Genomic DNA, 57,671 nt, shown 5'->3' with positions numbered 1-57,671 from the left:
CCTGTTTCGTTCTTACCGGGTTCAGAATGCGTCAGGCTTATGGCAGCGCGTAAGCAATCACATCATCACCACGGTTGTCGTTAGTGCCGGTGCGCGTAGCGCCGCCTGCGACTACGACCACGTACTGTTTACCGTCTTCCGCGATATAAGTCATCGGTGCGCCCTGTCCGCCAACCGGCAGACGGCCACGCCACAACTCTTTACCGGTGTTGTTATCCAGCGCACGAACGAAGTAGTCCAGCGAGCCGTGGAAGAAGGTCAGGCCACCTTTTGTCACCAGCGGGCCACCCATGGTTGGCATACCCAGTGGGATATCCAGACCCGGTGCCACGCCGTTGATTGGCGCATCTTTAATGCTGCCCATCGGCATCTGCCAGCGGGTTTTACCGGTTGCCAGGTCGATGGCTGTCATCGAACCAAACGGCGGTTTGAAGCAAGGAATGCCCAGTGGCGACATAAACATCGAACGCTCCACGCCCCACGGTGTACCCAGCTGTTTGGAGTACTCGCCCTCGGTGCTGGCTTTCATCCCTTTCTTCTCGGCATCTTCACGTTTAATAAATTTGCCCCACTGCGCCATACGAATATCATTGACGATCAGCGTACCGGTAGACGGGTCAATCGCCCCGCCGCCCCAGTTGAAGCCACCGTAGTAGCCCGGGTAAATCAGGGTGCGTTTTTTGTCAGAGAGCGGAGTGAACTCGCCTTCCCAACGCATCTCTTTAAACTGCACGCGGCAGTAGAGCTGGTCAAAGATGGAAGCGCCCCACATGTCAGATTCTTTCAACGCGGCGGTGCCCACGGAGATCGCCGAGTACGGTTGAGTTGCCGCCACTTTCATGCCCGGCATCGCGTCGGTAGAGACTTTACGTTCCTCAACCTGCACCACTGGCTTACCGGTACGACGGTCAAGCACGAAGATCTGGCCACGTTTGGTCAACTGGATCAGCACTGGCGTGGTGGTGCCATCTTTGCCCGGCATATCGTAGAGGATTGGCTGGGAAGAGACGTCATAGTCAAACTGGTCGTGATTGGCGGTACGGAAATGCCAGACCTCTTTACCGGTTTTCAGTTCAACGGCAACGATAGCGTCATTGTATTCATCAGAATAGTCATGACGGTTACCGGTCCAGAAGTCAGGCGTCTGGTTACCCGTAGGGAAGTAGGCAATGCCCAGCTTCGCATCATAGGCCGCGGTACCCCAGAAGTTCGGGGTTTCAATGGCGTAGGTCTGGCCTTCCGGCAGCGGAGAGCTGTCTTTCGCGCCACGGGATGCATCCCATGCCCAGAGGATTTTGCCGCTGCGGGCGTCGAAGCCACGCACCACGCCGGAGGCTTCACCGGTGGTCAGGTTATCGTTCAGCTTACCGCCGACCATCACCACGCCATCAGCCACCAGCGGCGCAGACGTCAGATAGTAAGAGCCATGCGCCGTTGGGCCAAGGCCGTTCAGCAGGTTCACAAAGCCGTTGTCACCGAAGCGAGTGTCCAGCTTGCCGGTTTCGGCATCCAGCGAGAAGATGCGGCCATCAACGGTGGTGCTGATAATGCGTTTGTTACCGGCAATCGCAGGCGGGGTGCCATCCTGTTGTGCCGGGCTTAGCTCGGTATATGCCACGCCACGGCAGCGTTTCCACTGCTTGTTACCCTCGGTTTCTTCGATTTTTGGATCGAAGCGCCACTTCTCTTTCCCGGTAACCGGGTCAAGTGCAATGACTTTGTTCAGCGGGGTACACAGGTACATGGTGTTACCGACTTTCAGTGGCGTAACCTGATATTCGGAGCCGTTAATCGCCAGATCGCCCGTGTGATACGTCCAGGCAACCTTCAGATCTTTCACGTTAGTGGTGTTGATCTGGTTGAACTGCGCGAAACGCTGACCGCCGGTATTACGGCCATAAGCCGCCCAGTCGTTGCCGCTGTCGTCGGCAGCTTTTTCATCCAGAACGGCGGCAGGCTCGCCGGTGGCTTCCACTTCCGGATGGATACGGAACATGTTGGCAAAAATCGCCACGATAGCGATAGCCAGTACCACGGAGAAACCGCCTGCTACTTTGCAGCCGATGACGCGGGTCTGGTCTTTTTTGCGCAATAGCGGGGCACACAGCGTGGCCAGTAATGCGACAACCAGGAAGGTGACGGTACGCGGCACTAACTGCCAGAAGTCAGTACCGACTTCACTGAATGCCCAGATCAGGCTGACAATCAGTAATGCCCAGGCGAGATACAGCGCCCAGCCATTTCTCCTGACCAGTCCCAGACCGGTGGCGGCCATCGCCAGGCCGGCAGGGAGGTAGAACCATGATCCCTTCAGGGTGATCAGGTAGATACCGCCACCGGCAAGCGACAGACCCAGAAGTATCAGGGCTATCCCGATAAGAGTAACCAGAATATTGCGACTGTTTTTCATGATGAGATATTTTCCATACTGAACAATTCCTTTTCAGGACGATAGGTGAATCGACTCTTGCCCGACATCAATGAAGAAATATTTAAAGTTGTTATGCGCTTGCACCACTTTCCTTTTGCACCGCGTGCACCTTTCTGCCACGTACTGATAACATTTTTTTCAAAAGACGGTTTTTCGTCAAATATTAACCACAGCAAAAGATGGGGTAATGCGGTTTTTAGTCATTTAAAAACAGTTAGTTATGGCAATAGTGTGAGCGGGGTCGGATTTTACCTGACTTTGCTACCGTTGGCAAAGGATGTTGCCAACGGTAGCAATAATAAACATCGATGTAACATGTTGATGATAAAGGGGGGTGTAAAGGCGGGTGAAATCACACATCCGCCACCCCGTACTTTTGGGGGCGGCGAGATTACTCTATTCTGTTGGCAACAGGTTCAGCCACCGGAGTGCGGGCGTTTAACTCATCATGAAAAATACAGTGAAAGAAAAACAGACTCAGAAAGCGACGGCCAGTGATGTGGCAGAACTTGCCGGGGTTTCTAAATGGACCGTGCTGCGGGCGTTCAAACCGGATGCTTCAATCTCCCCGCTGGCACGCGAAGAAGTGCTGGCGGCGGCGAAAAAACTCGGCTTTCGGCCTAACCTGCTGGCACGCAGCCTGAAGCAGCGAAAAACCCATATTATTGGCGTGGTGGCCGATGAGTTTACCAATCCCCACACACTGAAAATGCTCAACGAGGTTACGCGTCAGTTGAATGAGCGCGGCTATATGGCGCTGCTGCTGAATGTGGATTCTGATGCAAACTATCAGTCAGTGCTGCAAATGGCCGGGCAGTTGCAGGTTGATGCATTGCTGTTCCTGGCCACCATCTTCAGCGATGAACTGATTGTTGCCGTGGACGAGTTGCACCAGATCCCCAGTATTCACGTGTGCCGCAGTACCGACAGTGCCGATGTGGAAGTGGTCAGTGTGGACGGTTATGCCGCCGGCGCCGAGATCGGGCGCCTGCTGCTGTCGCAGGGCTATCACCGTTTTGGCTATATGAAAGGCCAGGAGACATCGTCGACCCATCTGCTGCGTATGGAGGGCTACGTCGCCAGTCTGGATGCCGCGCATAAAACGCTGGATAAAGTGCTGGTGGCGGGTCACTACGATCGGGAAATGGCCTATCAGACGATGATGGCCTACCTGAAAAACACCTGGGCCTCTGAGCGCGTGGATGCGCTGTTCTGCGAAAATGACGTGCTGGCCTTCGGTGCGATGCAGGCGATCCGCGATTTCGGCCAGGGTGCGCATATCGGGGTGGTGGGTTTTGATGACGTAGGAGAAGCCCGCTCTTCCATGTGGAACCTGACCACCTGGGCGCAGCGCTGCGACCTGCAGATTGCCGAAGCGCTGAACCGCCTGCTCGACAACCGCGCGGATGAAGAGGGGGCCTGGCGCAAAGGCGAACTGAAGATCCGCCATTCACACCTCAGCCGCGAAGTGCATGGCGAAATGGCTCAGTGCGGATGCGCCTGCCGCAGCTGATTGCCTGGGCTCTGTTCAGCATCCCTTCGGCTAGCGCGCGGAACGTCTCAACCGCCTTGGTGGGGATGAGGCGAAAAAAACCATGACACAACGTCATGGTTTTTTTGTCGTACTTATCCGCTAAACGGATCAGCGCATCGTCACAAACTCTTCCGAACCCGTCGGGTGAATCGCCACGGTGTTGTCGAAGTCTTTCTTGGTCGCGCCCATTTTCAGTGCGACGGCAAAGCCCTGCAGCATCTCGTCCATACCGTAACCGATGCCATGAATACCGACGATTTTCTCATCGGCACCCACGCACACCAGCTTCATGCGGCACGGCTGGCGATGCTGTGTCACGGCGGTGTACATGGCGGTGAATGAAGATTTGTACACTTTCACCTGGTCATCACCAAACTTCTCGCGTGCTTCTGGCTCGCTCAGGCCGACTGTGCCGATTGGCGGGTGGCTGAATACCACGGTTGGCACATTGCTGTAGTCCAGATGCTCGTCCGGCTTGTTGTTAAACAGGCGCTCGGACAGGCGACGACCTGCGGCAACTGCTACTGGCGTCAGCTCGACCGCGCCGGTGTTATCACCGACAGCGAAGATACCCTTCACGTTGGTGTTCTGGTACTTATCAACGCTGATGTACCCTTTTTCGTTCAGCTTCACGCCGGTCACTTCAAGGTTCAGGTTGTCGGTCATTGGCTCACGACCAATCGCCCACACCAGGCAGTCAACAGTCTGCTCTTTGCCGTTTTCCAGCTGTAAGGTCAGGCTGCCGTCGGCGTTTTTCACCACGGCTTTAGGAACCGACTCGGTGTGCAGCGTCGGGCCTTCGGTGTTCATCACTTCCACCAGCGTGTCGACGATCAGCGGATCGAAGCTACGCAGCGGCGCATGTTTACGTACATACAGATGGGTTTCAGAACCCAGCGCGTTTAACACGCCAGCAATTTCGACGGCGATGTAGCCTGCACCGACAACCGCAGTGCGTTTCGGCAGGGCCTGAAGCTCAAAGAAGCCATCGGAGTTAATGCCGTATTCTGCGCCCGGGATGGTTGGCTGGCTTGGGCGGCCGCCGGTGGCGATCAGAATATGATCAGCAGTGATCTTCTCGCCGTTAACTTCCACGGTGTGTGCGTCAACGAAACGGGCATAACCTTTGATCACGTCAACGTTATTCTTGCCCAGCACGTTGTCGTAAGAGGTGTGAATACGGTCGATATAGGCGCTGCGGTTTTTCAGCAGCACGTCCCAGTTGAACTGGTTAACGGTGGTATCGAAGCCGTAGTCCGGGCCGTAGTTATGGATAGCTTCGGCGATCTGTGCCGCATGCCACATCACTTTCTTTGGTACGCAGCCAACGTTCACGCAGGTGCCGCCGAGATCTTTCGCTTCGATTATCGCGCATTTCTGGCCATACATGGCCGCACGGTTGATGGAGGCGATACCGCCGCTGCCGCCGCCGATGGCAAGGTAGTCATAATGTCTGGTCATCGAGTCTTCCGGTTAAGTGAGAGTCTGTCCCACCAGGCTATTTTATTTGCCATTTTGAACCTGGGCAGTGCTCAGAATCCTCACGTACTCCGTGTACGCTCCGGTTCCTCCGCGCTGTCCGTGTCCAAATTGGCTGCAACAATGACACCTGGTGGGACAGACTCTGAGTGAGTTAAATCAGCTGGCGTAGAGTGTAACGCCACAAGGGGAAAACCCCCAAAGATTGCGTCTATGATTGTGATAGGGAAGGCACAGAGCAAGCCCTGTGCCTGGGATGGCTTGGGGTAGCGCTGACTACATCAGCAGGTGATTTAGCGTGCTGGCATCTCGTCTATTCGTATTTTCTTTTTACCATCTCTCCATTTTCCTTGATGAAATACTCACCATCATGAACGCCAAATGAAATATTATTATTCTTACCATTCCAGACGGTAAAATATTTTTCCTTATCAATGCAGTTGATGTTTGTCTTCATATCATCAAAACAGAGTCGGTCATAGCCATCCGTTTCTTTATAACCCTCGCCAAAATCCCAAAAGATTACGGAGTAAAAACCCTCTTTTTCTGGGTTGGGAATGTCATATTTTTCTTTCAACACGCCTTTATTTTTTAACCACCAGTTGATTTTTTCTTTATCCAGAAATGGGAAGTTTTTTACTAAAATATAACTATGGCTACCGTTTTTGTGAACCGCAACAATATCCACTGGCCGTTGTGACCACCAGAGTAAGCCTGCATGCAATGCAACTGCTAAAAATAACAAGATATATATGATTTTCTTAACTTTTCTTCTCATTGCGTCCTCCGGTAATTTCAACGGTGGCTTCCATATTGGTCATAAAAGGTTTAAATCCGAATTTATCGTAGCGCTGAAGAACGAACCAGATACGGAAAAAAATTAAATTTTTGAATTTGGGATTCATCATATCAGCGTTATCGAGACCAAAGTGATCCTGCACTTTATAATGCACGACTGCACGATAGCGATCGTTATCAATCTGTAGCGATTTTAATGTGATTTGAGTTGCCCATGTATCGTGGACAGTAATCCCCATACCATTGAAGTTATCCTTAAATCTGTCAAATTTAGGGAGCTTTCCCTCAAGAATCGCTTTGCGTAATTCATCTTTTTTATCTGCGGGATAACATTTATTTTCCCAGTCTATAAATAGATTAAATGCCTTCTCTAACAATTTCCGGGTACTGTTTTCCGTATTATCTCTAAGAATGTGATCTTTCAATGCCGCATCCAAATGCATACTGGTAAATGCCGCACCGTTGCCGTTCTGCATATGCGTGATACCCGTTTCCAAAACGGTTTTGGGTCTGTCGTCCTTGATATCTTCATCGATGAAATAGTAAGCGGTGGTGGGTGTTTTGTAAACAGAATGGCCTGCGTCAGCAGGCGATTCAGCACGCTGGTATTTCATCTATTTGTATTTTCTTTTTACCATCTGACCGTTTTCTTTAAAATAATATATTCCACTGTCCATGCGAAAATACAGCCCTGTGTTTTTACTGTATTTTACCATCATCAGAGAATCTTTATCGATACAGTTTGTTTTTGTTTTCATATCCTCAAAGCAAAGCCGGTCATTACCATCTGTTACTTTATATCCCTCGCCAAAGTCCCAAAATATGACAGAGAAGGACCCATCTTTATTCGGAGTGGGAATGTTGTATTTTAATTTTAGTTTTGATTTGTTTTCCATCCACCAGCTTATTCTTCCTTTTTCTGTGAGTGGAAAGGTTTTACCAGAATGTCACTATAACTATTTTCTTTATGAACTGCGAAAATTTCCACTGGACGTAACGATAGCCAGATAGTGTAACCAGCAATAATACAGCCAGAAAAAAGTAGTGCATGGATCGTTTTTTTACTTTTTTCTCTCATTACGACCTCCGGTAATCTCAACAGTGGCTTCCATATTGGTCATAAAAGGTTTAAACGAAAATTTATCGTAGCGTTGAAGTAAGAACCAGATGCGGAAGAACGGGAAATACTTGAATTTGACGTTTAATATATCATCATTGTCCAGGCCAAAGTGATCCTGCACTTTGTAATGCACTACAGCACGGTAGCTATCGTTATCAATCTGCAACGATTTTAGTGTGATTTGCGTTGCCCATGTGTCGTGGACGGTAATACCCATACCGTTAAAGTTATCCTGAAGCCTGTCAAATTTTGGCAACTTTACTCTGGATATTGCGTCTCGCAGTTCGCCCTTCTGTTCTGATGGGTAATATTTCTTTTCCCAATCTATCTTTGAGCTAATGGTTTCTTTTAAAATAAGGTATGTACTGTTTTTAGAGTTATCATTCAATATTTGCTCTTTCAATGCCGCATCCAGATGGCTACTGGTGAATCCCGCACCGTTGCCGTTTTGCATATGCGTGATCATCTGACCGATAAGATGTCTGTAAGGACCGTAAACAGAGAATGTACGGGATAAATCGCGGAACTCATCAAACAAAATGCGGGCACATTCCTGACGGCTTATTTTTTCACTCGCGCCGTGTGAGCTACTGTACATTGATGGCGGTCGGTTAGACGTAGTGAACAGCGTGCAGGGTAAGGGGAGTGCGGCCATAATAAAACGCTCCTTGTGTGATACCCGTTTCCAAATGATTTTGGGTATATCGTCCTTGATATCGTCATCGGTGAAATAGTAAGCGGTGGTGGGGTGTTGTGTAAACACAGCGGGCGTCCATAAAAGGTCGCAGGGTAGGGGGGGCACAGAGCGAACCCTGTGCCTGTTTGCATTACGGTGTCAGCACGGTCTGCATCAGCAAATGGTTTAGCGCGCTGGCATCACGTCGGGTAGCATCGGAGAGCGGCGGGCGTTCCTGCTGCGCCAGCTGTTGTTCAATAAAGGCATGGATGCGTTCACGGCGCGGGCCGTGTTCAGCTTCGCCCGCCTGGCGTTTACGCTCCAGCAATGCCTCGATCTCCGCACGCAGCAGCGGGTCACTGACCGTACCCGCCATCAATCGATCAAAACGCATCGGCGGAACGCCTTTTCCGGCCTCAATCCACTGCACGGCCAGCAGCGGGCGCAGCACGTAAAAGTACTTTTTCAGCCGCACCTGTTTGCCCTGCAGATACCCGCGAAAGTTCTTCTTCGCCATGGCCAGATAGTGATAGCGTGCCCGCAGATCGCTGAAGAAATCCGGCACCAGCCCACGTAACGCCTGTACCGTTTCAGGGTGCTGGCGATAGATGACGGGTGAATCCAGCCACTCCATCAGCGTCGGGTTGGCGGCTTTCAGCAGCCCCAGTGTTTTACGCAGCTCCCAGCCGCAGACATCCAGCTCGCTGTCGATCGGCAGTTCGATAACATCCCGCGGTGGCTCTACGCGCAGATACCACTCGGGCTGATGCACATAGATAAAGCGCACATCGTAATCACTGTCCGGGGAGGAGAATCCCCAGCCCCGGCTGCCAGACTCGCAGGCATACAGCACGCGCACGTGGTGGCGGGCTTCGATCGCTTCTAACGCTGCCAGCACACGTTCACGCATAGCCGGGCTGATCGTTTCTTCCATTTTCATCAGGTTGCTCCTTATCCTTTAACACACACGACCTGACGCAGCGTATGCACAATTTCCACCAGTGATGACTGTGCGGCCATTACGGCATCGATATCTTTATACGCCATCGGGATCTCATCGATGACGTTGCTGTCTTTGCGGCACTCAACGTGGGCAGTGGCGCGCTGCTGGTCGGCCACCGTGAAGCGGTTTTTCGCTTCGGTGCGGCTCATCACCCGCCCGGCGCCGTGGCTGCATGAACAGAAACTCTCTTCATTGCCCAGCCCGCGTACGATAAAACTTTTTGCTCCCATCGATCCGGGAATAATCCCCATCTCGCCTTTACGAGCTGACACCGCGCCTTTACGGGTCACCAGGATGTCTTCACCAAAGTGCTGTTCACGCTGCACATAGTTGTGGTGGCAATTCACTGCCTGCTCTTCGGCGAGAAACGGCGTCGACAGTGCCAGGGCCAGTGCCGTCAGCGTCTGCTGCATCATCACCTGGCGGTTGTGACGCGCAAACTCCTGCGCCCATTCCACCGCCTCAATGTAGTCGGCAAAGTGCTGGCTTCCTTCGCTGAAGTAAGCCAGATCGCGGTCCGGCAGATTCGCGATGTGCTGCTGCATATCTTCCCTGGCGAGGGTGATAAACAGGTTACCGATGGCATTGCCGACGCCGCGTGAACCGCTGTGCAGCATAACCCAAACCCGCTGTGCTTCATCCAGGCACAGCTCAATAAAGTGGTTCCCGGTGCCCAGCGTACCAAGGTGGTGGTAATGGTTGGTTTTCAGCAGCGCCGGGTATTTATCGGTGATGCGTTTAAAGCCCGCGTCCAGTACCCGCCAGTGGATATCCACGGCATGCGGTGGCGTATTCCATGCCCCCCGGTCATTACGTGAACGTCCACTGCTGCGACCATGCGGCACCGCACGTTCAATGGCACTGCGGATGCCGAACAGATTATCCGGCAGATCGCTGGCCATCAGCGATGTACGCACTGCCATCATCCCGCAGCCAATATCCACGCCAACCGCCGCCGGGATAATCGCCCCTTTGGTTGGGATCACGCTGCCAATGGTCGAGCCTTTACCGACATGCACATCCGGCATTACGGCCAGATGGCGGTAGATAAATGGCATCCGTGCCGTATTCAGCAGCTGTTGCTGCGCTTTGGGATCGACGGGGACACCCTCGGTCCACATTTTTATCATTGCCGCGCCTGGCGCGGTCAGCTGTTGCATACTCATTGTCAGTTTCCTTTGATCTGTACCAGTCCGTTCAGCACCTGGTCCAGGCCGCCGAACACGGAGATTTTATCGATGCGCTCTGCCACCCTTTCCAGGGTTTCCAGCTCTTTCAGACGCAGTGCCACCGGGTTGTTCTCCATCACTTTGGCGGTGTTCAGCAGCGAGCGCGTGGCGGCAGTCTCTTCACGCCGACGGATCACGTTAGCCTGCGCGGATTTTTCCGCTTCCACCAGTCGGGAGAGGATGGTCTTCATCTCTCCCGGCAGGATGATGTCTTTGACACCCACGGATATCACTTCCATCCCCCAGGCGGCGACATTCTGGCGGATCTGCGTACTGACCAGTTCGTCAATCACCTGCTTGTTTTCCAGCAGCTCATCCAGGCTGCGTGTTCCCACCGCTTCCCGCAGCGCAAACTGTAACTCACGGTAGAGGTATTCCAGCGGTTTGGTCAGTTGCCCCCAGGCACTCATCACATCGCTGTAACGCCAGTTGGCAGCCAGGTTGATGCGTAAGCTGACTTTATCGCGCGTCAGGATCTCCTGGCCGCTGACTTCCAGCGCCTGCACGCGGGTATCCACCACGTCGACCTCAACCTGATGATTAAAGCGCCAGTAGCCGCGAGTACCCGGTGGCAGCAGCGCCTGCGCCATACCATCCACTTTGAGGATCCCCACATGCCAGGCGGGCACCAGCGCCAGCAGTACCCCGGCGTGACCGGCCACCACGTGCTGGCGCAGTTGGGGTTGCATCAGGCTGGCAACAATGGAGGTCGGGATCGCCACGTCATCGGTGGGCAGCAGATCGACGCGTTGCTCGCTGCCGTTTAGCCACCACAGGCGGCGTGTACCCGGCGGCAGGAGCTCTACCAGCAGGTCATTTTTATAGTGCAGCCCGACGCAGGTTTCAGGCACCGCGACGGTCTGGCAAAACTCGCTCACCCACTGCGGATGGTGCTGCTGCAGGTAGTCCGCCAGCGTGTTATCCAGCGGTTGATTCAGCTCAAAGGTGGCCACCTTGAGCTGACGTCGCCAGTCGCGGAAACGATACTCCCCGGCTGGCAGAATCTGTTGGTATTCGTCGTTCTTTACCAGCAACGCGATATGGCCTTTCCGTATTTTGATGTTGTTAAACATATTATCTCCTTCATTAAGGGTGCACCGCAGAGCACGGGCAGCAGCGTGAAGTCAGGGGGCGCATCTGAGCGGCACCCGAAACTGGCGGTGGCGCGGAGGTGATGCCCCAGACCCGACGCGTTAGCCGGTGCTCCGGGTGGGCTGCCAACTGCACAGCCAGGGTACTGCCGAATAGTCTCCTGGGAGAGAGAGGCGCGAAGTCGGGAGTCGAACCCGTTCTGGCCCTGTGCCCTTCGCTCAATGTCTTCATGCTGGCAGAACGCCTGCGGGAAAACGGATATCCGTTCCCGGTGCGCTGGCGGGGTTCGTAACCCGTGCAATTCCAGCATGTTGACGAGTTAACTATTGCCAGAAGCGTGCCAGGTGATGAAAAATCGCGAATAAATTTTTAAGATATTGATTATTAATATATTTATATTTTCAGGAACAAAAGGTATTGCTGGCAGGGGAACACTGAATTTATCCTGTGGGATAAATATTGCGATAAAGGGATAGGGTATGAAGCGCAGAGTCGTGGTCGGTTTGGTGGGGACCACCCTGGACAAGCGTGGTAAACGGGAAAACCGCTGGAACAAATGGCGGCCCACGCTGGGGCTGTGTATGCAGCCCGATTTGCCCATCGATCGCCTTGAACTGCTGCATCAGCCTGACCGTCAGACGATGGCGCAGCAGATGGCTGAAGATGTGGCGCTGGTCTCAACGGACACCGAAGTGCGGCTGAATCAGATCACCCTCAATGACCCCTGGGACTTCGAAGAGGTGTATACCACGCTGCTCGATTTTTCCCGCCATTATCCTTTTGATACTGAGAACGAAGAGTATCTGGTGCATATCACCACCGGAACACACGTGGTTCAGATCTGCTGGTTCCTGCTGACCGAGGCGCGTTACCTGCCAGCCAGCCTGCTACAGACCGCGCCCGCCCCGCGTGAACAGGAGAGCGGAAAAACCGAGGGTGTTTATACGCTAATCGACCTCGATCTCAGCCGTTATGCCACGCTGACCAGCCGCTTTATGCGTGAGCGTCAGGAGTCGGTGTCGTTGCTGAAAGGGGGGATCTCCACGCGTAATTAGACCTTTAACAACCTGATCGACCAGATTGAGCGTGTGGCGCTGCGCTCGGATGCGCCGCTGTTGCTGACCGGGCCGACCGGAGCAGGAAAATCGTTTCTGGCAGAACGGATTTACCAGCTGCGGCAGTCGCGCCATCGGGTCAGCGGACGGCTGGTCGCGGTGAACTGCGCAACGTTACGCGGCGATAACGCCATGTCTACGCTGTTTGGTCATGTGAAAGGGGCCTTTACCGGGGCATTGCAGGCACGTAACGGGCTGCTGCGTGAAGCGGACGGCGGGATGCTTTTCCTCGATGAAATTGCCGAGCTGGGGCTGGATGAGCAGGCAATGTTACTGAAAGCCATTGAAGAGAAACGCTTCCTGCCGTTCGGCGCGGATAAAGAGGTGAGCAGTGATTTTCAGCTGATTGCCGGGACGCATCGCGATATGCGCCAGTGGGTGGCGGAAGGGCGCTTTCGTGAGGATCTCTACGCCCGCATCAATATGTGGAGCTTTACCCTACCAGGACTGGCGGCGCGGCGGGAAGATATTGAACCTAACCTGGAATTTGAACTGTTGCGTTTTGCCAGCAATGCGCAGTCGCAGGTGCGTTTTGAGCCGCAGGCTCGTCAGCGTTATCTGCAATTTGCCTGCGCGCCTGCTGCCGTGTGGCGCGGGAACTTCCGCGAACTGAGTGCCTCGGTGACGCGCATGGCAACGCTGGCAGACAATGGGCGCATTGAGCTGCCGCAGGTGGAAGAGGAGATTGCCCGCTTACGCGCCAGCTGGCAGCTCGAACCTGCCGTTGTTTTACCGGAAACGCTGGATTTGTTTGACCACAGCCAGCTGGAAACGGTTTTGAAGGTTTGCCGTGAGTCATCTACCCTGTCCGAGGCCGGACGCACGCTGTTTGCCGTTTCGCGCCAGCAGAAGAAGCAGCCTAATGACGCCGACCGGCTACGCAAGTATCTGGCGCGCTTTGCCTTAGACTGGGAGAGCGTGAAGTCCGGCGGAGTGCCGGAGCGATAACGGCAAGCGAGTGAAGGATGGCAGCCCCGGCGCGTTATATTGCGGGGCTGTGCCGATCGTTTTACGATGCGCTTCAGTGAATTCGGCGGGTAAATTCACCACACTTCATAGTGATCAACATATTTCACGACTTCGCCATTTTTTTGCAAACGATAAGTGCCATCATAGGCCTCAAACATGGTTCCCATGTTTTTGCTGTTGTCGACGGAGAAAACGATGTCTTTTTCGATACAATTCACTTTCGTTTTCATATCTTCAAAGCAGAGTCGGTCATATTTACCCTCTTCTTTGTAACCGTCTCCGAATAGCCAGACGGTAAGAGAAAATGAGCCGTCTGGTTCCGGATTAGGCACGTTGTATTTTTCCTTTAGCATGGCCTTATTTTTCAGCCACCAGTGAATTTTACCTTTATCAGTAAAGGGGAAGTTTTTGACAAGAACATCGCTGTAACCACTTCTTCCATGATGAACGGCAACGATTTCTACAGGGCGATGCGAATACCAGAGGAAACAACCGTGCAGAATACCGCCCGCCAGTAGTAGTGTGTAGGCGGTTTTTTTAATATTTATTTTCATTACGGGCTCCCGTAATATGGGTTGACTTCATAAACAATCCTTGTTTTATGTGCTAGCGTGTTTTTGTGAAAAGTACTTTGGCATTAGTTGTAAATATACTTCGCGATTTCACCATTTTCACGTAATCGATATGTTCCATCTTGTACAGTAAACATAACACCCATATTTTTACTTTCACTTACAGAAAAAACAGCTTCTTTTTCAATGCAGTTAAATTTTGTTTTCATATCTTCAAAACAAAATCGGTCATATTTCCCCTCTTCTTTATAACCTTCGCCAAATATCCAGAAGATAACAGTGGATGAACCATAGGATGAAGGTTTTGGGATGTCATACTGCTTTTTTAACATCGTTTTATTTTCCAGCCACCAGTTTAATTTTCCTTTAAAGGTGAAAGGGAAATTCTTTACAAGCACATAACTATGGTTGCCATCCTCATGAACAGCGACAATCTCTACAGGGCGTTGTGACAACCAGTAAAGGTAACCCATTAACAGGCCACTCAAAGAGAGTATTGCATAAATTGCTATCTTAGTTTTTAATTTCATTGCGGCGTCCCACTATATCAACAGTGGCTTCCATGTTCGTCATAAAGGGTTTAAAACCAAATTTATTGTAGCGCTGGAGTACAAACCAGAGGCGGAAAAAATGGAACTGTTTGAATTTAGATTTAGAAATATCCAGAGTATCCAGGCCGAAGTGGTCCTGAACTTTGTAATGCAACACCGCATGGTAGCGGTCGTTATCAATCTGTAGGGCTTTCAGCGTGATCTGCGTTGCCCAGGTATCATGAACGGTGATACTCATACCATTAAAAACATCCTGGAGTCGGTCAAATTTGGGTAATTTACCCCTAGAGATAGCTTCTCTAATTTTGTCTTTTTTTTCTGTTGGGTAACTTTTTTTTCCCAATTTATGTTTTTTTCTATAACATTTTTTATTCTCAAAAGGGTGCTGTTTTTTGTTCTATCCCGATATATATGATCCTTCAGCGCCGCATCCAGACTCATACTGGTAAATGCTGCACCGTTGGCGTTTTGCATATGGGTGATCATGTTGCCAATCAGGTGTCTGTAAGGGCCGTAAATTGAAAACGTATGGGACAATGAGCGGAATTCATCAAACATAATACGGGCGCATTCACTACGGGAAATTGTCTCGCCATCGGTCTCACGACGGGAACCAGCAAACATCGACTGTGGCCGATTGAAGGCGGTAATCTTCTTCAGCGCGTAAGGGTCGACCCGTTCAGATACTGTTGTCAGAAGAAAATTTTTCTTTAACTGCTCCTGGGTTAAATCACCATATTGCATATCCGGGGCGTTATAGTCGTCCATCCGTTTTTGCGTCTTGAACAGAGTGCAGGGCCATTGCAGTGCGGTCATATGAAAACTCTCCTTGTGTTAAACCCGTCATCAATGATTAAGGGTTAAATCTTCCGTTATGATTTTTTTCGCTGAAATAATAAGCGGTGGCGGAGCGGATGTCAGCACCGCTGGCGGAAATGGATATTTTGCGACGACACCAGTCTCGGTACATTTTGCGTTAAACTGGGCGTGTTGAAGTGAGGTGGGTCATTGGATCATAACGGAAGGAGTGGGTTGATTATGCAATTGCAGTTTTTAGGCACCGGCGCCGGAACGCCAAGCCGTGAACGTAACGTCACCAGCATCGCGCTGGATTTGCAGGGCGTGCGTAATGCCACATGGCTGTTTGACTGCGGTGAAGGGACGCAGCATCAGATCCTGTGCACCCCGATCAAACCGGGCAAGATCGAGAAGATCTTTATCACCCACCTGCACGGCGATCATATTTTTGGCCTGCCGGGGCTGCTGACCAGCCGATCGATGAACGGCTCCACCGATCCGATGACGATTTATGGCCCGGCAGGGCTCAAAACCTTTGTCGACACCGCGATCAGCCTTAGCGGATCGTGGCTGACCTTCCCGCTGGAGATTGTCGAGATAACGGCGGGTGAAGTGTGCCGCGATGAACATTTCCTCGTCACGGCATACCTGATGACCCACCCGGTTGAGTGCTACGGTTACCGCATTGATGAACATGATAAACCCGGCGCGCTGGATGCGGCGAAGCTGGCGGCAGACGGCGTGCCTGCCGGGCCGTATTTTTACGACCTGAAGCACGGACGCAGCGTCACGCTGGCTGATGGCAGAGTGATTAATGGCTGGGATTATGTCGGCGAGAAGATAAAAGGGCGCAGCCTGGCCATCTTTGGCGATACCGCTCCGACAGCGGCAGCCACGGTGCTGGCAGCGGGCGTCGACCTGATGGTGCATGAGGCAACGCTTGAAGTGGCGATGGAAGAGAAAGCCAACAGTCGCGGGCATTCCACCACGGCGCAGGCAGCAGCAGTGGCGCAGGAGAGTGGGGCGAAACGGCTGATTGTGACGCATCTCAGCTCTCGCTATCTGCGGGCTGACTGTGAACGGCTGCTGGAGGAGTGTCGGGCGGTATTTCCGCACACCGAGATGGCGCACGATTTCGCGGTGTTTACATTATAAACCCGGGCGAGTTGTGCCTCATAAACCTGGGCGAGGCATGCCCCGCCCCTACGGGGTCGGGTGGATTTTGTAGGGGTCGGGCATGCCCGACCCGCAGGCCACAACGTTATTCCGGCACAATCCAGCTGACTTTGGAGTAACCGGTGCCCGATGGCACCAGCACTTTTTCCAGCCACGGCAGCACGTTTTTCATCTGCTGCTCCAGCTTCCACGGTGGGTTAATCACAATCATCCCGGAGGCGGTCATGCCAAAGCGGTCACTGTCCGGGCGAACGCCCAGCTCAATTTGCAGAATACGGCGAATGCCGGTGGCCTGCAGCTCGTTGAACATACGCTTGATTTGCTGACGCAGCACCACCGGATACCACAGGGCAAACACGCCCGTACCGAAGCGTTTGTACCCTTCCTGAATACCCTGCACCACGGCCTGGTAATCGCTTTTCATTTCGTACGGCGGGTCGATGAGGATCAGACCCCGGCGTGACGGCGGTGGCAGCTTGGACTTCAACTGCTGGTAGCCGTCGGCGCGGGCGAGACGTGCACGATCGTCCTTCTGGAATTCACTGCGCAGCATCGGGAAGTCGCTGGAGTGCAGTTCAGTCAGCTGTAACTGGTCGTACTCACGCAGCAGATGGCGGGCAATCAGCGGAGATCCCGGGTAGTAACGCAGCTTGCCACCGGGATTGTAGTTCTTCACCACGCTGATATAAGGCGCCAGTTCTTCCGGCAGGTCATCCTGCTGCCAGATACGTGCAATGCCTTCCAGATACTCTCCGGTACGTTCCGCATGCTCACCGCTTAACAGGTAGCGCCCGGCACCCGCATGGGTATCGAGATAGAGGTAGGGTTTTTCCTTCTCATTCATCGAGCTGATAATCAGGCTCTGCACGGTGTGTTTGAGAACGTCGGCATGGTTGCCGGCATGGAAGCTGTGGCGATAACTGAGCATGTATTGGGATAATCCGGATGGTAAAAACAAGCGTGCCGCCAGTGGGCGGCACAGGTTGCGGTCATTATAGCGAAAACGGCTTAAAAAAGCGCGTTCAGGTCGGAATGTGCTGCCAGAACGGATAGGTAAACAGCAGCAGGTGCAGCATATTAAAGGAGAAATGCACCAGTGTCGCCACCCATAAACGTCCGCTCCACAGCCAGGCCAGGCCATAGATCAGCCCGGCCATTGTGGCAAACAGCACCAGCAGCAGCCCGCCGGAGAAATGGGCCAGACCAAACAACAGTGCCGCGATCAGCAGTGCCCGTTTGTCGCCGAGCAGCTGACTTAAACGCTGCTGGATATAGCCGCGAAACAGCGCTTCTTCTGCCAGACAGACAAAAAACAGATTGGCCAGCATAAACGATCCCAGCCACGAAGGCAGATGAGGTTCCACCTTCAGGCCGCCAGCCAAGGTGGCCAGCAGCAGCAGCAGGGGCATCGACATCAGCAGAACCAGCCACCAGAGCGCGTTAGCCGGGGGCTTTGCCGGGCGTTTCAACAGGGTGGGCAGGCAGGCCAGTAACAGAAACGGGATCAGCGCTTTATCCATGTTGTAGTAAAAGGTGAAGGGCGCACTCTGTGGCCCAACCTGTTCACCGGAAACAATGATGAGATTATTCACGCCCGGGATCATGTGCAGCATCAGCGCCACTGCGCTGAAAACCAGGATAATTTCACCGGGTAGCGCGAAGGCATGAGGTTGTTTCTGAACCGCGCAGTACACCGCGACAGCGCCCATCACCGTCAGTGCGATAATGCCGGGCGGCAGCAGCGTCTGATCCAGTACAGCCAGGACGAGGGCGATCGTCAGTAATATCAGTGAACTGCGCAGATAAAAGGGTAAAAAAAGTAACGAGGCCGCCAGCGTATACCACATAAATAAATTCCCTGTTTGTAACGAAGTAATACGATGTATGAAAGCGGATGGAGTATGCAACGCCCACCTGAGTGTGGCAATGCGTAAAATGCGGTGAAAAGGGGTTCAGCACGCGGGGAAAGCCGTTGCCGACACGCCGACCCATTGATTTTCACTACACTTACCCTCATGTTAAAGAAATCGTGCGTAAAAACGCGCCCCATACAACGATTAAAGGACTGCGCTATGACCAATCCGTTACTCTCTTCTTTTACGCTTCCCCCTTTCTCCGCCATTAAACCTGAACATGTGGTCCCCGCTGTAACCCAGGCGCTGGATGACTGCCGTGCGGCGGTAGAACGCGTGGTGGCCCAGGGGGCGCCGTACAGTTGGGATAACCTTGAGCAGCCGCTGGCCGAAGTAAGCGATCGCCTGAGCCGCCTGTTCTCGCCGGTCAGCCATTTGAACTCGGTAAAAAACAGCCCTGAGCTGCGCCAGGCCTATGAGCAGGCGCTGCCGCTGTTGTCAGAATACAGCACCTGGGTGGGGCAGCATGAAGGGCTGTATCAGGCCTATCGTGATCTGAAAGAGGGCAGCAACTTCGCGGCTCTGGATATTGCGCAGAAGAAAGCTATCGATAACGCGCTGCGTGATTTTGAGCTGTCTGGGATTGGTCTGTCGAAAGAGAAGCAGCAGCGTTACGGTGAAATCGCCGCGCGTCTGTCAGAGCTGGGCTCGACTTACAGTAACAACGTGCTCGATGCCACAATGGGCTGGAGCAAGCTGATTACCGATGAGAAAGCGCTCTCCGGGATGCCGGAAAGTGCTCTGGCCGCGGCTAAAGCGCAGGCGGAAGCCAAAGAACAGGACGGCTGGTTGCTGACGCTGGATATTCCAAGTTATCTGCCCGTCATGACCTACTGCGACAACCAGGCGCTGCGCGAAGAGATTTATCGTGCTTACTCCACCCGCGCCTCTGACCAGGGGCCAAATGCCGGGAAGTGGGACAACAGCGAGGTGATGGCGGAAGAGCTGGCACTGCGCCATGAACTGGCTCAACTGTTGGGCTTTGCATCTTACGCGGAGAAGTCGCTGGCGACCAAAATGGCCGAGAACCCGGCTCAGGTGATTGATTTCCTGAACGGACTGGCAACACGCGCCCGTCCGCAGGCTGAGCAGGAAGTTGCTCAGTTGCGTGCCTTCGCGAAGAAAGAATTTGGTGTTGAGGATCTGCAACCCTGGGATCTGACGTACTACGGCGAAAAACAGAAACAGCATCTGTACACCATCAGTGATGAGCAGCTGCGTCCGTACTTCCCGGCCCAGCGTGCGCTGGATGGTCTGTTTGAGGTGGTGAAACGCATTTATGGCATCACCGCAAGCGAACGCCACGATGTGGATGTTTACCACCCTGATGTGCGTTTCTTCGATCTGTTCGATGAAAGCGGTGAGCTGCGCGGTAGCTTCTACCTTGACCTGTATGCGCGTGAACACAAACGCGGTGGGGCGTGGATGGACGACTGCGTGGGCCAGATGCGTAAAGCTGACGGTACGCTGCAAAAACCCGTGGCCTATCTTACCTGTAACTTCAACCGTCCGGTCAGCGGCAAACCTGCGCTGTTCACCCACAACGAAGTCACCACGCTGTTCCATGAATTCGGTCACGGCCTGCATCATATGCTGACGCGCATTGAAACCCCAGGCGTGTCCGGCATCAGCGGTGTTCCTTGGGATGCCGTCGAACTGCCAAGCCAGTTTATGGAAAACTGGTGCTGGGAACCGGAAGCGCTGGCGTTTATCTCCGGTCATTTCGAAACCGGTGAACCGTTACCACAGGATCTGCTGGAGAAAATGCTGGCGGCGAAAAACTATCAGGCGGCGCTGTTTATCCTGCGTCAGCTGGAGTTCGGCCTGTTCGATTTCCGCCTGCACGCTGAGTTTGACCCGGCGAAAGGTGCCCGTATTCTTGAGATTTTGAAAGAGATCAAAGCGCAGGTCGCCGTGGTGCCTGGCCCATCGTGGGGCCGCTTCCCGCATGCGTTCAGTCATATCTTTGCCGGTGGTTATGCCGCAGGTTACTACAGCTACCTGTGGGCTGATGTGCTGGCCGCTGATGCTTACTCACGTTTCAAAGAGGAAGGGATTTTCAACCGTGAAACCGGGCAGTCCTTCCTCGACAATATCCTGACGCGTGGGGGTTCTGAGGAACCGATGGAGCTGTTCCGCCGCTTCCGTGGCCGCGAGCCGCAGCTGGATGCGATGCTGGAACACTACGGCATCAAAGGGTAAGTCATCAGTGAACATCTGTTTGTTAGATGAAACGGGCGCCGGAAACGGCGCCTTATCTGTTTTAGCCGCCCGCTGGCAGCTGGTGCATGATGAAAACGCGCTGATGGCGCTGGTGCTGACCCCGGAACATCTGGAGTTACGTAAGCGCGATGAGCCGAAGTTGGGCGGCATCTTTGTTGATTTCGTCTCCGGGGCGATGCTGCACCGGCGTAAGTTCGGTGGTGGCCGCGGTGAAGCTGTGGCGAAAGCCGTCGGTATCAAAAGCGGCTATCTGCCGGATGTGGTGGATGCGACCGCCGGGCTGGGACGGGATGCTTTTGTACTGGCATCGATTGGCTGTCGGGTGCGGATGCTGGAGCGCAACCCGGTCGTCGCCGCGCTGCTCGATGACGGTTTACGTCGCGGCTATGCCGATGCGGAGATTGGTTCCTGGCTGCGTGAGCGTCTGACGCTGCTGCATGCTTCCAGTCTCAATGCACTGACGGATATCAGCCCGCCGCCAGATGTGGTGTACCTCGACCCGATGTACCCGCATAAACAAAAAAGCGCGCTGGTGAAGAAAGAGATGCGTGTTTTCCAGTCGCTGGTGGGCCCGGATGAAGATGCCGACGGGCTGTTGCTGCCCGCGCGACAACTGGCAAAGAAACGCGTTGTGGTGAAACGGCCTGACTATGCGCCGCCCATCGCCGATGTTGCCACACCGAATGCGGTCACTACCAAGAGCCACCGTTTTGATATTTACTCGCCCGTTACGGTGTAGGCGCTGACCTTCTTTTTTGGCGTAGGGGCTGACCTTTTTTCGGTCAGCCTACCCATGACTTTAATCTTCGTCTTCGTCGCGCAGCGGCACGATCAGCATATCGATATGTACGGTATTAATTAGCTGGCGTGCGGAAGACATCAGCTTGCTCCAGAAATCCTGGTGGTGCCCGCAAACCACTAAGTCCACCTGATACTGCTTAATAGCATCGACCAGCACCTGGCCGAGGTCACCGCTACCGCTTAACGTTTCCGCAATCGGATAGCCCGCGCTGTTGGATAAGTCCGTCAGTGCAGTGTGCGTCTCTTCAGAAATACGTTTTTGCATATCCCCGAGGTTAACGTCAATCAGGCCGGTGTAGAGGTCTGAATAGTTCACATCAACGTGGATCAGGGACACCTTCGCGTCGTAAGGGCGTGCCATCGAGACGGCTTTGTCGACCAGCAGTTTACTTTCCGGCGAGAGATCGACGGCAATCAGAATATGTTTATAGGCCATTTGAATACTCCTTTTCACGTAAGTGTTGAGATGGAGTATAGCGAAAAATGTTACCGGGTGTTGTGGCATGCGGCGGCGTTTGCGAGGGCGATCAACATGAATTTTCGTCCCTTTGGGGGCGATGCAGTAAACATCGCTGGAAAAAATTTAAACATATCTCCTACACTGATAATTGACGGCAGCAAAAGCGTTATGTGACGTCAATCGGCATGCAGCAATCATCTTAATAATAAAGGTTGGCGAAACCACTCTGGGGCGTATCCGGCTTTGCCCGCGTTATGCTTTTCCGTGGTGAGTGGCCGGGAGGGGATCATGATCAGCACCATTGCGCTTTTCTGGGCTCTTTGTGTCGTGTGTTTGGTGAATATGGCGCGCTATTTCTCTTCACTGCGGGCGCTGTTGGTGGTGCTTCGTGGATGCGATCCGTTGCTGTATCAGTATGTAGATGGCGCTGGATTCTTTACGTCTCATGGGCAGCCGAGTAAACAGGTGCGGCTGATCGGGTATATCTGGGCACAGCGTTATCTTGATCATCACGATGATGAATTTATCCGGCGCTGCGAGCGCGTTCGTGGGCAGTTTTTATTAACCAGTTCACTGTGTGGGTTGGTGTTTATCAGTCTTATTGGGCTGGCCATCTGGCATTAAAAAAGGCGCCCCTGATAAGGGGGCGCCTTCTGGATGAATCGCACATTCTTCGGGCGGACCTTTTTCGGTCCACCCGCTGCACATCAAATCAGCTTCAGTGCCAGCCAGTAAAGGCTACCGGAAAGGACAATCGAGACGGGCAGGGTGAAGACCCATGCCAGCAGGATGTTCTTAATGGTGCGCCCCTGCACGCCGCCACCGTCAACCAGCATCGTACCGGCAACGGAAGAGGAGAGGACGTGGGTGGTAGAAACCGGCATCCCGGTATAACTTGCCACACCGATAGAGACGGCTGCCGTCATCTGAGCAGACATCCCCTGTGCGTAAGTCATGCCTTTTTTACCGATTTTCTCACCGATAGTGGTGGCAACACGACGCCAGCCAACCATGGTACCCAGTGACAGCGCCAACGCGACGGCCAGGATAATCCACACCGGAGCATACTCAATGGTGTTGAGCAGGTCGCCCTTCAGCTTGTTGAGGAAGCGTTTGTCGTCAGGCTTGGTTTCCGGCAGCTTGGCGGCTTTCTCTGCGGTGTCTGAGATACACATCAACAGGCGACGTAGCTGACCGCGCTGTTCCACGCTTAACGCATCATAGCTGGACAGGTTGTTCAGCAGACCCTGAGCACGCTGGATGGCAGGCAAAGCACGTGCCGCATCACAGTGGAACTCATTTGGACCTGTTGGCACCTCTTCCGGCGTTGGCAATGCAGGCGGTGACATCTCGATGATATGCGTCAGCGAGGTGGCATGCTGCTGGTAATACTGTTCCAGATGGTTGACCGCATCGCGGGTGCGAGTGATGTCATAACCGCTGGAATTCATATTGACCACAAAGCCTGCCGGTGCAACGCCAATCAGTACCAGCATAATCAGGCCGATACCTTTCTGACCGTCGTTTGCGCCGTGCGAATAGCTGACGCCAATCGCCGAGACAATCAACGCGATACGGGTCCAGAACGGTGGCTTTTTCTTGCCATCGATCTTTTCACGCTCGGCCGGTGTCATATGAATCCGCTGACGTTTTTTATTCCCGCTCCAGAAGCGACGCAGGATAAACACCAACCCGCCGGCAATCACTAAGCCGACAATCGGTGAAATAATCAACGACATAAAGATACCGATCATTTTGGGAATGTTCAGCGCATCCACCACCGAGGTGCCAGTCAGCAACGCGTTGGTCAGGCCGATACCAATGATGGCACCAATCAGAGTATGAGAGCTGGAAGCCGGTAACCCGAAGTACCAGGTGCCGAGATTCCATATAATAGCGGCAAGCAACATGGAGAAAACCATGGCCAGCCCGTGAGCCGATCCCACATTCAATAGCAGGTCGGTGGGTAGCAGATGGACGATAGCGTAAGCCACGCTTAACCCGCCCAACAGTACACCAAAGAAGTTGAACACCCCTGCCATGACAACCGCTAACTGCGAGCGCATTGCACGGGTATAGATCACGGTTGCAACCGCGTTGGCCGTATCATGGAAGCCATTGATTGCTTCGTAGATCAAGACAAACAACAGAGCAAGTACCAGTAACAGGCCGGTATGAAAATCAAGACCAGCAAACAGATGTAGCATAAGCGTTACGCCATTTTGGAGGACATGAACGCGGCGCATTATCAGCGACAAACCGCACCCGGGGAAAGGGAAATATAGACTTTTTTTGACATTAACGTGTCAAACACATGACACTTTTCGTTGAAAACATCAAAAAATCATAAAGTTACAAAATGTTACAGCCCCCATATGGGCGTGAAGCTGGTATCCCGCACGCCAACTCACTACAATCAGCGTTTTTGCGAGTCGGCGCGGAGTGTGTGGTGGAAAAGTTTGACGTTATCGTTGTTGGCGCGGGCGCGGCAGGCCTGTTTTGCGCGGCCCAGGCGGGGCAAAAAGGGCTGCGGGTGCTGCTGATTGATAATGGCAAAAAGGCCGGGCGTAAAATCCTGATGTCGGGCGGCGGGCGCTGCAACTTTACCAACCTCTACACCGAACCGGCGGCTTACCTGTCGCATAACCCGCATTTTTGTAAATCTGCGCTGGCGCGTTACACCCAGTGGGACTTCATTGATCTGATTAATCGCCACGGCATTGCCTGGCATGAGAAGACGCTGGGCCAGCTGTTCTGCGATGACTCGGCGCAGCAGGTGGTCGACCTGCTGCTGAAAGAGTGCGAAGACGGGCAGGTCACATTGCGCTTGCGCAGTGAAGTGGTGTCCGTCACGCGTGACGACAGCGGCTATACCCTGCAACTGAATGGGGCGGAAGTACAGGCAGAGAAGCTGGTGATTGCCAGCGGCGGCCTGTCAATGCCGGGGCTGGGCGCGTCGCCGTTTGGCTATAAAATGGCTGAACAGTTTGGCCTGAAGGTGTTCCCGACGCGTGCCGGGCTGGTGCCGTTTACCCTGCATAAACCGCTGCTGGAACAGCTTCAGACCTTATCCGGCGTCTCGGTGCCATCGGTACTCACCGCCGAAGACGGCACGGTATTTAAAGAAGCGCTGCTGTTTACCCATCGCGGCCTGTCCGGCCCGGTGGTCCTGCAACTCTCCAGCTACTGGCTGCCGGGTGAGTTTGTCACCGTTAACCTTTCCCCAGGCCAGGACATTGACGCGTTTATTAATGATGAGCGTAACAGTCATCCTAATCAGAGCCTGAAAAACACCCTGGCAAAACTGCTGCCGAAACGTCTTGTTGAGTGCCTGCAACTGCTGGGGACCGTACCGGAGTGCACGCTGAAGCAGCTGAACAGCCGTCAGCAGGCCGATCTGGCGACTGCGCTGCACCAGTGGCGCGTGCAGCCTAACGGAACCGAGGGCTACCGCACCGCCGAAGTCACGCTGGGCGGCGTGGATACCACCCAGCTGTCATCGAAAACGATGGAGGCGCGTGATGTCCCAGGGCTCTATTTTATCGGTGAAGTGGTGGATGTGACCGGCTGGCTGGGAGGCTATAACTTCCAGTGGGCGTGGAGTTCCGCCTGGGCCTGTGCGCAGGCGCTGTGAGTGAGTATGACGTCATCATCCTGCGTATGGCTTTCTTATTTACTGCGCGGTCAGGGTGAAATTAGGATGGCGGCCTGCCAGCAGCAACAGGAACTCATATTCAACCTGACTGAGTAGCGCCGGCTTACTGGCGGCCTCTTTCGTTTGCCAGACACGCAGGCTGAGGTTAAAGCGCTCGGCGGCACCTTCCTGAGAGAGACCGGCGGCGAGGCGAAGTTCACGTACGTTAGTCATGACTGGCACGGGGCGCTGTGATGTGCGGGTTGGCATAGGCGTTTCTCATTATTGTACGGGGCCACCAGGGTGGCCGGGATTAAACGAAAGCAGCCTTTATCTGAAGTACGACATCACGGTGTCAGTCGGCTACAAGCTGAAATCAGAATGTCTAAATGTGGCTGGCACGGTGCCAAAACCACGTATCTTTAAGAGTTTTCCCTGGTGTTGCAGGTATTAAAAATCCCCGGTGTTGCATCTTTTTTATAATCAATCGTAGAACTTTAAGTAGCGCGCTATTTAATCGCGCATTATGTTTCTGATTTCATTGTGGCACTGTTTAGAAAAAAGAGAAGGGAATTTTGATTAAATGTATGCATCGTCAAGGTAGGGGAAATTTATCAAAAACGAGGGCATAAAATGGCAGGCCGCGCCGTGCATAGCCTGGAAGGGGAAGCGAATCTTTAATCGTTTTTGCCTTTCTGACTGATAGGGCACACGACGTTTCGGTGGCCCTGTTTTTTCAGCTTACTGTGGCGACTGAACGATTGTCGGCTCGCACAGCACCGGGAAGTTCAGCGAGTTGGCAATATAGCAAAGGGAATGGGCCTGATGATGCAGCGTGCGCGCCAGTTCAGGATCGCCTGAGGAAATGCTCACCTGCGGCTTTAACAGAATGCGGGTAAAGCAGCCCGTTTTCCCTTCCACCATCGTTCCCTCCGCGTCATCCCGGTAAGCCTGGACGATAATTCCGGCTTCTGCGCACAGGTGCAGATACCATAATTTATGGCAGGCAGAAGCCGACGCAACCAGCAGATCCTCAGGGTTCCATCGTGTGGCATCACCCAGAAATGCCGGATCGGATGAACCCGCAATCGGCGCTTTCTCGCCCGCACTCATCTGGTAGTCGCGGTCGTATGCCTTGTAGGATGCGGTGCCTTGTCCTTTATTCCCTGTCCATTCCACCGAAACCTGATAGTGATGTTCACGTTGTGCCATGTTGCTTGCTCCTGAGGGAAATGCGGATAACCGCTCACGTTGATTGTGCAAGTAAAGCAGATGGTATACCATTATTCCAACTGTTTTTTGAGAACATACTGATGCTGACGAAACCAGGCTCCACGGCAGATGTTATTGCGGCCTCACTGCGTGACATGATCAATCAGGGCGAACTGCCTGAGGGCGCACGCTTGATCGAACGCGAGCTGGCCAGTCAGTTTGCCGTCAGCCGCATCCCGCTGCGTGAGGCAATCCAGCAGCTGGAACGCGAAGGAATTGTTGAAACCCAGCGTAACCGCGGTGCCGCTGTCAGAACCTTAACCGCCGATGATGTGAATGAGATCTACACGTTGCGCGCGCTGCTGGAGGGGGAGGCGATTTATCACAGCGTGATCAACCGGAACGAAGAGACGCTGGCGCGTGCCGGGCTGGTTCATCAATTACTTGAGAATGCGGGGAGCGTGCAAAAGCAGGGAGAGTTGAACCGCGAGTTTCACACCCTTCTTTATCGTGGTTGTCATAACGGCAGGCTGTTGAAAATGATCGCAGAGTTATGCGCGCAGATTGAGCGCTACGAATATCTGCAACGCCGACTGCTGGCGGATACGCCCGCGTTCCAGCATGAACATGCCGCCATTCTTGATGCGTATGCGCGCGGGGATGCGCAGCAGGCGCGGGAGGAAACCGTCAGGCATATTGAGTCTGCCCGGCAGGTGGTACTGACACGAGTCTCCCTTCCATAACCCCCGACGCTGAGGGTCAGGGGGTATTTATGCCTTCAACGATATTGCGCAGTACCGCCGGTCTAGCCCTGGCGGTCTGTCTGCATCATCGGCTTAGTGCCAAATTTCTGTAAATCGCGATACAGGCTGACCATATAGAGCAGAATTACCGCAGAGAAGGGTAAACCACATATCACAACAGCGGTCTGCATCGCACTGAAGCTGCCCGCATATAACAGGCCTGCACAGACTAACGTCGTGACGGAGGCCCAGAAAATACGCAGCCATGCCGGTGCATCATCGTCATTGGTTCCCCCCTGGCTGGAGAGATTCGCAATCATCAGCGTGCCTGAATCGACAGGTGTCAGGAACAGGACAAAGCTGATGACAATCGTGAAGCCGGCGGTGATTTTAGTGAACGGGAGGTATTCGAAAAGTTTGAAAACGGCCATAGGTGGGTCTTTCAACGCAACCTGACCCAGAATTTTATCCGCATGCTCAAGTACAAGGCTGATCGCGGTATTGCCGAAAATAGACAGCCAGGCGAGGGTGAAGCCTAACGGGATCAGCATGACACCCAGGATAAGCTCACGGATGGTTCTTCCCTTCGAAATCCGGGCAATAAACAAGCCGACAAACGGTGCCCAGGCAACCCACCACGCCCAGTAGAAAAGCGTCCATGCACCCTGCCAGCGACGCGCTTTGCCATAGAGATACACATCAAAGCTCTTCCCGATAATCGATGTCAGGTAATCGCCCGTATTCTGTAGCATCCCGTTGATCAGGTTGAGCGTTGGGCCGGTGACGAAGACGAACAGCAACAGTAAGCACAGGAAGCCAACGTTGATGTTAGAGAGCATCGCGATGCCTTTCTCGACGCCGGTGACGGCGGCTAGCGTTGCCACAATCATCATCATCACAATCAGTATCAACAGCACATGCGGCGTTTGTGGGATATCAAACAGATAGTGCAGGCCGGAGTTCACCAGCAACGCCCCGATACCGAGGTTAGTGACCATCGAAATCACGGTGACCAGAATGCCAACGCTGTCGACTAAATGCCCGGCCCAGCCGTGAACCCTCTCGCCAAAAATAGGATAAAGGGCCGAACGCAGCGCCAGAGGCAATCCGCGGCAGTAAGCAAAATAGGCCAGTGCTGTGGCGATGAGCGCATACAGCGCCCAGCCGTGAAGGCCCCAGTGCAGGAATGTAATCGCCATTGCCTGACGGGCGGCTTCAGGTGTTCCTCCCTGGCCTTCTGGCGGTTGCAGAAAGTGGTCAAGTGGTTCATAGGCACCGTAATACACCAGTGCGATTCCAATACCCGCCGAGAAAAGCATGGCAATCCACGAAGGGTAGCTAAACTGCGGCGCTTCCCCCTCCTCGCCCAGTCTGATGTGTCCAAACCGGGAAAGGGCAAGCCAGAATACAAAAATCATGCACGCGATCATCAGCAGCATGTAGTACCAGCCAAACACATCCGCCATCCAGATTTGGGCGCTGTTTAGCCATTGATGGCTTCCGGCAGGAAACATCACCACCAGCAGTCCTAACAACAGGATAACGACAGAAGAGCTAAAAAATACGGGGGCATTCAGTCTGATCGGTGCATGGCCGATCGGTTTTGGCGCGATCTCAGTCATATGAACAGTTCCATGGTGTAAAGAGTAAAATCCATCTTATGAAGACCCGATTATTAACATTTAATAACCGAGACTTTGACATTTTTGTAGCATAGGATAGATTGATTGAACGTTCAATCAGTGAATTTTAAATGCGTGGTCGCTGCCACCTGGAGTTGAAATGTCCCGTAAAGCCATACCTGAACAACGCAAAGAGCAGTTGATCACAGCGGCCTTCGAAACCATAGGTGACGTCGGTTTAGCGGGTGTGACGTTGTCCCAGGTCGCCAGCCAGGCAGGAATGTCTACGGGGATTGTCAGCCACTACTTTGGCGATAAAGAGGGTTTGTTAAACGCCACGATGCGTCGCATCCTGCGAGATCTGCACGATGCGGTGGCTACCTGCCGGAGTACTGCTCAGGACACACCTGAAGCGCAGCTGTTCGCCATTATTGAAGGCAACTTTCATCCCAGCCAGACCAGCGGAACATCAATGCGTGCCTGGCTTGATTTCTGGGCAGCAAGCCTGCATCAACCCGCGCTTCGCCGCCTGCAACGCGTCAACGATCACCGACTGTATTCCAACATTTGCTGCCAGTTTCGCCGCTGTTTACCGCCGGATGAAGCGCGCAGAGCTGCCCGTGGCCTGGCGGCAATGATCGACGGATTATGGCTACGCGGTAGCCTGGCTGGTATCGATTTTAATGCACGGAAGGCATGTGAAATTGCCTTCGACTATGTTGAAAATAAGCTCAACAACAGAACCTGAATCCCCAAGCCAACTGACAAAAGGAACCGTAATGATGGCGAAACTCCCCCTGCAACAACTTTATATTGATGGTCGTTTGACTGACGCCAGTGGCTCAGAGACGTTTGAAACGATCAACCCGGCAAACGGTGAGGTGCTGGCTGTGGTGCAGCGCGCAACCGAGGACGATGTTGAACGAGCGGTCACGAGTGCAGAACGTGGCCAAAAAATCTGGGCCTCAATGACCGGAACGGAGCGTTCACGTATTTTGTTACGCGCCGTAGACATCCTGCGTGAACGAAATGATGAGCTGGCCCACCTGGAGACGCTGGATACCGGCAAGCCTTTCTCTGAAACCTCGGTTGTCGATATCGTCACGGGCGCGGATGTACTGGAGTATTACGCTGGCCTGGCAACGTCCATCGAAGGTGAGCAGTATCCGCTACGCGATAGCAGCTTCTTCTATACGCGACGTGAACCGCTGGGCGTGACGGCCGGGATCGGTGCCTGGAACTATCCGATCCAGATTGCGTTGTGGAAATCGGCCCCTGCGCTTGCCGCAGGCAACGCGATGATTTTTAAACCCAGTGAAGTGACCCCGCTGACCGCACTTAAACTGGCTGAAATCTATACGCAGGCGGGCCTGCCGGATGGCGTATTTAATGTGGTTCAGGGAGCAGGGCGTGTAGTGGGTGAATGGTTAACTCAGCATCCACGTATTGAAAAAATCTCCTTCACTGGCGGTATTGAAACCGGTAAGAAAGTCATGGCCAGCGCGGCGGCTTCATCGCTGAAAGACGTCACGATGGAGCTGGGCGGCAAGTCACCGCTGCTGATTCTGGCCGATGCTGATATCGAACTGGCCGCAGATATCGCCATGATGGCGAATTTCTACAGCTCCGGGCAGGTGTGTACCAACGGGACGCGTGTGTTTGTTCATCGTTCACAGAAAGCCGCACTGGAAAAGGCGCTGGACATTCGCGTGAAGCGTATTCGCATGGGGGAGCCAATGGATCCCCGCACCAATTTCGGTCCGCTGACCAGTTTTTCCCATATGGAAAATGTCCTGCGCTATATCGACAGCGGCAAAGCGGAAGGGGCACGTTTACTGTGCGGTGGTGCGCGCGAAACATCAGGCAATTTTGCACAAGGTGCTTACGTCCAGCCGACGATTTTTACCGATTGCGAAGATCATCACACCATCGTCAAAGAAGAGATTTTTGGGCCGGTCATGAGCATTCTGACCTGGGACGATGAGCAGGAAGCCATTGACCGTGCGAACAATACCCACTTTGGCCTGGCAGCAGGTGTCGTCACACGCGATCTGTCAAAAGCTCACCGCACCATTCATCAGTTAGAAGCCGGTATCTGCTGGATCAACAGCTGGGGAGAATCGCCTGCGCAAATGCCGGTCGGCGGCTACAAACAATCCGGTGTTGGACGTGAAAATGGGATAAGCACGCTCGCCCATTACACACGTATCAAGTCAATCCAGGTTGAGCTGGCACGCTATCAATCTGTTTTTTAAATAAGGACATTGAGGTTTTTATGACGACTATCAGGGAATATGACTACATCATTATTGGTGCGGGTTCAGCGGGTAACGTACTGGCGACGCGCCTGACAGAAGACGCGGATGTCAGCGTGCTGTTACTGGAAGCCGGAGGCCCGGACTACCGCCAGGATTTCCGTACGCAGATGCCTGCGGCACTGGCCTATCCATTACAGGGACGGCGCTATAACTGGGCCTATCTGACCGATCCAGAACCGTTTATGGATAACCGACGCATGGAGTGCGGTCGTGGTAAAGGGCTGGGGGGATCGTCGCTGATCAACGGGATGTGTTACATCCGTGGTAATGCCATGGATTATGACGGCTGGGCGAAGCAGGAAGGCCTGGAAAACTGGAGCTATCTCGACTGCCTGCCGTACTTCAAAATAGCGGAACGCCGTGATATTGGTGGCAATGACTATCATGGCGATTGTGGTCCGGTCAGCGTGACAACGCCAAAACACGATAACAACGTGCTTTTCCACGCCATGGTTGAAGCGGGTGTGCAGGCGGGTTATCCGCGTACTGATGACTTAAATGGTTACCAGCAGGAAGGTTTTGGCCCGATGGATCGCACCGTCACGCCACAGGGTCGTCGTGCGAGCACCGCCCGGGGCTATCTGGACCAGGCGCGTCAACGTCCCAACCTGACGATTGAAGTCCATGCCGTCACCGATCGTATCTTGTTTGAGAACAAACGGGCGACCGGAGTGGCCTGGCTACAAAAAGAGATCCCACATTCGGCACGTGCGCGACGTGAAGTGTTGCTTTGTGCGGGGGCGATTGCCTCTCCGCAAATTCTGCAACGCTCAGGCGTTGGCCCGGCTGAGCTGTTAAAAAGCCTGGATATTCCGGTGGTTCACGATCTGCCCGGTGTTGGCGCGAACCTGCAGGATCATCTGGAAATGTATTTGCAGTATGAGTGCAAGCAGCCCGTTTCGCTGGCACCTGCGCTGAAGCTGCATAATCAGCCGTTGATTGGTGCAGAGTGGCTGTTTATGGGGCGTGGAATTGGCGCCAGTAACCATTTTGAAGCGGGCGGATTTATTCGCAGCCACGAAGAGTTTGAATGGCCGAATATTCAATATCATTTCCTGCCGGTCGCGGTTAACTATAACGGCTCGAATCCGATTAAAGTCCATAGCTTCCAGGCACACGTGGGTTCGATGCGTTCAACGAGTCGAGGCCGGGTGCAGGTCACCTCGAAGAACCCGCATGACCACCCGAGTATCCTGTTTAACTATATGTCCCAGGAGCAGGACTGGCATGAGTTCCGTGCGGCGATTCGCCTGACGCGTGAAATCATCCAGCAGCGTGCGCTGGACCCCTATCGTGGCAAGGAAATTTCGCCGGGTGCCAGCTGCCAAAGTGATGCCGACCTGGACCGTTTTGTCCGTGAGCACGCTGAAACGGCCTATCACCCCTCCTGTTCAAATGCGATGGGGTATCATGAAATGGCCGTGGTTGGAAATGATGGCAAAGTGCATGGCATGGAGAACCTGCGCATCGTGGATGCGTCCATTATGCCGCGTATCACCACCGGAAACCTTAACGCGCCAACGATTATGATTGCTGAGAAAATAGCCGACATGATCCGCGGGCGTCCGCCACTTGCCCGTAGTGACGTTCCGTACTATGTGGCTAATGGTGCACCTGTGCGGCGTGTGCGGGATTAAATAAGCGTATTCAACGTAACGTGTTCACAGAACGCTTCCGACCTGCAAAGGCGGGAGCGTTCTGCTTTTCGCGTCGTATTCCACGAGTCCGGCCTGTCAGGCCGGGAGTGTACGTCCTTTGCGCTTCACCGACATCACATAACCCGCCGCTGAACAGACCGCGATAAACCATGGGATCAGCTGTACCAGCTTCGAGTCGCTGCCGCTGAGAATTTGCAGATTGTTGATCACCAGAATAATGGTAATGGACATCGCCGTCATCGCCAGCAGCGGAGCCCAGAACACCTGCCAGGCACTATTGTTGTGGTGTTCTAAACGGCGGAAGAACAGGATCACCGCCGCCGAGACGCCCACCTGCAACACCAGAATCGACAGTGTGGCAATCGCCGATCCGAAGGCAAAAATCTGTGCCATCGGGTCAAGGTCGATGCTGCCCATGCCCACCAGCATCATCAGCAGGATCACGCTGTGCACATGGCTGGCTTTATGCGGGGTACCGTTGGTCGGATGGGTGGCGCACAGCTCTTTCCAGATCAGGCCGTCACGGCTGATGCTGAAAATGTAGCGTGAAATATTGTTATGAAATGCCATCGCTGCCGCGAACAGGCTGGTGATCAGCAGCACCGACATGGTATCCACCGCCCACTGACCGACATACTGGCGGGTGATATCAAAGACGAAGTTGCCAGGGTCTTTACGCGCAATGTCCACCAGCTGGTCGATGTCATACGCCTGCACCAGCGCCCAGCTGGTAAAGCAGAAAAAGACGGTGATCAGCAGCAAAGCACAGATCGTGGCGCGCGGTACGGTTTTGTGCGGATCGCGGCACTCTTCGGCGTAGATGGCCGTGGATTCGAAGCCGATAAACGAGGCAATCGAGAACATAAAGGCAATGCCGAGATTACCCTGCATAAACACGGAAGGTTCAAACGAGCTCAGATTGAGATCGCCGGATTTTTTAATCAGTAGCATTACATCGGTCAGCAGGACGATAGCCACTTCCGCCACCATCAGCACGCCCAGCAGCTTGCCGCCCACCTCCACGCGCTTGATGCCGAGCACCCAGGCAATCACCACAAACAGCATACTCAGTGCCCACCAGGGAATATGCACGCCCAGATGCTGCTCAACAAACAGCTGACTAAAGAAGCCGAGCATCGCCACCACCGCCGTCTGCACCGAGAAGTAAGCGATAAGTGCCAGCACTGAGGCCGACACCCCCCAGTTTTCCCCCAGCCCTTTCGAAATATAGGTATAGAACGCGCCCGCGTCGCTGACATGGCGGCTCATGGCGATATAGCCGACCGAGAAGATCATCAAAATGGCGCAGGCCATAATATAGATCACAGGAATACCGCCGCCGTTCCCGGTGAACATGGCCACCGGAAGCCCGCCGACCACGCCAGTCAGGGGAGAGGCTGCCGCCACAACAAAGAAGACCAGGGAAAATAAGCCCAGGGTATTTTTTCTTAAACCGGTAGAGTTGCTCATCGCCAGCGCCTTAGATGACAGTGAAATCGTACTCAGGAAGTGTTCTTCCGAGGCCAGGTACTGACTGGCATCATTTATCAGTGACGGCGGGTGCGGATAGAAAAAATCGGACAGCACCAGGGTGCAACAGTCGCACCGTTTTAGTGCTACTTCGCGCTAACCTGGCGCTAACGTTTCGCCCTTAGTGATAACGAATACGGTCATCCCAGGCACCGAGCAGGGTCTGACGCTGATAGTCGAGTGGGGTAGTACTGATCAGCTTTTTAAACTCGCGCAGGAAGTGCGACTGGTCGCTGAAACCGAGGTCGAGCGCCAGGTCAGAAAACGACACCGGCCCTTGCTGATGAAGGGAGTGCAGTGCCGCCTGGCAGCGCATAATACGGCCAAAGGCCTTGGGTGACATGCCGGTATCCTGACGAAACTGGCGCTGAATGGTACGGCAGGTATAGCCGGTTAATGTCTCCAGATGCTCCACGCGGATATTGCCTTTCTGTTGCAGGATGGTGTGGATGATCGTTGCGGTGACCCATGACGTTTTGCGTACCAGACGCGGAGTGAAGTGGGTATTAAACAGGGCGATCTGTTCTGAAAACAGTGGGGTACGCAGGATTTGTTCACAGGCCTGGCGTGCATCCGGCACCACATCGAAGAAGTTAAACTCGCGATCTGTCAGCTCCTCTGCCATCACATCGAGAAAATCCGGGGTCACTCCCGGCGCAAACCGCACGCCAAAATAACGGTGGTTACGGTTCAGCGCAGCACTGCGTGCCGCAAGCGTGGTACCACATACCCTGGCCACAGGATGCGCAGCATCACAGTCAAACACTATATCCACGCAGCCGTCCGGCACCGCCAGCGTCAGGCTGGCCGACTCGGCAACTTCAAAGCTATAGAAATGGGAAATCGCCGGGTGGTGGCTGACCATCAGAGAGTAGTGTCTGGCAGCACTGAGGACAAACCAGGGTTGCTGCGGTTGAATATCGACCGCCGAAGATGAAGCCAGGATGTGTGACATAAGCGAGTCCTGCAACAGGGATGACAAACCCTCACTGCAATTCGGGTGCCACTTCCCGTTTGCTGATTCGTCGGCATGTCGCAAAAGTTCAATACAGGCCGGAAGATCCCTCGCTATTTTCACGGGGTAGCGCAACGTCATTCACTCATTTAACGGGGTAACCGGCATGTCTGATTCAACTAAAATCGATTTCATCTACCTTTCAGAACCGGACATGATCCGCGCCGGGGTCACCGATATGCCCGCCTGCGTGGATACGATGGAAGAGATGTTTGGCCTGCTGTATCAGGGCGACTATCGCATGGCAGGATCGAACAACGACTCGCACGGTGCGATGGTCACCTTCCCGGAGGACTCACCGTTTCCGAGGATGCCGAAACCCACCGCCGATCGCCGTTTAATGGCGATGCCCGCCTATCTGGGCGGCAGTTTTTGTACCGCTGGCGTCAAATGGTACGGCTCGAATATTGCCAACCGCCAGAAAGGGCTGCCGCGCTCCATCCTGATGTTCACGCTGAACGATGCCGACACCGGCGCCCCGCTGGCACACATGTCCGCCAACCTGCTCTCGGCCTACCGCACCGGAGCTGTCCCTGGCGTGGGCGCCCGCCATTTAGCGCGCAAAGATGCAAAAGTGATTGGTCTGCTGGGGCCGGGCGTGATGGGCAAAACCGCCGTTGCGGCATTTATCGCCGTCTGCCCGCTGATCGACACCATCAAAATCAAAGGACGCGGGCAGAACAGTCTGGACACCTTTATCTCCTGGATCACCGTAACGTTCCCGCAGATCACCACCATTGAGGTGGTCGACAGCCTGGAAGCGGTGGTGCGTGGTTCGGATATCGTTACCTATTGCAGCTCCGGCGAAGTGGGCGACCCGTCTACCTACCCGCTGGTGAAGCGTGAATGGGTAAAACCCGGTGCATTTCTGGCGATGCCTGCGTTGTGCAATATCGATGAAGGCATGGAGCAGGCCGATGTCCGCAAAGTGCTGGATAACACGGGGCTCTATCACGCCTGGTATGAAGAAGTGCCCAAACCCGCGCATCACACCATCCCGGTGATTGGCGTGCGCTTTATGGACATGGTGGCGGAAGGCAAGCTGACCCACGCGCAGCTAGAAGACATCGGCAAGATTGTCGCCGGAGATGCACCCGGCCGTCAGAACGACGATGAGATCATCATTATGTCGGTGGGCGGGATGCCGGTAGAGGACGTGGCGTGGGGCACGGTGGTTTACCGCAATGCGCTGGAGAAAGGTATTGGCGTGAAGCTGAATCTGTGGGAAACCCCAGAATTACATTAATCCTCGTCATCCTTGACGCTGCAACGGCGTTGGCTGCGCACATTCACCCCGGTCACTTACCTGAGTAAGCTCCCGGGGATTCATGTCCTTGCCGCCTTGTCGCAACGCCAATGATTTAGAGGATGGTCTGCATATATCAAAAGGAAGAAAAATGACTCAGATAACCAAAGTAAAAACCGGATCCATCTTTGAAGAGAAGGCCAGCTATTCGCGCATTGTGGCGGTGGATAACTGGATTTTCGTGTCGAACACCGCCGGGCGCAACCCGCAAAGCAAAGAAATTCCTGAGGATATCAGCGAACAAACGCATCAGGTGTTCGCCAATATCGAACAGGCACTGGCAGCCATAGATGCCTCGCTGGCCGATGTGGTGATGTCGCGCGTTTTTATTCAGGACCCGCAGGACGTGCCGACGGTGATGGCGATTATTGGCGACAAGTTTCGCGGGATAAACCCGGCTTCGACGGTAACCTGCCCGCCGCTTGGCTCCACCGTGTATAAAGTGGAGCTGGAAGTGACCGCGTATCGTGGTGCCTCTGCGACAAATGTTGTCGAACTCACCGTGGCGCTGTAACGCCCGCTAAGAAGGTATGTATGGCCCCTGTGATCACCCCGGTTCAGACCGCCACGACATTGCCCCTTGCCACCACCGTCGTGGTGATTGGCGGCGGTATCGTCGGGTTAACCGCCGCGCTGGCGCTGGCAGAACGTAATATTACCGTTGTACTGTTGGAAAAAGGCCGCCTGGCGGGGGAGCAATCTTCACGTAACCTCGGCTGGGTGCGTAAAACCAGCCGCATGGCCGATGATATTCCCCTGGCACTGGCTGCCGATCGCCTGTGGGCCGCGATGCCGGAGCGCACCGGGCAGGATGTGGGTTACCGCCAGGCGGGCATTATGTTTGTCGGCCGTACTGATGCGCAGATGGCGATGCATGAGGGCTGGCTGAAATCGGTTGAGCATCTTGGCCTGGATTCACAGTTACTGACGGCGCAGCAGATTGCGGCGCGGGTGCCGGGCGGCCGGGGCAACTGGGCGGGAGGGATTTATACCCCGTCCGATGGCCGGGCCGAACCAACGCTGGCCTCCAGCGCCATCGCTCGTGCGGCCATTGCCAAAGGGGTGACGATCGTTGAGAACTGCGCGGTACGCACCCTGTCGCTGGCGGGGGGTAACGTCAGTGGCGTGGTGACGGAAAAAGGGGAGATCCGCTGTGAGCAGGTGCTGCTGGCGGGCGGGCTGTGGTCACGGCGTTTTCTCGGTAACCTCGGTGTTTCGCTGCCAACGCTGCCGCTGATCTGCTCAGTGTTGCGCACCGCGCCGATGGAAGGGCCGACAGACATTGCCGTGGGTGCACCGGATTTCTCGTTTCGTAAGCATCATGACGGCGGCTTTATTATTACTCAACGCGGTGCGCTGGATGCCTCGCTGACGCTGGACCATCTGTTAATCGGTTCGCGCTATCTGCAACAGCTGCGCACGCAGCGCAGCTTCCTGCGTATCTCCGTCGGGACAAATTTTGTCAGGGATCTGGCGTTGCCGCGTCGCTGGAAAGCCCATGGCCGTTCGCCGTTTGAACAGGTTCGCACGCTGGACCCGCAGGTGAACCCGGTGCTGAATCAGGAAGCGATGACCAACCTGAGAGCCGCCTGGCCCGCGTTTGAAAAGGCAGTGATTGCGGATGCCTGGGCCGGGGCAATTGATGTCACCCCGGATTCGAACCCGGTGATTGGTCGGGTGGCGAAAATTCCGGGTCTGACGCTGGCAACAGGGTTTTCAGGGCATGGGTTCGGGACGTCACCGGCGGCGGGGCAGTTGGCTGCCGATCTGGTATCGGCTGCAGCGCCGATTATCGATCCGCACCCTTATCGGTTTGAGAGGTTCTGAGACTCCGGCTGCCAGAGCTGGATGCCATCGCGGCCAGTGCGTTTGACGTTGTACAGCGCCTGGTCAGCATGACGCAGCCACTGATGAATGGAGTCTGCTTTGGCTGCCGGGGCAATGCCGATGCTCACCGAACACTGGAAGTTCGGTGACGCCGGGAGCTGTATTTGAGCAATTTTCTCTTTCAGCGCCGCCGCCAGTATCACAATGCTGTTACTGTCGGCATCGCGCACAATCACCCCCAGTTCATCCCCCCCAAAACGGGCAGGAATATCCCGGATGCCCACTTCCGTGCGCAGCAGCATGGAGATTTCTGCCAGCAGATAATCCCCGGCTTCATGGCCGAAACGATCATTCACCTGTTTGAAATTATCCACATCCAGCAACAGAAGCCAGGCATGGCTGTCACCGCGCTGGGTACGCAGATATTCGCTTTCCAGGCGGCGGTCAAACAGGCGGCGGTTAGGGATTTTAAGGCTGGGGTCCATCAGTGAAATGCGTTCCAGCTCGCGGTTTTTACGGCGCAGGCTCAGGGTTAACTGATAGGACACGGCGCTCAGCACCATCATATAGCAGGTGGCCAGCGGCAGCGACAGCCACACCGTGCGGGTGCTGAAGGTCAGCTGGAATGGCATACCGGCCACGCTCCACGTGGGAATAAAGGCCAGCAGAAACGCGGCAAGCGCAGGTCTTAACTGCGCCCAGCCACCTGCGGCATAGCGATCAGACGCCAGCACCGCCATGATAATCAGTGACGGCAGCGGGCTGATGCCCATCAGTGCTACCCAGACACCCCCAAAGGCGGCATCAATGGTGAGGTTTCGCCGTTCGGTGGCGGTGGGATCGCTGGACGAGTGTGCCAGTATCCAGGCAATGACCGGCCAGATAAAAGCGTTGATACTGAGCAAAATGGTCAGCCACATGCCCCGATCCAGCTCCATCAGCACCGACAGAATGGGGAAAAAACACAAAAAGGTGCCCAATTGCCGCATGGCGAACATGCGACGAATAAAGCGCTCAGAGCGCTGTTTTAATTGTCTGTCATCAGGAGAGTAATAGTGCATGAATAAGCGACATTGTGCCGATCGATGGTGCAGTGTAATCGGAAAAAAAGTCACGCGTTGGTATTTTTATCGGAGCGGGAGAACAATGCCAGCCAGCCGTCGCGGCTGGCATTGTGGGAAAGGTATTTTATCTCATTAAAACGAGTAGTTAGCCGATACTGTGAAGTTACGCGGTGCGCCATACACCACGTAAGTTCCCATATAATCGTAATACTCTTTATCGAACAGGTTGTTAATATTTGCCTGCACGGAAACCTGCTTCGTCACCTGGTAGCGGCTGAACAGATTCACGAGGGTAACTGGTGACTGGTCGATATAATCCGCAGGGGCGTCTGCAACATTTGCCCAGGTTTTATTCTGCCAGTTCACGCCACCACCGACGGTGAGGTCCTGCAACATCGGCAGACGATAGCGGGTAAACAGCTTGGCGGTGGTGCGCGGTACTTCCGGCATCACTGCGGTGCCGTCACGCTGTTCTGCGATGTAGCGCGATGCACCGAAGGTCATCTGCCAGTTATCGGTCAACGCACCGTTTATTTCAAACTCAACGCCACGGCTGACGGCATCAACGGATTCATACGCATATTCCGTTGAGGTACCGATAGGGAGATAAGTACTGATGCCCAGGTTGTTTTGCTCGGTACGGAACAGTGACAGCGTGGCGGTCAGACGGCTGTTATTCCAGTCGCCTTTCAGGCCGGTTTCGTAGCTTTTTCCGGTCACTGCGCCAAGGTATTGCGCATCCGCGTTGCGGTAGGTCTGTGGCTGGAAGATGGAGGTATAGCTGGCGTAAGCCGAGTACGTATCATTAATGTCATACGTCAGACCCGCATATGGCGCGACCTTGCTGGTGGTTTTGTTACCGCTGGTGCCATTGCCACGCCACTCGGTATAACGTGCACCGACCAGCAGTGACAGCGGATCGGTCAGCGAGAAGCGCGCTGCGGTGTAAGCCGATTTCTGGCGGATGCTGTCGTCGTTCTCTACGGTCCATGGCTCCCAGTTACCTTCGTCAACATTGCCGTCCCAGTTATTGTAATTACCGAAATTGATGGCCGACATATCAGAGAAGGTATTGAAGAACAGGCTTTCCTGTTTGCTATAGCTACCGCCGACCATCAGCTGGTGGGTACGACCCAGTAATTCAAACGGGCCATTGGCATACAGGTCAACGCCATCAACTTTACGTGAACCTTTGTTCCAGCCATTCACGCCCGCCACACCCTGGCCCGTAATTTTATCCGGGTAGCCGTAGGGATACATCAGTCGCGTATCAAAGGTGGTTTTCGCATGCGAGCCATTCACCTGCGCCTGCCAGCCGTTATCAAATTTCTGCGTCAGCGTGGCGAAGACTTTATTGGACTCTTTATCGCTGTAAGTCCAGTCGGATGCGGTGTTAAAGCTACGATCAAAATCGGTGCGGCTACCATCACTATTGAAGGTTGGCAGACCGCCCCAGCTTGGATCATTGGTATGGCTCTGCTGATAATCCCAGCCGAAGGAGAGCGTGGTGGAATCAGTCAGGTCCGCATCCATCACCAAGGTGAGGAATTTTTTGCGCGCGTTATAGCGATCGATCCATTTGTCGTTATCCTGATAACCGCCGATAGCGCGGCCACGAACGGTGCCCGATTCATTCAGCGGCGTGCTGATATCACCGGTATAGCGCTGTTTGTCCCAGCTGCCGGTTTCTGCAGAGAAGTTACCGGTCAGCACGTTACTGTCGGCGTGTTTGCGCACCATATTCACTGAAGCAGACGGGTTGCCGGAGCCAGTGCTCAGGCTGTTAGCACCACGAATGACTTCGATGCGATCATAGATAGCGGTATCAGCGGCGGTATCACCCAGGTCCCATTGATTGTCGACAACGGTCGGGATGCCGTCAGTCAGGTAGTTATTAATCATGAAGCCGCGTGAATAATAATTTGAACGATCTGAGTCAATATTGGAGGCGGAAACGCCGACGGTATTGTTCAGTACCTCGCCAACGGTTTGTAACCCCTGATCCTGCATACGCTGCTTACTGACGATAGAAACAGACTGCGGGATATCACGCAGTGTCAGCGGCATCTTAGTGCCCGCAGACGTCACCGGAACGCTGTAGTCGGTGACGGCCTGCTGTGTAGTTGCATCAACATTCGCTTCAACGGTCAGCGTATCGGTTTTGGCGCTGTCGGCGGCAAAGGCCGGTTGCAATGCCGACATTACCAACAGTGCGGCAACAGATGGGGTGAAAATACGAGATGCAGATAATGGCGCTGAGTGAGGCTGCTTACGGGATTCAGAGCGAGACATTGGCACGGTCATTCCTGGAATAAGTTGCTGATGTTGAGTCAATACCTGCACCGGGCACGAAAATATCTACCGGTTATCCTTAGGCGGTATGAGTACTCTGACTTATCCATGAAGTAGCGGCGAGGTCCACTGATACGGCAATCAGGCAGATTAGTGCCTGTAATGGTAAAGCAAATGAGAACTATAATTATTTGAGTATGGGATGTAAATATTTATTCATCGTGAAGGGAACTAAATTGGGGACGAGAAGTCAGTGTGGGAATGGGGCATTTTCTCTCTTCAATCAGGGGGCAATCCTTTTTCCGATTGTCCCCTGTTGAGACTGCTGTTTACGGATTCGCCGGGAATTGTTCCGGCTGTTTCAGCAACGCGCGTTTCTCTGCCACGTCCTGCTCCGTTACGGCGGGAGCCGCATTGCCCCAGCTGTTGCGAATATAGGTCATTGTGGCGGCTACCTGTTTGTCTGACAGTTTCCAGGCAAACGGCGGCATCGCCCCACTGGTCGGGTTACCGTGTGTCACCGCGCCCCGTCCTCCCTGCAATACGGTAGTGATCAGCGAAGAAGCATCCGGTGCCATCAGTGCCGGATTATCCGCCAGGCTGGCCGCCAGATGAGGAATACCTTTGCCGTCGCTGTTGTGGCAGGCAGTACAGTTGGCAGAATAGACATTCGCTCCCATACGCATCTGTTCACTGTCAGCGGAGAGCGGCGCGGGTTTCTGGCGATCAGAGCCCGGCTGTGACTTGATGTAAACCGCGATGGCTTTCAGGTCGTCGTCGCTGAGATGCTGGGTGGAGTTGGTGACCGCTTCGGCCATTGGCCCGGATGCCACCGCCACATGGTTGCTACCCAGTTTCAGATACTGCACCACCTGCTCGTCGCTCCAGCCGCCAATACCGGTGTAACGGTTACTGGTGATCTCTGGTGCGTACCATTCGCCAAGATTGCTTCCCTGCAAATACTCGCCGGTATCACCGCCAATAATATTTTTTGGTGTATGGCATGCAGCACAGTGTTCCAGCCCCTGCACCAGATAGGCACCACGATTCCATTGTGCTGACTGAGTACTGTCGGGCGCAAACGGTGCGTTTTTAAAGAACAACAGATTCCATCCCATCATTGCCAGACGGATGTTATACGGGAACGGCAGGCTGGTTTCCGTCACCTTTTTATTCACTGGTTTCACCGAACGCATGTACATCCACAGGTCGTGCATATCCTCGTCACTGACATTAACATAGGCGTTGTAAGGCATGGCTGGATAGAGATTTTGTCCCTCTTTCCCCTTGCCGTGGCGCACGGCACGATAGAAATCACGTTCGGTCCAGTTACCAATGCCGGTATCAGCGTCCGGAGTAATATTACTGGCAAAAATGCCACCAAACGGCGTACTGATCGCGTAGCCTCCGGCGTAGGCCTGTTTGCTTTCTGGTGCGGTATGGCACGCCACACAGTCACCCGCCAGCGCCACGTAATGACCGCGCTCAACGGCTGCTGCATCATCTGCGGTGAGCGGGTGTTTCATCAGAATCTGGTCATTTGCGACATTGTCGGCGCGCGTATTGCCGTTTTGATACAGCAGAACACCCGCCACCACTGCTGCAACGGCGAGGGTACCCACCGCTAATTTGATTTTATTCATATCACACCTTCACCAGCGGGCCGGGGGTTTTCAGGTACTGCTCAATGATGGCTTTCGCTGTCCACAGACTGAGTGCACCAATGGTACCGGTCGGGTTATATCCGGCGTTATTCGGGAAGGAGGAGGCTCCAAGCACAAACAGGTTGTGCGCGTCCCAGCTCTGCTGATAACGGTTCAGCACGCTGGTTTTCGGGTCAGTTCCCATCACCGCTCCCCCGATGGTGTGATCGCTTGCAAAATTGTATGGCGAGTAATTGCCTGCGGCGGAGTTGGTACCAAGGACAATTTCAGCACCCATCGCCTTGCCAATCTCCACACTTTTTTCTTCGATAAATTTCGCTGAGCGACGGTCGTTCTCGTTGTAGTCGAAGGTGACGCGCAGCAATGGATTGCCGTTGTCATCGTTATATTCCGGATCCAGATCGAGGTAGTAGTCCTCGTGCGAGAAGCTGGTACCCTGGCCAAAAATAAAGGTGCCGTTCTGGAACGCATGGGTGTAAGCCTTTTTCCACGCCTTGCCCCAGCGTGGTGTGCCAGGAGGCAGTGCATCGGCATTGCCGATAGGGCGCGCGCCACGTGCCACTACCAGAATCCCGGCGCCACCAATAAAATCGAGATCGCTGTGATCGAAGTTATCGCCGTTGAAATCATCCACCTGCTGCGATAGCGCCCCGGCACCAATGTACTGGTTGAGGTTCTCATCTTTGAAGAACAAGCTGGCCCCGGACACGGTCTGGAAACTGTAAGCGCGGCCAACCACGCCTGTTTTGGTCACTGGATCGTACGGCTGGCCGATTTTCGACAGCAGCAGCAGGCGCACGTTCTGCATCTGGAAAGCAGACAGCACCACGATCCCGGCTGGTTGCTCCCACTCTTTCTTATTTTTGTCGAGATAGGTGACACCTGTGACGGTCTTGCCATCGGCGGCTTTGTTGACCCGCACTACAGCGGAATCGGTCAGCACCGTAAAGTTCTCACGCTGCATCAGCGCCGGGATCACACAGGCATTGGGGCTGGATTTGGAGAAGTTGCCACAGCCGTAATAGAGGCAGTAGCCGCAGTAGGTGCAAGGGCCCATTCGCACGCCGAGCGGGTTGACATAGGCGCGCGATGTCTGGCCTGCCGGAACCATAAACGGATGCTGGCCGAGGGATTTCGCTGCATCACGGAACAGGTCTGTCAGACGCATACTTTCCAGCGGTGGCAGCGGATATTCGTTGCTGCGGTTGCCTTCGAACGGGTTGCCGCCCTCAACGATCTCCCCATTGAGTTTGCCAGCTTTACCGGACACCCCGGCGATCTTCTCAAAGCGGTCGTAGAACGGCTCCAGCTCGTCATAGGTCACTCCCCAGTCCTGTAAAATCAGTCCCTTGTCGATTTTCTCTTTGCCATAGCGTGCTACGGTCTGACTGTAAGGTTCCAGATCCCACGGCGTGAAGCGCCAGGCCATACCGGCCCAGTGGGTGCCAGATCCCCCCACGTTGTAGCCCAGTTCATTCAGGTTCCAGTCGCGCGATGGCAGGGCTTTCTGAGTGATGTTATTGCGGAACGTGGTGGTTTCAACCGCGGGTGGAAGCAGCATACTGCGCCGCGTATCCCAGCGCAGTTCATCGGTATCAATTGACGGTGGAAAATCGGTGGCGGTTTCGAACCACGGGCCACGTTCAATGGCAACGACATTCAGGCCTGCGCGGGTTAGCTCTTCGGCGATCAGAGAGCCGCACCAGCCCAGACCCACAATGACGACATCAGCGTTTGGACGGACATTTTTCATTTCGGGACTCTATTACACAATGGCATAAGCAGCCGGATTACAGGGTGTTGTCGATCAGGCTGGTGGGGATAATATTCAGCTTCTGCCCTTTTTTGCTCAGCAGATCGCGGAAGTCGTAACGGGCACCGGGGAAGCCCAGCATCTTCCAGCTGGTCATCTCTTTATTGCCGCCATAGATCGGATCGGCGAGAAAACCTTCGCGGACGTTCTGCAATAGCAGCTCAAAAAACACCTTGGTTTCCACTTCCGCACCCATGTTTAGTCGGTTGGCTTCCATCGCGTGCAGCACCTGATCCTGCTGGTCATCGTTGAGGCTGAGAAATGTTTGGCCATACTGCGCACGGGTGGCGGCATCCAGAGCGGTCAGTCCCTGGCGATAACGCTGTGCGGGCGTCAGCGGCGATTGTGGTCCCTGCTCTGGGGTGCCTTTGACGAAACGTCCCAGACGATAAAGTGCCACGGCATTGCCATAATCACCGGCCAGCTGACGGTCAATAAACACAGCGCAGCCAGCCTCTTTTCCACCAAGACTCATCTCATCAGCAGGAATAAAACGGTCAGCAATGGCTGCTACGGTGTCGAATTCATGGCGTGTGAGATACTGCAATCCGCCAGTACGTGGCGGTGGTGGGGGTGTATTGATTTGACCGGCTTCCCAGGGTTGGCCTCCGTTCACTTCCCTGGCATCAGCCACGGGCAGTGTAGAAGCCAGGCCGAGGGCGGCGACTGACGTGAGGAACTCTCTGCGTTTCATGACATTTCCCTGCTTCTTAAATAATTTAATTGCCTGACGATGAATGTCTGTTTGAAAAAATGGCTTCGCCCCGTCTGTTTATAAATAAAAAACGTATTGGGTCGTGGTGAAGTCACAACGTTTAAGGTCAATTTTACGTTGGGTTTTCCAGATGTATTATTTTTATGAGTTACATGAATTTAAAATAATTAATAACTTAGTAACATTACGGGTATCATAAAATCTTTATCCGATGATGGGTACTTTTGGCTTGATGGTTTTCCATCAGAGTGACTTTTTTTGTATGGATAATGAGCAAAAAAAGTCGTCTGTTTTTTTTGGCAACAATTGTCATCTTGCCTGTGGCCGCGGATTTTCCATACTATCTGCGCGTTTCTCGTGGTTTTTTATGGTGTCTTCAAAACGGATGTGTGACGACCATCATCTGCCTGATAACATCAGAAAATGAGAGTGTTGGAGCAATAATGAAAAAGCATACGCTTGATATGCTGGCAAAAAAAGCAGGTGTCGGCGTGGCAACTGTTGACAGGGTGTTAAATGAACGTGGCGGTGTTTCACCCGAAACAACGCGTAAAGTATTACTGGCTGCGCAGGAAATCGGATTAAAAAGAATATTGCCTGTGGCTTATCAGCAACCCTGGCAAATTGAAGTTTTTCTGAGTGGAAACGGCTCGTTTTTCTTTAAACAGCTGGCGCGAGATTTTGGTGAAATAGCCAATCATCTTGGTTATCAGCGCATGACATTATTGAGGACCTTTACCGTTGAAACTCAGCCGGAGAAACTGGCGCGTCTGATCATCGACAGCAGTACAAAGCGTGACGGGATCATTGTGGTCGCTCACCATTCTCCGGCGCTGTACGAGGCGCTGGAGGTGTGTAAGGCGCGCGGGGTGCCGGTGATCACTATCGTGACCGATCTGCCCGATGCCGAACGCTTATGTCATGTCGGAATTAATCAGATGCAGGCCGGGCGCACCGCCGGGCTGATGATGGGACGTATGGTGAAGGGGGCTGGCGAAGTGGTGATGGTCAGCGGCCGCTGTGATTACAGCGCACACCGCCAGCGCATTGCCGGGTTTCGTGCGGTACTGGAGAAGAAGTTCCCCCAACTGCGGCTGCGCGAAGTGCTTGCCGGGCAGGATCAGCGCGACGTCATCAGCCGTCTGCTGGAGGAGTGCCTGAGCCATTCGCATGACGTGATCGGCCTGTATAACACCGGGTCAGGGAATACCGAGGTGAGCGCAGCACTGGATCGGCATCAGTTACTGGGGCGCTGTGTGTATATCACACATGAGTTGTATAGCATCACCCGGGGCCTGATGGCAGATGATGTACTGGCAATGACGCTGGATCAAAATGCACGTATGCATGCGCAGCTGGCGACGGATATTTTGCTGCGCCATCTGGAGGAGGGATACCAACCGACGCTGTATGAGGACGGAAAAGTAGATTTCCGGCTGATCACACCGGAAAACGCCTGAGGACCAACTTTACAGGCTGGCGGGACGACCTTTTACGATCGTCCCGCTATTAACGGATTAAAAATCCGCTTTCAGTACCACGCGGAAATTGGCTTTTCCGGCGCGCACGTGGTCCAGCGCATCGTTGATTTTTGACATCGGGAAGAACTCGACGTGCGGTGCAATATCACGGCGTGCCGCCAGCTTCAGCAGCGAACGCAGCTGGCCCGGCGAGCCAGTAGACGAACCGGTCACCGCTTTGTCGCCCATGATCAAATCAAACGCGCTCACCTGGAACGGCTTCATCACGGCACCCACAGTGTGGAATTTGCCTTTCGGTGCCAGGGCATCGAAGTACGGTTTCCAGTCAAGGTCAACGGCCACGGTGCTGAGGATCAGGTCGAAACGGCCCGCCTGCGACTTCAGCGCTTCCGGGTCACGGCTGTTGATCACTTCGTCGGCACCCAGATCCAGGATGGACTGCTTTTTATCCGGTGTGGAGCTGAACGCCACCACTTCAGCGCCCATCGCCCGCAGGATCTTAATCGCGATATGGCCAAGACCACCAATACCGATGACGCCGACGCGACTGGTGGCGGTAATGTTACTCATCAGCAGCGGTTTAAACACGGTGATACCACCGCACAGCAGTGGACCTGCGGTCGCCGCATCCAGGCTTTCCGGTAATGGGATCACCCACTGCCAGTCTGCGCGCAGCTTCTCGGCAAAACCGCCGTTATTCAGGATTGTCGGGATGGTGCCCTGTTCGCAGTTCACCTGCTCACCATTGATGCAGGCATCACAGTGCTGGCAGCTTTTCGCCGTCCAGCCAATGCCCACGCGCTGGCCCACAGACAGTCCTTTGTTTTTTGCCGCATCACCGAGCGCGGAGACACGTCCGATCACTTCATGACCGCCGATAGTCGGGTACTGAGAGATGCCCCATTCGTTGTCGATCATCGACAGGTCGGAGTGACAGACGCCGCAGTATTCCACCTCGACTTCCACTTCCTCTGCACTCAGCGCGCCTGCGTCGAACTCATACAGCTCCAGAGCCTGTCCTGCTTTCATTGCTGCGTAGCTTTTAATTTTCACTTAATACCTCAGATTCAGTTTACGGTCAGGGCGAAGTGTAGCGCTCTGCGGGCAGAAAGTTGGCTTTTTGCCGCACAAACTGCCCATCTGCGTCGATGATTGGGGATAATTTAGCCATTTTCTCCGATTGAAGGCCGAAAAGTGCATGTCTGTTCTGCCGCAAAAAGTGCGATATCTATGTGACATGGTTCACTGTAATTCACTATTACCTTAGGGTAATCCTAATTTTTACAGACTCTCTTTCAGATAAATCGAGTGGTTACAGCCTATTTATAATTTACTGTATTTTTATTTTTATTAGTGAGCCTTAATCGTTTCATTTTAATATTTCATGTGAAAAAAGAAAATACTTTATTATTTTTATATTATGCGTTAAACCCAGTGGGAAATATAAGTTTGTGAGTTTTGAATAGACTGTTTTGTGCTTATTAATGGGTTAAGTAATAAAGGGATTTTATGCGAAAAGTGAATAAGCGATTTACCTGCAATATCGTGACCTTACTATTGTTTCCTCTGAGTGCTGCGGCAACACCAGCATGGGACGTTAACGATGGTCAGAAACTTCAGGTCAGCCAGGGAAATATGACCACTGGCGATAATCAGCATGCGCTATCTGCCAGTGGTGAAAACAGCCACCTGGTGACTGACCCGAATCTGAACTTTATCACTGCCGGACCTAGCGCTTATGGTGTAAAGGTCACTGATGGGGCACAGGCAGACATCAATAAAGCCTCCATTTCGACCCAGGGAAGCTATGGCAATGGTGCCAATGTTGATCATGGCACGCTAAACATGGATGGAACCAATATTCATATTGCCGGGACAAATGCTTATGGTATTTCTGCAACGGGAAATTCGACACTGAACCTGAGTAATACCCATATTACACTGGGGAACAGAATGAATGAAGGGATCGATATTACGGGCGGAACGCTTAATGGGGATGGCCTGGTATTAACGGCCAATAACCCCACCGTGTTGAATATGATAGAAATTTCTAAACATGCTCAAGCGACGCTAAAGGATTCCCAAATTACGCTTAATGGTCTGAGCTCCAGTTTTGGTATTCATGTTAATGACGCAACGCTGAATGCAACAGGTTTGATTATTAATGCGAGTAATCTGGGGCAGGGGATTTTGGTTGAAAAGAGCAGCCAGGCCGGTTCTGCGTTGACCCTGAATGACAGCAGTATCAGCACGACCGGGAGAACCGCCACCGCGATATCGACTCTCGGACAAAGTGTTCTCAATAACGTGACTATCAACACCAGCGGTGATTTTGCCCATGGCTTGAGTCTGGAATATGCCGGATCGGCGGAGGTTAACGGCGGTCATATTGAGACGTCTGGTTCTGCTGCTTACGGTATCTGGACGACAACCAGAGATTCCTTGCTGCAGGTGAAGGATACCGTGTTCAGCATTTCAGGTGAGAGCGGTATCGCGGTGGCGGCACAGGGCGGTAAAGCGTCACTCGACAATATTCGGGCGATGATTACCGGTGATAAAGGTCGCGGCATTGTCACGGAAAGTCAGTTGGATGCGAAAAATATCAATGTGCTTATGACCGGGAACAACAATACCGGTGTGCAGTCCACTGGAACAAAAGGTGATATGACGATAAGCGACTCATCGATGACCTCTACCGGAACGGGCGGTGCGGGTATGACCGCCAGTTCCGGTGGGAAAATCAACGCCGAGGGTATCAACATGACCTTGAAAGGCGAAAAGAGCGTTGGGCTAAGGTTGAGAAAGGGGACGCTGAACGTGGCGAACAGTACGATCGTTACAGCGGATGGCCCCGGATTATATGCAGATGGTAACGCCCTCAGCGAGGCATCCCTCGACAATACTCAGCTGGAGAGTGGTGGTTCCAGTGCGTTCAAAACACTGGGCAGTGCGCTGAATCTGAATCTGAGCAACGGGACGGTCGCCACCGGGGGCAATGGCAACGTGCTTGAGGTCCTGACCCAGAAAGATACTCAGGGCGCAGATGTCAGCAACAGTCAGGTGAATCTGATGGCGGATAACGCCACCTTGAATGGCAGCGTGATATCGGATTCTGTGCGTAATCAGGTCAACCTTAACCTGCAAAACGGTTCGACCCTGACCGGCATGATGAAAAATGTCAGCAGTACAATACTGGATTCAACCAGCACCTGGAATATGACCGGGGATTCCGATCTGAATACGTTCCAGCTGGATGGTAAGGTCCTGTTCGATGGTCAGGATTTCCATACGCTCACCGTGAACAATAACCTGAGCGGCAGCGGCTATATCGGTATTCATACCCGGCTGGAGGGTGACGATTCACCGAGCGATCGATTGAATGTGAAGGGCGATGCGACAGGCAATTTTACGGTGGGTATCACCAATCAGGGGGGGCAGGGTGCTGCGACGCACCTGGGTATCCCGGTCATTAACGTGGCGGGTGAAACGAAAGATGTCACCTTTACACAGTCACAGCCCTTACTGGCCGGTAACTATGAGTACTTCCTCAACCCGGTCAATAGCCACGACTGGTACTTGCAGTCCAGCTATAAACCTGTGGTCGATCCCAACGCACCGGTTACTGATAAACCCTATCGTCCCGAGACCAGTGGTTACCTGATAGGGCCTTATCTCAATGCGGCTTATGCTTACACGGCGGCCGGAACCTACCATCAGCGTCTTGGCGCCCGAGAGGAGGGCCAGGCCGTCTGGGGCCGCATCTATGGGCGGCATGATCTCTATGGCGCAGGCCGCTTTGGGTATGACAGCACCACTGCCTTTATGCAACTGGGAGGTGACCTGTGGCGGGGCAGTTTAACACCTGAAATTGATGCGCGTTCAGGTGTGATGGTGACCCTCGGTGACATCCACAGCAATGCGCGTGACTATGCCCGTAGTCAGCGCAACGGGCTGTCGGTCAATACCGGTAAAATTAATACCACGGCATACAGCCTTGGAGGGTATTTCACGGCTGATAATGAGGAGGGTGCGTATCTGGATACCGTGGGCCAGGTCACCTGGTACCGTAACCACTACAAAAGTATTAACAATACCGGGCAAGGCAGCTACAGCACCCTGTTGTCGGCGGAAATGGGCGTCCCCTTTGCCGTCAGCGGCGCGTTTAAGCTGGAACCGGAACTTCAGCTGATGGGGCAGTATCTGCATAACGGTGAAATCCGTGCGGGTGGTGCCAAAGTGGATCGCAGCCATGACGTTATGGGACAGGCGCGTGGCGGGTTGAGACTGTTTTATGATGCGCAGGATGTTCAGCCCTGGGTGCAGGCTGATATGGTGCAGCGCATGGGGAAAATTCCCAATATCGCGATGAATCAGGAGAGTCTGTCACCGGATATTCATTCCGGCTGGTGGCAACTGGGGACGGGGATTCGCGGTCAGGTTAATCCGGATGTCAGCCTGTACGCTGATGTCACCTACCAGCACAGCTATGGGCACGGTGTGGAAGGCTACGGCGGGAATATAGGGATGAAATATCAGTTCTGAGTGCGTCAGGCTTGCCCCATAAAAAAAGGGCCGACCGGACAGCCGGTCAGCCCTCATCATCAGAATCAGAACTATTCGTTAATACGCGGATGCTGATCAATCAGGCGGGAGCGTTTGGCTTCCAGCTCGCTAATCTGCTCACTAATATCTTCGATTTTCTGCTCAATGTTATCGTGATGCTCCTGCAGGATCTCTTTCGCTTCAGCCATATCCGACGCGGCAGGGGTGGCGCCACGCAGCGGCATATTGGCGGTTTCCTTCATCATAATCCCGGTCACCAGGCCAATCACGGCCACCACCATCAGGTAGTAAGCTGGCATATAAAGATTATTGGTGGTTTCTACCAGCCAGGCCACGGCGGTCGGCGTCAGGCCGGCAACCAGTACTGAGATGTTAAAGGCGCTGGCCAGCGCACTGTAACGGATATGGGTGGGGAACATGGCCGGCAGGGAAGAGGCCATCACGCCGGTGAAGCTGTTGAGGATCACCGCGAGAATCAGCAGGCCGGCAAAAATCAGCCCCATCACGCCGCTGTTAATCAGCATAAAGCAGGGCACTGCCATCACCAGCAGCGCGATGCTGCCGATAATCACAAACGGACGACGGCCAAACTTGTCACTCATCAGGCCCATAACGGGCTGTACAAACAGCATACCCAGCATAATGGCGATGATAATCATCACGCCATGATCTTCCGAGTAGTGCAGGTTATGCGACAGGTAACTCGGCATGTAAGTCAGCAGCATGTAGTACGTGACGTTGGTGGCAATCACCAGGCCAATACAGGCGAGCAGGCTTTTCCAGTGCTTAGTGGCAATCTCTTTGAACGAGACTTTCGGGCCATCGGCCAGGCCTTCACGGTCGCCCTGTTCCAGTTTATCTACGTGCTGCTGGAAAGCCGGCGTCTCTTCCAGCGCGTGGCGCAGGTAAAGCCCGATGATGCCCAACGGCAGAGCAACGAAGAACGGAATACGCCAGCCCCACTCAAGGAAGTTTGCTTCGCCGATAATGGCTGAAATCAGGACCACCAGCCCCGCACCCAGTACGAAACCGGCGATGGAGCCGAAGTCCAGCCAGCTTCCCATAAAGCCGCGCTTACGGTCAGGAGAGTACTCAGCAACGAAAATCGATGCGCCGGTATACTCACCACCGACCGAGAAGCCCTGTGCCATTTTACACAGCAGCAGCAGGATCGGCGCCCAGATACCAATGGAGGCATAAGAGGGAATTAAGCCGATACAGAAAGTACTGATCGACATAATGATGATGGTGATAGACAGAATTTTCTGGCGACCGTACTTATCCCCCAGTGCGCCAAAGAACAGGCCACCTAATGGACGGATTAAGAAAGGAACGGAGAAGGTAGCCAACGCGGCAATCATTTGTGTGCCGGGATCGGCGCCTGGGAAGAAAACTTGTCCCAGTGCATAGGCAACAAAGCCATAAACACCGAAATCGAACCACTCCATGGCATTGCCTAATGAGGCGGCAGTAATCGCCTTGCGTAATCTGGTATCGTCAATGATGGTAACGTCTTTTAACCCAATCGGCTTGACACGCTTCCTACGTAGCTTCATATAGAGCACCCTGTAATTTTCTGTTTTTCCTGGATAAAGATCTCGCCGCGATGGTCAGACCCGTGGTGTGACTGACTGCTCACGGGAGAAAACCAACTGCAAAATGCGCCATCGTCAGGCATTGGTATGGGCCAATGCAGCACGGCAGCGCACTCTGCCAGCTATACAGTATATAGACTCTTCGCAAGCTGACATAATTTCAGTGAGAAACATCTTATCTGAGATAGCAAAATTCGGCGTTTACACAGTCGTTCATTCTGGGAATGTGCCCGGTGATGGTGAATGAAATGCGAGGTGTCAGTCATCTGTGGATTAATAAGTTAATCTTACCATTTTGTTGGCAGGAATAATCTCAAAAAATTCCCCGGTCAGCTCTTGATTGGCTGTCATCTATCAGTAATACTCGTCGCCGCCTTTTAGGGGGACGATGTGAGTCATACCAAAAACAAGAATTTCCAAAATCACTGGCTGATTATGTTGGACAGTGTTGAAGAAAATTTAAAGTATTATTGCCGTACTCGCGTCTTATCCGATGGCGTTGCCAGCGTGAACGGTGGCAAAACACCGCAGACTAATGAGTGGCTTAACTGCGCATCGAGCGTGGAAAATGTGCTGCAAACGCTGTCGCTGAACAGTGAAAATCTGGGTGAACAGGTCAGGGTACTGCGGGGAGAAGGGCTGGTATCCGGCCGCGCGTATCGGCTGATCCTGCGCTTCCAGTCATTAAGCACGTTACTGGCTGAACGGACGGCACCTGCACAGGCCCGCGAGCTGCATGCGGAATACTGCCAGCTGGCTGACCAGATTATGCCAACGTTGGCGCGTATTAATAAACGTGTGGCTGCCCGCCGCCAGAGACTCGATATCAGTGGCGACGGGGGGCTCGTTGTAGCGGGCCCGGCGGATGACACCATTGATGTCGCGCTGCGCGCTGCGCAAAAGCGGCGCATGTAATCTACTCAGGGTTTGCTGCCAGAGTCCGCTGCTGCGCAATCCACTGCATCAGCGCCTGATTGTCCATCGGACGAGCATAGTAATAACCCTGAATGTACTCCACGCCGCGATTTTTCAGATATTCCAGCTGCATGTCATTTTCCACACCCTCTGCCACCACTTTCATCGCCAGCCTCTGCGCCAGCAGGATAATGGCATCCAGCACCGGCGTTTCGCCCTCAATCGATTCTATGGCGTTGACGAACCCCTTATCGATTTTCAGATAGTCGATCGGGAACGTTTGCAGATAGGTCAGCGAACAGTGACCCGTACCGAAATCGTCGATGGCCACTTTCATCCCCTCGTGACGCAGCTCCGACAGTTTTTTCCCGACCTCAACGCCATCGCGGATCAGGCTACGTTCCGTCAGTTCCAGCACAATACAGGCGTTCAAATGGGCAACTTCACGAGAGAAATGGCGCATATCGCCCACAAATTCCGGGTGTTGCAGATGTTCAGCAGCGAGGTTGATACCCAGATTAAAACCGGGTGGAACCTGCCAGTCGGCACAGTCTTTTGCTATCAGCGTCAGCAGATGGCGGGTTAACGGGATGATCATCCCTTCGTCTTCCGCGGCCGCGATAAAGATATCCGGGCGCACCCAGCTTCCGTCGGGGCGCTGCCAGCGCAGCAGCGATTCAGCCCCGGATAACTGCCCGGTCAGCTGGTTATAAACTGGCTGGTAATTCACCGTGAACTCATCATGGACAATGCCCCGGTGGATTTCGTCACGGAAGGAAGCCTTACGATTCAACCATTTATTGGTTATGACGACAAACAGCAGTGAAAGAATGATCGCCATCGGCAAGAAGGTGAACATTATCTGCCGCCAGCTTTGCAGTGCTTCAGCACGGGGAGCGGTGATGTTGATGGCTATCGGGTAACGGCTGGACTGGCTGGTATAGCTACTGGTGCCCAGAACACCCTGATAGATATACAAGGGTTTGCCGCTAGAGATGCGGTAGCCGCCGCCAAACTGCATGGTGATATGGTAGCCACGCTTAAGGCCGACGGCAGTCATAAAGTCGATCAGGTACTGACCATCAATGACCGCATAGGTGCCAAAGGTGGGGTCGGTTTCACGCATAAACACGACCGCAGGCCGATCTTTCACACCAAAGGTTCCCGCAACGGACCATGACCATGACGGCGCGACTCCGACCGGGAGCGCGCCTCGGATCATTGTTTCCAGGGTCCCCCGGGTGGTGCCAAAAGCGGAGGAGCAATAGATCTCGTTACCCCGGGTGAGACCTACGGAACGGAAGTAAGGGTAAAGCGTACCGAACTGCTGGAGCTGCAGACGAATATCCGGGCACTCACGGGGACGGAACTGCTGCAAGAGGTCGGTCATCTTCCACGCAAGATCGCTGACATTATCGGCCTGAGCAAGCAGCATAGAGGCCGTGAGTGTTTGCTGGTGGATCACCGTTTTACGGGCTTCAATAAAGGCAAAAATAAGACAGAGTACCAGTGGCAACAGCCCGGTAAGAGTCAGCCAGATATACTTTTTCTTCTTCGGCTTTGCGAGAGCTTGCAAGCGGTTCCCCTGTTAGCTGCCTGAGTGGATCGCAGCGGCGGTAGATGATTGAAAAATGCCTTTTACTACCCGGTCGTTGTCGGCGCACCGGGGCAATCACTAAATAAGTCCTTTTTGCTTGCGCTTATGCCTGTTGTGACAGGCACACTGTGCATCAGCGTTATTATTATGCAAAAAACGGTTGAATTCACCATTACTCATACTGAAATCTTTACCGCGCCTCTTTCTTTTTTATCCGAGCGGCTGGGCTTGCGGCGCGTATCCTTCTGACGTAGTTTATTTTTTTAACTACTTACGGAAGCCTGACAATGAAGATGAACGATATCCCTTTTGGCAACACGGACTGGTCAGCGCTGGCAGCAACGGAACATCCGGGAGAAACCGGTACGGCCTGGTGGCGGACTCAGCAGTTTGGTGAGGTTCGGGTGAGAAGGGTGGATTATACCGCCGGTTATCTCGCGGATCACTGGTGCAGCAAAGGGCATATTTTGCTGTGTCTGTCCGGAGAGCTACACACCGAGCTGGAGGATGGCCGCGTGTTTACCCTGACGGCGGGGATGAGCTATCAGGTGGCGGATAACGCGGAGGCGCACCGTTCGTGGACCGACAGCGGTGCGCAGCTGTTTATTGTTGACTGATTCGTCTGCTTCACACGGCAGGTGCTCTGTTTGCACCTGCCTGAGATCGATATTATTCCGCGTTGAAGAAAATCTGTTTTAACGCCAGCTCCACGCCGCGGATCTCCGCCAGCCCCTTCAGGCGACCAATCGCGGAATAACCCGGATTGGTTTTTTTATGCAGATCATCCAGCATCTGGTGGCCGTGGTCCGGGCGCAGCGGAATGGCGCGCTGATTGCCCGCATGGCGGCGCTTCTGCTCCTCGGCCAGAATCACCTTAATCACGCCGACCATATCAACATCCCCCGCCAGATGGGCGGCTTCGTGGAAGCTGTTCGGGTTCGCTTCGCGCTTCGTAGAGCGCAGATGGGCAAAGTGAATACGGTCGGCAAAGGTTTCCGCCATTTTTACCAGGTCGTTGTCGGCGCGCACGCCGTAAGAGCCGGTACAGAAGGTGAAACCGTTATGTACGCTGTCGACGGTCTCTTTCAGCCACTGCATATCGTCGATAGTGGACACAATGCGCGGCAGGCCGAGGATCGGACGCGGTGGATCGTCCGGATGTACCGC

The 57,671-nt window shown here is 53.8% G+C and carries 47 protein-coding genes and 3 pseudogenes (1 of these 50 only partly in view); 20 read left to right on the top strand and 30 right to left on the bottom strand.

What is annotated here, in order from left to right; all coding sequences use genetic code 11:
* Positions 1-37 precede the first annotated feature (37 nt).
* Entirely contained in the window at positions 38-2,410 is a 2,373-nt protein-coding gene (locus WH279_RS01075) for a membrane-bound PQQ-dependent dehydrogenase, glucose/quinate/shikimate family (protein ID WP_339454725.1), read from the bottom strand.
* A 45-nt stretch (positions 2,411-2,455) separates the two neighbouring features.
* On the opposite strand from WH279_RS01075, the gene WH279_RS01070 reads away from it, so the two are divergent.
* Positions 2,456-2,929 carry a hypothetical protein gene (locus WH279_RS01070; RefSeq protein ID WP_339454724.1) on the top strand — a complete coding sequence of 158 codons (474 nt, stop codon included), beginning with the start codon at positions 2,456-2,458 and terminating at the stop codon, positions 2,927-2,929.
* Positions 2,892-3,944 carry a LacI family DNA-binding transcriptional regulator gene (locus tag WH279_RS01065; protein ID WP_339454723.1) on the top strand — a complete coding sequence of 351 codons (1,053 nt, stop codon included), beginning with the start codon at positions 2,892-2,894 and terminating at the stop codon, positions 3,942-3,944. The genes WH279_RS01070 and WH279_RS01065 overlap by 38 nt, the downstream gene beginning before the upstream one ends.
* A gap of 129 nt (positions 3,945-4,073) precedes the next feature.
* On the opposite strand, the gene gorA is transcribed toward WH279_RS01065, so the two are convergent.
* The 8 genes and pseudogenes from gorA to WH279_RS01025 form a co-directional block, all read right to left on the bottom strand.
* On the bottom strand, positions 4,074-5,426 hold the full coding sequence (gene gorA, locus WH279_RS01060) for a glutathione-disulfide reductase (RefSeq protein ID WP_133844393.1): 1,353 nt from the start codon (positions 5,424-5,426) through the stop codon (positions 4,074-4,076).
* 331 nt (positions 5,427-5,757) lie between these two features.
* Positions 5,758-6,222, bottom strand: a complete 465-nt coding sequence (locus tag WH279_RS01055; RefSeq protein WP_339454722.1) for a DUF943 family protein — start codon at positions 6,220-6,222, stop codon at positions 5,758-5,760.
* A complete protein-coding gene (locus WH279_RS01050; protein ID WP_339454721.1) occupies positions 6,206-6,856 on the bottom strand; it encodes a YPO3983 family protein in 651 nt (216 codons plus the stop codon). Before WH279_RS01050 ends, WH279_RS01055 begins: the two co-directional genes overlap by 17 nt.
* Positions 6,857-7,320, bottom strand: a pseudogene (locus WH279_RS01045) (DUF943 family protein). It lies immediately after the preceding gene.
* Positions 7,304-7,960, bottom strand: coding sequence for a YPO3983 family protein (locus WH279_RS01040; RefSeq protein WP_339454894.1), 657 nt, complete (start codon positions 7,958-7,960; stop codon positions 7,304-7,306). Before WH279_RS01040 ends, WH279_RS01045 begins: the two are co-directional and overlap by 17 nt.
* A gap of 229 nt (positions 7,961-8,189) precedes the next feature.
* Positions 8,190-8,972 (bottom strand): nucleotidyltransferase domain-containing protein, encoded by a 783-nt coding sequence (locus WH279_RS01035; RefSeq protein WP_339454893.1) that lies wholly within the window; start codon positions 8,970-8,972, stop codon positions 8,190-8,192.
* Positions 8,973-8,989: 17 nt separating this feature from the next.
* Positions 8,990-10,207 (bottom strand): RtcB family protein, encoded by a 1,218-nt coding sequence (locus WH279_RS01030; RefSeq protein WP_339454720.1) that lies wholly within the window; start codon positions 10,205-10,207, stop codon positions 8,990-8,992.
* Positions 10,208-10,209: 2 nt separating this feature from the next.
* Complete coding sequence (locus tag WH279_RS01025) at positions 10,210-11,343, bottom strand: slipin family protein (RefSeq protein WP_133844380.1); 1,134 nt, start codon at positions 11,341-11,343, stop codon at positions 10,210-10,212.
* Positions 11,344-11,841: 498 nt separating this feature from the next.
* Here WH279_RS01025 and rtcR point away from each other — a divergent pair.
* Positions 11,842-13,425, top strand: a pseudogene (rtcR, locus tag WH279_RS01020) (RNA repair transcriptional activator RtcR).
* A gap of 95 nt (positions 13,426-13,520) precedes the next feature.
* Here rtcR and WH279_RS01015 read toward each other — a convergent pair.
* From WH279_RS01015 to WH279_RS01005, 3 genes and pseudogenes are all read right to left on the bottom strand, one after another.
* A complete protein-coding gene (locus WH279_RS01015; RefSeq protein WP_227535543.1) occupies positions 13,521-14,000 on the bottom strand; it encodes a DUF943 family protein in 480 nt (159 codons plus the stop codon).
* An 83-nt stretch (positions 14,001-14,083) separates the two neighbouring features.
* Positions 14,084-14,548 carry a DUF943 family protein gene (locus WH279_RS01010; protein WP_339454719.1) on the bottom strand — a complete coding sequence of 155 codons (465 nt, stop codon included), beginning with the start codon at positions 14,546-14,548 and terminating at the stop codon, positions 14,084-14,086.
* A pseudogene (locus WH279_RS01005) lies at positions 14,532-15,337 on the bottom strand (DUF3289 family protein). Before WH279_RS01005 ends, WH279_RS01010 begins: the two are co-directional and overlap by 17 nt.
* A 270-nt stretch (positions 15,338-15,607) precedes the next feature.
* Here WH279_RS01005 and rnz point away from each other — a divergent pair.
* Positions 15,608-16,522 carry a ribonuclease Z gene (gene rnz / locus WH279_RS01000; RefSeq protein ID WP_339454718.1) on the top strand — a complete coding sequence of 305 codons (915 nt, stop codon included), beginning with the start codon at positions 15,608-15,610 and terminating at the stop codon, positions 16,520-16,522.
* 106 nt (positions 16,523-16,628) lie between these two features.
* Here rnz and WH279_RS00995 read toward each other — a convergent pair whose 3' ends face one another.
* Together WH279_RS00995 and WH279_RS00990 are read right to left on the bottom strand one after the other, a co-directional pair.
* Positions 16,629-17,471 (bottom strand): 23S rRNA (adenine(2030)-N(6))-methyltransferase RlmJ, encoded by an 843-nt coding sequence (locus WH279_RS00995; RefSeq protein ID WP_133844363.1) that lies wholly within the window; start codon positions 17,469-17,471, stop codon positions 16,629-16,631.
* Positions 17,472-17,565: 94 nt separating this feature from the next.
* The gene (locus tag WH279_RS00990; RefSeq protein ID WP_339454717.1) at positions 17,566-18,390 is read right to left on the bottom strand and encodes a CPBP family intramembrane glutamic endopeptidase; all 825 of its coding nucleotides are present in this window, start codon (positions 18,388-18,390) and stop codon (positions 17,566-17,568) included.
* A 225-nt stretch (positions 18,391-18,615) separates the two neighbouring features.
* Here WH279_RS00990 and prlC point away from each other — a divergent pair, with 225 nt between their 5' ends.
* Together prlC and rsmJ are read left to right on the top strand one after the other, a co-directional pair.
* Positions 18,616-20,658, top strand: coding sequence for an oligopeptidase A (prlC, locus tag WH279_RS00985; RefSeq protein ID WP_339454716.1), 2,043 nt, complete (start codon positions 18,616-18,618; stop codon positions 20,656-20,658).
* A gap of 7 nt (positions 20,659-20,665) precedes the next feature.
* Positions 20,666-21,418, top strand: a complete 753-nt coding sequence (rsmJ, locus tag WH279_RS00980) for a 16S rRNA (guanine(1516)-N(2))-methyltransferase RsmJ (RefSeq protein ID WP_200642571.1) — start codon at positions 20,666-20,668, stop codon at positions 21,416-21,418.
* Positions 21,419-21,478: 60 nt separating this feature from the next.
* Here the strand turns inward: rsmJ and uspA are convergent, their stop codons facing one another.
* Complete coding sequence (gene uspA, locus WH279_RS00975) at positions 21,479-21,916, bottom strand: universal stress protein UspA (protein ID WP_133844354.1); 438 nt, start codon at positions 21,914-21,916, stop codon at positions 21,479-21,481.
* A gap of 312 nt (positions 21,917-22,228) precedes the next feature.
* On the opposite strand from uspA, the gene uspB reads away from it, so the two are divergent.
* Entirely contained in the window at positions 22,229-22,564 is a 336-nt protein-coding gene (uspB, locus tag WH279_RS00970; protein ID WP_133844352.1) for a universal stress protein UspB, read from the top strand.
* Between the two features lie 83 nt (positions 22,565-22,647).
* Here the strand turns inward: uspB and pitA are convergent, their stop codons facing one another.
* Positions 22,648-24,147 (bottom strand): inorganic phosphate transporter PitA, encoded by a 1,500-nt coding sequence (gene pitA / locus WH279_RS00965; RefSeq protein ID WP_339454715.1) that lies wholly within the window; start codon positions 24,145-24,147, stop codon positions 22,648-22,650.
* Between the two features lie 242 nt (positions 24,148-24,389).
* On the opposite strand from pitA, the gene WH279_RS00960 reads away from it, so the two are divergent.
* Positions 24,390-25,574, top strand: a complete 1,185-nt coding sequence (locus WH279_RS00960; protein ID WP_339454714.1) for an NAD(P)/FAD-dependent oxidoreductase — start codon at positions 24,390-24,392, stop codon at positions 25,572-25,574.
* Positions 25,575-25,613: 39 nt separating this feature from the next.
* Here the strand turns inward: WH279_RS00960 and WH279_RS00955 are convergent, their stop codons facing one another.
* Positions 25,614-25,844: a transcriptional regulator gene (locus tag WH279_RS00955; RefSeq protein WP_133844346.1), complete on the bottom strand. Its 231-nt coding sequence runs from the start codon at positions 25,842-25,844 to the stop codon at positions 25,614-25,616.
* 471 nt (positions 25,845-26,315) lie between these two features.
* A complete protein-coding gene (locus WH279_RS00950) occupies positions 26,316-26,786 on the bottom strand; it encodes an OsmC family protein (RefSeq protein WP_200642574.1) in 471 nt (156 codons plus the stop codon).
* A gap of 101 nt (positions 26,787-26,887) precedes the next feature.
* Here WH279_RS00950 and WH279_RS00945 point away from each other — a divergent pair, with 101 nt between their 5' ends.
* Entirely contained in the window at positions 26,888-27,529 is a 642-nt protein-coding gene (locus tag WH279_RS00945; protein ID WP_339454713.1) for a GntR family transcriptional regulator, read from the top strand.
* A 62-nt stretch (positions 27,530-27,591) separates the two neighbouring features.
* On the opposite strand, the gene WH279_RS00940 is transcribed toward WH279_RS00945, so the two are convergent.
* Positions 27,592-29,151 (bottom strand): BCCT family transporter, encoded by a 1,560-nt coding sequence (locus WH279_RS00940; protein WP_339454712.1) that lies wholly within the window; start codon positions 29,149-29,151, stop codon positions 27,592-27,594.
* Between the two features lie 160 nt (positions 29,152-29,311).
* On the opposite strand from WH279_RS00940, the gene betI reads away from it, so the two are divergent.
* From betI to betA, 3 genes are read left to right on the top strand one after another with little or no spacing between them, the layout of a single operon-like run.
* Entirely contained in the window at positions 29,312-29,899 is a 588-nt protein-coding gene (betI, locus tag WH279_RS00935; RefSeq protein WP_339454711.1) for a transcriptional regulator BetI, read from the top strand.
* Positions 29,900-29,933: 34 nt separating this feature from the next.
* Positions 29,934-31,406, top strand: a complete 1,473-nt coding sequence (gene betB / locus WH279_RS00930) for a betaine-aldehyde dehydrogenase (protein ID WP_339454892.1) — start codon at positions 29,934-29,936, stop codon at positions 31,404-31,406.
* 20 nt (positions 31,407-31,426) lie between these two features.
* Positions 31,427-33,106 (top strand): choline dehydrogenase, encoded by a 1,680-nt coding sequence (betA, locus tag WH279_RS00925; protein WP_339454710.1) that lies wholly within the window; start codon positions 31,427-31,429, stop codon positions 33,104-33,106.
* Between the two features lie 96 nt (positions 33,107-33,202).
* On the opposite strand, the gene WH279_RS00920 is transcribed toward betA, so the two are convergent.
* Positions 33,203-34,597: an APC family permease gene (locus WH279_RS00920; protein ID WP_339454891.1), complete on the bottom strand. Its 1,395-nt coding sequence runs from the start codon at positions 34,595-34,597 to the stop codon at positions 33,203-33,205.
* Positions 34,598-34,778: 181 nt separating this feature from the next.
* The gene (locus WH279_RS00915; protein ID WP_339454709.1) at positions 34,779-35,612 is read right to left on the bottom strand and encodes an AraC family transcriptional regulator; all 834 of its coding nucleotides are present in this window, start codon (positions 35,610-35,612) and stop codon (positions 34,779-34,781) included.
* A gap of 166 nt (positions 35,613-35,778) precedes the next feature.
* Here WH279_RS00915 and WH279_RS00910 point away from each other — a divergent pair, with 166 nt between their 5' ends.
* The 3 genes from WH279_RS00910 (at position 35,779) to WH279_RS00900 (ending at position 38,805) form a co-directional block, all read left to right on the top strand.
* Positions 35,779-36,918 (top strand): tyramine oxidase subunit B, encoded by a 1,140-nt coding sequence (locus WH279_RS00910; protein ID WP_339454708.1) that lies wholly within the window; start codon positions 35,779-35,781, stop codon positions 36,916-36,918.
* 151 nt (positions 36,919-37,069) lie between these two features.
* The gene (locus tag WH279_RS00905) at positions 37,070-37,492 is read left to right on the top strand and encodes a RidA family protein (protein WP_339454707.1); all 423 of its coding nucleotides are present in this window, start codon (positions 37,070-37,072) and stop codon (positions 37,490-37,492) included.
* Positions 37,493-37,512: 20 nt separating this feature from the next.
* Positions 37,513-38,805 carry an NAD(P)/FAD-dependent oxidoreductase gene (locus WH279_RS00900; RefSeq protein ID WP_339454706.1) on the top strand — a complete coding sequence of 431 codons (1,293 nt, stop codon included), beginning with the start codon at positions 37,513-37,515 and terminating at the stop codon, positions 38,803-38,805.
* Here the strand turns inward: WH279_RS00900 and WH279_RS00895 are convergent.
* From WH279_RS00895 to WH279_RS00875, 5 genes are all read right to left on the bottom strand, one after another.
* Positions 38,784-39,866 carry a diguanylate cyclase gene (locus WH279_RS00895; RefSeq protein ID WP_339454705.1) on the bottom strand — a complete coding sequence of 361 codons (1,083 nt, stop codon included), beginning with the start codon at positions 39,864-39,866 and terminating at the stop codon, positions 38,784-38,786. The genes WH279_RS00900 and WH279_RS00895 overlap by 22 nt on opposite strands.
* A 135-nt stretch (positions 39,867-40,001) precedes the next feature.
* Positions 40,002-42,161, bottom strand: a complete 2,160-nt coding sequence (fhuE, locus tag WH279_RS00890; RefSeq protein ID WP_339454704.1) for a ferric-rhodotorulic acid/ferric-coprogen receptor FhuE — start codon at positions 42,159-42,161, stop codon at positions 40,002-40,004.
* A 329-nt stretch (positions 42,162-42,490) separates the two neighbouring features.
* Positions 42,491-43,804 (bottom strand): c-type cytochrome, encoded by a 1,314-nt coding sequence (locus tag WH279_RS00885; protein ID WP_339454703.1) that lies wholly within the window; start codon positions 43,802-43,804, stop codon positions 42,491-42,493.
* 1 nt (position 43,805) lies between these two features.
* Positions 43,806-45,578: a GMC family oxidoreductase gene (locus WH279_RS00880; protein WP_200642586.1), complete on the bottom strand. Its 1,773-nt coding sequence runs from the start codon at positions 45,576-45,578 to the stop codon at positions 43,806-43,808.
* 37 nt (positions 45,579-45,615) lie between these two features.
* Positions 45,616-46,332: a gluconate 2-dehydrogenase subunit 3 family protein gene (locus WH279_RS00875; protein WP_167864238.1), complete on the bottom strand. Its 717-nt coding sequence runs from the start codon at positions 46,330-46,332 to the stop codon at positions 45,616-45,618.
* Between the two features lie 464 nt (positions 46,333-46,796).
* Between WH279_RS00875 and WH279_RS00870 the strand changes: the two genes are divergently transcribed.
* Complete coding sequence (locus tag WH279_RS00870) at positions 46,797-47,813, top strand: LacI family DNA-binding transcriptional regulator (protein ID WP_200642587.1); 1,017 nt, start codon at positions 46,797-46,799, stop codon at positions 47,811-47,813.
* A gap of 57 nt (positions 47,814-47,870) precedes the next feature.
* Here the strand turns inward: WH279_RS00870 and ahr are convergent, their stop codons facing one another.
* Positions 47,871-48,887, bottom strand: a complete 1,017-nt coding sequence (gene ahr, locus WH279_RS00865) for an NADPH-dependent aldehyde reductase Ahr (protein WP_339454702.1) — start codon at positions 48,885-48,887, stop codon at positions 47,871-47,873.
* Between the two features lie 456 nt (positions 48,888-49,343).
* Between ahr and WH279_RS00860 the strand changes: the two genes are divergently transcribed.
* On the top strand, positions 49,344-52,376 hold the full coding sequence (locus tag WH279_RS00860; RefSeq protein ID WP_339454701.1) for an autotransporter family protein: 3,033 nt from the start codon (positions 49,344-49,346) through the stop codon (positions 52,374-52,376).
* A gap of 71 nt (positions 52,377-52,447) precedes the next feature.
* On the opposite strand, the gene proP is transcribed toward WH279_RS00860, so the two are convergent.
* Positions 52,448-53,953, bottom strand: coding sequence for a glycine betaine/L-proline transporter ProP (gene proP, locus WH279_RS00855; RefSeq protein ID WP_159337789.1), 1,506 nt, complete (start codon positions 53,951-53,953; stop codon positions 52,448-52,450).
* A 429-nt stretch (positions 53,954-54,382) separates the two neighbouring features.
* Between proP and WH279_RS00850 the strand changes: the two genes are divergently transcribed.
* Positions 54,383-54,907: a hypothetical protein gene (locus tag WH279_RS00850; protein WP_339454700.1), complete on the top strand. Its 525-nt coding sequence runs from the start codon at positions 54,383-54,385 to the stop codon at positions 54,905-54,907.
* Between the two features lies 1 nt (position 54,908).
* On the opposite strand, the gene WH279_RS00845 is transcribed toward WH279_RS00850, so the two are convergent.
* On the bottom strand, positions 54,909-56,483 hold the full coding sequence (locus WH279_RS00845; protein ID WP_339454699.1) for an EAL domain-containing protein: 1,575 nt from the start codon (positions 56,481-56,483) through the stop codon (positions 54,909-54,911).
* Between the two features lie 48 nt (positions 56,484-56,531).
* On the opposite strand from WH279_RS00845, the gene WH279_RS00840 reads away from it, so the two are divergent.
* On the top strand, positions 56,532-56,753 hold the full coding sequence (locus WH279_RS00840; RefSeq protein ID WP_339454698.1) for a hypothetical protein: 222 nt from the start codon (positions 56,532-56,534) through the stop codon (positions 56,751-56,753).
* Between the two features lie 38 nt (positions 56,754-56,791).
* The gene (locus WH279_RS00835; protein ID WP_339454697.1) at positions 56,792-57,121 is read left to right on the top strand and encodes a DHCW motif cupin fold protein; all 330 of its coding nucleotides are present in this window, start codon (positions 56,792-56,794) and stop codon (positions 57,119-57,121) included.
* Positions 57,122-57,173: 52 nt separating this feature from the next.
* Here WH279_RS00835 and uxuA read toward each other — a convergent pair whose 3' ends face one another.
* Positions 57,174-57,671, bottom strand: the 3' end of a protein-coding gene (gene uxuA, locus WH279_RS00830) for a mannonate dehydratase (protein ID WP_339454696.1). It continues 690 nt past the right edge of the window; 498 of the gene's 1,188 nt are visible here — the last part of the coding sequence; its start codon lies beyond the right edge, outside the window — the gene reads right to left on this strand; it ends in the stop codon at positions 57,174-57,176.

The organism is Erwinia sp. MYb375 (assembly GCF_037479175.1).
In the GTDB taxonomy this organism is placed as follows: Bacteria; Pseudomonadota; Gammaproteobacteria; order Enterobacterales; family Enterobacteriaceae; genus Erwinia; species Erwinia rhapontici.
Note: the sequence above shows the minus strand (reverse complement) of the source record. Positions and strands in the feature narration are given on the sequence as shown.

What these genes read in the sequence shown, in the direction of transcription:
- WH279_RS01075 (WP_339454725.1), bottom strand. Translation starts at nt 2,410, where the DNA reads ATGAAAAACAGTCGCAATATTCTGGTTACTCTTATCGGGATAGCCCTG.
- gorA (WP_133844393.1), bottom strand. Translation starts at nt 5,426, where the DNA reads ATGACCAGACATTATGACTACCTTGCCATCGGCGGCGGCAGCGGCGGT.
- WH279_RS01055 (WP_339454722.1), bottom strand. Translation starts at nt 6,222, where the DNA reads ATGAGAAGAAAAGTTAAGAAAATCATATATATCTTGTTATTTTTAGCA.
- WH279_RS01050 (WP_339454721.1), bottom strand. Translation starts at nt 6,856, where the DNA reads ATGAAATACCAGCGTGCTGAATCGCCTGCTGACGCAGGCCATTCTGTT.
- WH279_RS01040 (WP_339454894.1), bottom strand. Translation starts at nt 7,960, where the DNA reads ATGTACAGTAGCTCACACGGCGCGAGTGAAAAAATAAGCCGTCAGGAA.
- WH279_RS01035 (WP_339454893.1), bottom strand. Translation starts at nt 8,972, where the DNA reads ATGGAAGAAACGATCAGCCCGGCTATGCGTGAACGTGTGCTGGCAGCG.
- WH279_RS01030 (WP_339454720.1), bottom strand. Translation starts at nt 10,207, where the DNA reads ATGAGTATGCAACAGCTGACCGCGCCAGGCGCGGCAATGATAAAAATG.
- WH279_RS01025 (WP_133844380.1), bottom strand. Translation starts at nt 11,343, where the DNA reads ATGTTTAACAACATCAAAATACGGAAAGGCCATATCGCGTTGCTGGTA.
- WH279_RS01015 (WP_227535543.1), bottom strand. Translation starts at nt 14,000, where the DNA reads ATGAAAATAAATATTAAAAAAACCGCCTACACACTACTACTGGCGGGC.
- WH279_RS01010 (WP_339454719.1), bottom strand. Translation starts at nt 14,548, where the DNA reads ATGAAATTAAAAACTAAGATAGCAATTTATGCAATACTCTCTTTGAGT.
- rnz (WP_339454718.1), top strand. Translation starts at nt 15,608, where the DNA reads ATGCAATTGCAGTTTTTAGGCACCGGCGCCGGAACGCCAAGCCGTGAA.
- WH279_RS00995 (WP_133844363.1), bottom strand. Translation starts at nt 17,471, where the DNA reads ATGCTCAGTTATCGCCACAGCTTCCATGCCGGCAACCATGCCGACGTT.
- WH279_RS00990 (WP_339454717.1), bottom strand. Translation starts at nt 18,390, where the DNA reads ATGTGGTATACGCTGGCGGCCTCGTTACTTTTTTTACCCTTTTATCTG.
- prlC (WP_339454716.1), top strand. Translation starts at nt 18,616, where the DNA reads ATGACCAATCCGTTACTCTCTTCTTTTACGCTTCCCCCTTTCTCCGCC.
- uspA (WP_133844354.1), bottom strand. Translation starts at nt 21,916, where the DNA reads ATGGCCTATAAACATATTCTGATTGCCGTCGATCTCTCGCCGGAAAGT.
- uspB (WP_133844352.1), top strand. Translation starts at nt 22,229, where the DNA reads ATGATCAGCACCATTGCGCTTTTCTGGGCTCTTTGTGTCGTGTGTTTG.
- pitA (WP_339454715.1), bottom strand. Translation starts at nt 24,147, where the DNA reads ATGCTACATCTGTTTGCTGGTCTTGATTTTCATACCGGCCTGTTACTG.
- WH279_RS00955 (WP_133844346.1), bottom strand. Translation starts at nt 25,844, where the DNA reads ATGCCAACCCGCACATCACAGCGCCCCGTGCCAGTCATGACTAACGTA.
- WH279_RS00950 (WP_200642574.1), bottom strand. Translation starts at nt 26,786, where the DNA reads ATGGCACAACGTGAACATCACTATCAGGTTTCGGTGGAATGGACAGGG.
- WH279_RS00945 (WP_339454713.1), top strand. Translation starts at nt 26,888, where the DNA reads ATGCTGACGAAACCAGGCTCCACGGCAGATGTTATTGCGGCCTCACTG.
- WH279_RS00940 (WP_339454712.1), bottom strand. Translation starts at nt 29,151, where the DNA reads ATGACTGAGATCGCGCCAAAACCGATCGGCCATGCACCGATCAGACTG.
- betI (WP_339454711.1), top strand. Translation starts at nt 29,312, where the DNA reads ATGTCCCGTAAAGCCATACCTGAACAACGCAAAGAGCAGTTGATCACA.
- betB (WP_339454892.1), top strand. Translation starts at nt 29,934, where the DNA reads ATGGCGAAACTCCCCCTGCAACAACTTTATATTGATGGTCGTTTGACT.
- betA (WP_339454710.1), top strand. Translation starts at nt 31,427, where the DNA reads ATGACGACTATCAGGGAATATGACTACATCATTATTGGTGCGGGTTCA.
- WH279_RS00920 (WP_339454891.1), bottom strand. Translation starts at nt 34,597, where the DNA reads ATGAGCAACTCTACCGGTTTAAGAAAAAATACCCTGGGCTTATTTTCC.
- WH279_RS00915 (WP_339454709.1), bottom strand. Translation starts at nt 35,612, where the DNA reads ATGTCACACATCCTGGCTTCATCTTCGGCGGTCGATATTCAACCGCAG.
- WH279_RS00910 (WP_339454708.1), top strand. Translation starts at nt 35,779, where the DNA reads ATGTCTGATTCAACTAAAATCGATTTCATCTACCTTTCAGAACCGGAC.
- WH279_RS00905 (WP_339454707.1), top strand. Translation starts at nt 37,070, where the DNA reads ATGACTCAGATAACCAAAGTAAAAACCGGATCCATCTTTGAAGAGAAG.
- WH279_RS00900 (WP_339454706.1), top strand. Translation starts at nt 37,513, where the DNA reads ATGGCCCCTGTGATCACCCCGGTTCAGACCGCCACGACATTGCCCCTT.
- WH279_RS00895 (WP_339454705.1), bottom strand. Translation starts at nt 39,866, where the DNA reads ATGCACTATTACTCTCCTGATGACAGACAATTAAAACAGCGCTCTGAG.
- fhuE (WP_339454704.1), bottom strand. Translation starts at nt 42,161, where the DNA reads ATGTCTCGCTCTGAATCCCGTAAGCAGCCTCACTCAGCGCCATTATCT.
- WH279_RS00885 (WP_339454703.1), bottom strand. Translation starts at nt 43,804, where the DNA reads ATGAATAAAATCAAATTAGCGGTGGGTACCCTCGCCGTTGCAGCAGTG.
- WH279_RS00880 (WP_200642586.1), bottom strand. Translation starts at nt 45,578, where the DNA reads ATGAAAAATGTCCGTCCAAACGCTGATGTCGTCATTGTGGGTCTGGGC.
- WH279_RS00875 (WP_167864238.1), bottom strand. Translation starts at nt 46,332, where the DNA reads ATGAAACGCAGAGAGTTCCTCACGTCAGTCGCCGCCCTCGGCCTGGCT.
- WH279_RS00870 (WP_200642587.1), top strand. Translation starts at nt 46,797, where the DNA reads ATGAAAAAGCATACGCTTGATATGCTGGCAAAAAAAGCAGGTGTCGGC.
- WH279_RS00860 (WP_339454701.1), top strand. Translation starts at nt 49,344, where the DNA reads ATGCGAAAAGTGAATAAGCGATTTACCTGCAATATCGTGACCTTACTA.
- proP (WP_159337789.1), bottom strand. Translation starts at nt 53,953, where the DNA reads ATGAAGCTACGTAGGAAGCGTGTCAAGCCGATTGGGTTAAAAGACGTT.
- WH279_RS00835 (WP_339454697.1), top strand. Translation starts at nt 56,792, where the DNA reads ATGAAGATGAACGATATCCCTTTTGGCAACACGGACTGGTCAGCGCTG.